The organism is Nonomuraea cavernae (assembly GCF_014646355.1).
Lineage (GTDB): Bacteria > Actinomycetota > Actinomycetes > Streptosporangiales > Streptosporangiaceae > Nonomuraea > Nonomuraea cavernae.
Map to the genome: position 1 here is coordinate 56,893 of NZ_BMNH01000025.1, position 54,402 is coordinate 111,294.

A 54,402-nucleotide genomic window follows, 5' to 3' on the forward strand; every position below is an offset into this window, starting at 1 on the left:
TGCTGGCGGTCCTGCGCGAGGCCCTGTCCAACGTGGTGCGTCACGCCAGGGCGTCCAAGTCCGAGGTGTCGGTCGAGGTGGCCGGCGAGATCCTCACCCTCATCGTCCGCGACGACGGCGTGGGACTGTCCGCCGACGGGCGCCGCAGCGGGCTGCGCAACCTGGAGGAGCGCGCCACCGGGCTCGGCGGCTCCTTCGAGATCACCACTCCCGACACCGGCGGCACCACGCTCCGCTGGCAGGTGCCCATCTGATCACGCGGCCCCGCCCACGCGCGGAACTCCCCGGCGGAGCCTCCCGCATGGGCGAAGCAGTACATCCGCGCCGGGAAGGGAGCCGCCCTCCATCATGATCGTCTTCTGGAGACGCAGCGTCTCTGCGAGGCGGTGAAGGCCTTGGACTCGCAGAGATTCGACCTCGTCATCTCCGACATGCACCGGGTCAAGGACGGCACCGAGGAGCCACGGGCGGGCCTGAAGCTGCTGCGCGAGATGCGTTCGGGTCGCCGGCGGCCCCCACTGGTCTTCTACACCTCCAATTCCGTGCTGTTCACCGCGAACGAGGAGATCTCCGCGTACGGGGCGGTCGTCACCGACACCGCGAGGGACCTGTTCGCCGAGGTCAGGCAGGCACTGCGGCGACATTCCGCGGAAAGCTGATCCGGCTGCGACGCCGCCACCTCAGGAGGTCGACGACCTAACGCTGATCGATGCAGACCATGTCCGCCACGTTCTGGTAGCGCGTGTTCCACTTGGCGCCGCGCGAGATGTTCTCCAGATACGCCCAATGGCCCTCCCAGTTGTAGAGATGAACCTGTCCGTTGCCGCCGTTGTTGACGGAGGAGATCCGGTCGTTGAGGGGCGGGTTCATGCGTCCGAGGTCGAAGCAGCCCGCACTGGGCGCGATCCAGATCCTGTTTCCTCCTTCCTTGTTGTCGTAGTAGCAGGAGTAGCCTGCGGGGCAGTCCCAGGCGAGGACGCCGGCCTGGGCCGCGGAAGCGCCCGTGAGAGAGAAGACGGCAGCGAGTGCTAAGACCGCGAGCGAATTGGTCAGTCGCTTCATTTTGTAGCTCCCCTTCTGTTTGATTGACGGCATGACTGGTCTCGGGTCGGAACTCCGACAGGTGTATTGGTCGCCGATTTCGATAAGGGGTCCCGTGGGGGACTAGTGCGAGAATCAACCGTAATGAACTTTGCCGTCTATGCCTTTCAGGTACTCTACATCGTAGATCGCGCGGTAATGGGTCGCCTCGTCGGCGGTAGTGGCTGATCAGGGCGTGGGTTTGGTGGGTTTGCCGGAATCTGGACCAGGCCAGGACGTGCTCGATGGTGCTGGCGGCGGGCACGATGAGGTGGGCGAAGACACGGCGGATCTCAGCCATCGATGGCCGGATCAGCCGGCCTGCATTCAGCTGAGAATCTCCTGGTGATGCGGGTCTTTTCCCTGATCGGCGGCGGGTGGGACCGGGTCGGGGGCGCTCTGGCCGTCCAGGTGGGCGCGGCTGACGGCGAGGAAGGCCAGGGCGAGCATGGCCGTGGTGACGTGGCGGTGCCAGCCGTCCCATTTGCGGACCTGGTACTCGGTCAGGCCGAGCAGGTCCTTGCCGGTCTCGTTGTTCTCCTTGATCTTCCAGCGCAGCCCGGCGACGGTGATGAGCTCGGTGACGGGCGTGCCGAGGCGTTGCTGGTGCGGTACGCGGCAGGAGACGAGGTCGCTCAGATCGCGGTCACCTTCGGCGTCTTGGTGAGAGCGCTGGTGAAGATCGAGTTGGCCGAGGGCCCGCGGGCTTCGGCCGGGTCCGGCATTCGCGCCGTGAGGATGGTGAGCCCGTCCACTGGCACGCCGGCCGGCTCGACCGGAGCCGCCACGAAACTCCCCACTCGCTTCTCCGTACGGACCAGGTCCTCTGCCGGAGCGCACGGCGATCCTGGGGGCCGGCTCAGCGGACGCCCCGGATTCTGAGGATGCCGGCTACGCCGATGAGGGAGATCACGATGCCCACCAGGAAGAGGGCGGGGTAGCCGCACAGCGTGACCACCAGGGCTGCGATCGCGGGGGGCCGCGATCTGGGGGCCGGCGTTGGCGATGTTGATGACGCCCATGTCCTTGCCGACCTCCTCCGGGTTCGGCAGCACTTTGATCACCAGGGCCATGTCCACCGCCCTCACCACCACCTACCTCGCCTGGGCCGGCCTCTTACCAGGGCTCGCGGGGATGGCCTTCCAGCGCCGCGACCTGTGAGCTCAGCGCTGCCGACCATGATCACGTTGAGGGATCCGGCCAACCTCTCGGGTCATGACCGGTTGTGCGGTCATGAGGCGGGCTCTGGCTCCGGACACGACGTCACTCACCGGCTATCTGCACGCTTCGGCGGCGGGCACGCGGGTGATCATGCGGCCGGTCAGTTGCTCGGCCTCGACCACGATGTAGTGGTCGCGGCTGCCGGGCGCCCACGCGGCCAGCGGCAGCTCGGACAGCCGGCCGATCTCGGCCGGGTCCTGCACCGCCCGCGCCTTGCCCACCGCGGTCACCGACCAGCCGGTGCGCAGCTCGGTGTCGAACTCGTCCACCTCGAACGCCACCACCGCGTGCCGGGTGGCCGCCGCCAGTTTGGACCCGACGCTGGTGCGGATCACGATGGTCTCGCCGTCGAGGGCGAACGTGACCGGCTGCACCGCGGGCAGTGCCCGGTCGGTGAAGACGATCCGGCCGATCGGCGTGACTGACAGCAGGCGCAGGCACTCCTCACGATTGAGGACCCGCAGGCCAGACGAATCCAGTTGCATACGTCCAGCATCGCGGCTCGGCCGGTGGACCCCCCAGGGCCGAAGGTCCCGACTATTCGCGCCGATCTGCCCTCAGCCGCGCCGACAGGGCAGCAGCCTGGGTGCGCCGCTGCATGTTGAGCTTGGCCAGCAGGTTGGACACGTAGTTCTTGACCGTCTTCTCCGCCAGGAACAGCCGCTCGCCGATCTGCCGGTTGGTCAGCCCCTCGCCGATCAGCTCGAGAATGTGCCGCTCCTGGTCGGACAGCGCCGCCAGAGGGTCCTGCCGGGCCGCCTGATCGCGCAGCCGCTGCAACATGGCGGCCGTGGTCTGCGGATCGAGCAGCGACTGGCCCGAGGCGACCGTGCGCACCGCGCCCACCAGGTCGGAGCCGTGGATCTGCTTGAGCACGTAGCCCGAGGCCCCCGCCATCACCGCGTCGAACAGCGCGTCGTCGTCGGCGAACGAGGTCAGCATCAGGCACGCCAGGCCCGGAAGCTTGGAGCGCACCTCCCGGCAGACGTCCACGCCGTTGCCGTCGGGCAACCGCACGTCGAGCACCGCCACGTCCGGCTTGAGCGCCGGAATGCGGGCGATCGCGGACTCGGCGGTGCCCGCCTCGCCGATCACCTCGATGTCGTCCTCGGAGCCGAGCAGGGCGGCGACGCCCCGGCGGACCACCTCGTGATCGTCAAGCAGAAACACACGAATCATGACTCTGACCGTATCTCGGTTCGCGCCATGCTCGGAAGGGTCCCGTTGGTCCAACCCCAGCACAGGCGGGGTGCGGCGGGACCCCTCGGACCCGCCGCACCGTCTCGGGGTCAGACTCCGGCGGGGTCGTAGGGCGCCGGGGTCTGGTACCAGTGGATGACGTAGTAGAAGGTGCCGATGGTGCCGTTCTCGAGCTGTCCGGGGGCCTCCAGCAGCCCGGTCGCCAGGGCGAAGCGCTGCTGCCGCGCCCCGATCACCACGATGTGGTGGGTGCCGGCCTCGGCCACCCGGTCCACCTTGGCGAAGCGGATCAGCGTGGTGTGGCTGTGCTCCTCGTAGAAGGGCTCCCTGAGCGTCGGCGGGACGGCGATCAGGCTCCCGCTGGGCGTGGTGATCAGGATCTGCGGGAGGTGGTGGTTGGGGATGGTGTTCTCGGGCGCGAGGTCGGGCATGATCGCCTCGAAGTACAGTCGCTGCCCGGCCGTGAAGGTGAGCTTGAACGACCGTACGTCGAGCGGCTTGTTCATCCAGCCGTAGAAGGCGAACGAGACGGCGCCGTCGACGACCCGGGGCGCGTTGCCCGGGGTGTTGGCCTTGGTGAGGATGACGGTGTGATGGGCCCAGGCCGGCAGGGCGACGATCAGCGCCAGCAGTGTGGTGATCGTCACGGTGAGGATCCGTGACAGTCTTCGGGTGGGGGGACGTAGCATGGGCGGGCCTTCCTTCGCGAAGGTTCTGGCCGTGAGAGGGGCTGCATCCCTCTCACGGCCGTTTCTCTATCCCGCCGCCCGGTCGAGGTCGTCGGCCTGGCGGGCGTACAGGCGGGCATAGGCGCCCTGGCGGGCCAGCAGTTCCCGGTGGGTGCCCTGCTCGACCAGCCGGCCGCGATCCATGACGAGGATGCGGTCGGCGTCGGTGACCGTGGCCAGCCGGTGCGCGATGACCAGCAGCGTCCTGCCCCGCGCCAGGTCGTCGATCTGCCGCTGGATCTCGGCCTCGGTGTGCACGTCGAGTTCGGAGGTGGCCTCGTCCAGGACGAGGATGGGGGCGTCCTTGAGCAGCGCGCGGGCGATCGCCAGCCGCTGACGCTGGCCACCCGACAGGCGCTCGCCCATCTCGCCGACCACGGTGTCGTAGCCCTCGGGCATTTCCATGATCGTGTCGTGCAGGGCGGCCTGGCGGCAGACCGCCTCCAGTTGCTCCTGGGTGGCGTCCGGCCGGGCCAGCCGCAGGTTGGCGGCGACGGTGTCGTTGAACAGGAAAGTGCGCTGGCCCACGACGGCGACCAGGTCGCGCAGGTCGTTCAGGCCGAGCCGGTCGACCGGGGTGCCGCCCACGCACACCGTGCCGGACTGCGGCTCCCAGAACCTCAGCAGGAGCGAGACCAGGGTGGACTTGCCGGAGCCCGAGGCGCCGACCACCGCGTAGCGGCTGCCGGCCGGCACGGTGAAGGAGACACCGGACAGCGCGGGCGGGCTCTGGCCGGGGTAGGCGAAGGTGACCGAATCGAAGCCGATCGAGGCGGTGGCGGGCCGGGGCTCGGGCGCCGGCGGGTCGGTGACCAGCGGCGGCCGGTCGGTGATCTCCCAGATGCGGCGCGCGCCGGCGAAGGCCTGCTCCAGGTCGGCCATGAACTCCTCGACCCCCAGCACGGGCCCGAAGGTCGCCAGCCCGATCGCCACCGTGACGGCGATGTCCTGCCAGGACAGCCCCTGCGCCCAGCCGGTGAGCAGGATCGTGATCACGCCCGCGCCGACCAGGAACTCGTTCAGGCCCCGGCGCATGGAGATCAGCGTGCCCAGCCGGCTGATCGCCGAGGTGCCCGACGAGCCCAGCGCCTCGAGTTCGGCCAGGCGGCGGGTGCCGTAGCCGAAGGCGAGCACCTCCCTGACGCCCTGGACGCCGTCGGTGAGGTGCTGGGAGATCTCGCCGCGCGCCCGCCGCAGATCGGTGGCGGCGGTCGCGGCGGCGCGGTGACTCAGCCACGGCACCACGACGCCCACGCCCAGCAGGAAGGGCGCCAGCACCAGGGCCACCACCGGGCTGTACCCGGCGCCCAGCACCGACAGGGAGATGACCGGGACGATGACGGCGGCCAGCGACGGCGCGATCGTGTGCGCGTAGAACACCTCGATCCGGTCGATGTCCTTCATGACGCGGGCGAGCAGGTCGCCGGTCCTGGTGCCCTCGACCCCGGCCGGGGCCTGCGGCTCGATCCGCTGGTAGAAGTCGTCGCGGAGCATGGCCAGCAGCTTGAAGGCGACGTAGTGGCCGGCGTACTGCTCGACGTAGCGGAACAGGCCCTTGGCGAACGCCATGACCACCATCGCGACCGCCACCGGCACGATCACCGACGGGTCGCCGGACGCGACGTGGACCACGCCCCACGCGCCGACGCCGTACAACGCGATGCCGAGGCACATCTGCAGCACCCGGAAGGTGACCGAGACGGCCAGCGGCGTCATCAGCGGACGGCCGAAGTGCAGCAGGCGCAGGCTGATCTGGGTCCGGGTCATCGTGTCTCCACCTCGGTCCGCCGGACCGCGCGGGCGTAGTGCCCGCCGCCCGTCATCAGTTCGTCGTGCGAGCCCTGCTCGGTGACGAGGCCGTCCTCCAGGACCACGATCCGGTCCGCGTCGCGCACCGTGGACAGCCGGTGCGCGATCATCAGCACCGTACGGCCGACGGTCAGCCGGTCGAGGGCGGCCAGGATCGCCGCTTCGGACTCCAGGTCCACGTTGGAGGTCGGCTCGTCGAGCACGAGGATGGGCGAGTCCTTCAGCACGGCGCGGGCGATCGCGGTGCGCTGCGCCTGCCCGCCGGACAGCATGAGGCCCCGCTCACCCGTCGGCGTGTCCAGCCCGTCCGGCAGTCCCCGGACGAACTCGTCCAGGTTGGCCGTGCGCAGCGCGTCCCACAGCCGTTCGTCGTCCGCGTCCGGCGCGGCGACCAGCAGGTTGTCGCGCAGCGTGCCGGTGAACAGGTAGGTGCTCTGCGCCACGACGCTGATCTGCTCGCGCACCCACGCGGCGGGCACCGAGGTGATGTCGTGGCCGCCGACGCGGATCACGCCCCCGCCGGGGTCGAGGTTGCGCTGGAGCAGCGCGGCGACGGTGGTCTTGCCCGAGCCCGACGGCCCGACCAGCGCCACCTTCTCGCCCGGGGCGATGGTGAAGCCCACCTCCCGCAGCACCGGCGTGTCCGGCAGGTAGGCGAAGCTCACGCCCTCGAAGGACACGTCGGAGCCGGCCCGCTCCGGCGCCTGCGTCTCGGTGTCGGCGACGGCGGGCTTCTCGGCCAGCTGGGCCCTGATCTCCTTGGCGGCCGCGGCGCCGCCCATGCCGACGTAGAAGAACTGGCCGACCTTGTCCAGCGGCTCCACGAGCTGCGTGGTGAGCAGGACGAGGGCCACCGCCTCGCCGGCGTCGATCGCGCCCTCGCGCATGCGGACCATCGCCAGCACGGTCGCCGTGGTGATCATGCCGAGCGAGAACACCGTGTCGACGACGAACAGGATCACCTGGTTGCCGGCGAGCAGCCGCATGATCGCGCGGCGCAGCTCCTCCGAGGATCTGGCGAGGGCCCGGCCGTGCGCGGTGCCCTGGTTGAAGAGCTTGAGCGTCGACAGGCCCTGCAGGGCGTCGAGGAAGCGGGCGGCGAGGTGGTTGGCCGTGTCGCGGTAGCCGTCGCTCACCTTGGCGAAGCCGCGCTGGAAGACGCCGACGGTCAGCGGGATGGCCGGGACCACGATGGCCAGGATGAGCGCCGTCCACGGGTCGACGAACACCCCGATGGCCACCAGCACGAGGATCGGCACGGTCATCGAGGCGAGGATCGGGCCGAGGAAGGTCGCGTAGTAGGTGGAGACGAGCTCCACGGCCTCGGTGCCGGTGGAGACCAGCCTGCCGGTCTGCTCCCGCGAGCGCAGCGGCGCGCCGAGCCTCAGCAGGTGGCGGTAGATCCGGTCGCGGAGCCCGACCTCCAGCCGGCCGCCCGCGCGGACGGTGATCGCCGGAACGGCTGCGGCGAGCAGCGCGCGGGCCGCCGCCGCGGCGAACAGTCCCGCGATCACCGCGGTCTCGGGGGCGCCGCCCCGGTGGATCTGCCCGATCGCGGTTCCCACCAGCAGCAGGAGCGCCGTCGTGGCCAGTGCCTGGAGCCACGTGCCGAGCACCGACAGCAGGACGGGGCCGCGTATGGGCCGCATCAGCGACTCCAAGTGATCCTCCACGGATGTGCCTCGGACGGATGTTCCTCAGAATGAAACGGAGTTTCCACAATCAATCATCTGAAGAGCTGTTCAGTCAATAACGTCCTCGTCCGGGTGAGCCGCCAGACTCCCACGGCGAAGGCCGTCCAGGTGAGCGTGTTGAGCGACTCCTCGACCCATTGCAGGGCGATCGTCTGCTCGGGCTGCCCGGCCAGGATGCCCATCGCGTACGTCCCCAGCAGGTTGAAGCCGAACAGGAAGGTCGCCGCGACCTGCCGGGCGCGGCGGGCGAGCAGCAGCAGCCGGACGCCGAGGATCGTGGCAGAGACGGTGGTCACGATCAGCAGCGGCCAGGTGCCGCCCAGGGCCACCGCGGCGGCCAGCCCCGCCGCCGCGAAGGCGGCGAACGCCCAGAGCGGCGGACGTCTTCCGGCCGTGCTCAGCAGCGCCCAGGCCAGCAGTGTGAACCCGGGGCCGAGGAGGAAGAACTGGGCTTTCGCCATCCACACGATGTCCGGCCCGCCGGAGGCCACGATGAGCTTCCAGGCGGCCTTGAGCGCGCCGCCGAGCACCGTGAGCGCGCCGCCCGCCAGTGCGGCGGCGGCGATGGAAGGTCCGGCGGTCCGGCGGACGAAGGGGACGAGCAGGCTGATGCCGGCGGTCATGGCGAGAACCGGCAGGAAGTCGACGAGTGCCAGAGCGAGGGGATAGTCCACCGACGGGGCCTTCCGTGTGGGAAACGTCGTTTTCGTCAAGGTAGAGCGGAGATCCATTGACGGGAAACGCCGTTTCCATAACGATGTGCCCAACCGCGCAGGAGCATCTCGGAGCGGGAAAGGCCGTCGCGGTCGTCGATCGACTCGAGGAGAGCGGATGACCACGGACGAGCATGTCGAGGTTCAGATGGCGGGGCGGCCGCCGCTGCGGGTGCGGCTGAACGCCGCCGCGCCGTTCGGCTGGTGGCCCGCGCTCTGCATCGCCCTGGTCGCGCTCATCGACCGGGTCGAGTACAACCTGATGGCCGGCGCGCTGCCGGCCATCCAGCGCGAGCTGGGCTTCGGCGACACGGCCGGCGGGGCCATCGCGACCGCCGCCGCGCTGGCCGGCGTCATCCTGCTGATCCCGGCCGGCCGGCTGGCCGACCGGGGCCGCCGGACCTGGGCGATGGCCACCGTCGTCGCCGTCTGGTCGCTGCTGACCCTCGGCAGCGGCCTGGTCATGTCGTACGCGATGCTGTTCGCCGTCCGGGTGCTGCTCGGCGGGGCGGGGCTGCTCTACAACCCCGCCGCCTCCAGCCTGCTGGCCGACTACTTCCCCGGCGGCAGCAGGTCGCGGGCGTTCTCCCTGGAACGGTTCGGCTACTTCGCCGGCCAGCCCGTCGGCATCATCGTCGGCGGCGCCCTGGCCGAGGCGTACGGCTGGCGCACGATGTTCTTCCTCATCGCGGTGCCCGGCATGATCGTGGCCATGCTCTGCCTGAGCCTGCGTGAGCCGGTGCGCGGCACCGGCGACCGCATCGAGCTGCTCCGCACCGGCGAGACGGCGGCCGCGACGCCCGTGGCACCCGTGGCCGCCGCGCCGCCGCGCGGCCCGGTGCTGAAGGAGATGCGCGACCTGCTCGGCATCAGGACGCTGCGGGCGGTCGTGGCCGGTCTCGGCACGCTGTTCTTCGGCCTCGGCGGGCTGATGTTCTGGCTGCCGACGTTCTACCAGCGCACCTTCGACATGCCCAGCGGCATGGCGGCGGGCCTGGCGGGCGGTGTCGGGCTGCTCGGCATGATCGTCGGCAGCCTGCTCGGCGCCCGCCTGGGCGACCGGGGGCACCTGACCCGCCCCGGCTGGCGGGTGGCGCTCGGCGCCGGCGGGCTGATGGTCGGCGGCCTCAGCCTGGCCGGCTCGGTGGCGGTCCTGATGCTGCCCGTCCAGCTGGCCTGCCTCGCCGTGTCGTCCATCGCGTTCCTGGTGGCCATCCCGGCGCTGACCGCGGCCACCGCCGACGTGGTGCCCGCCGCGCGCCGGGGGATGGGGTTCGCGTTGCTGCAGTTCCTCGTCTCGCTGGCGGGCGCGGCGGGCCCGCTGCTGGTGGGCGCCTTCTCCGACGCCACGGGCTCGCTGCGCGCCGCCTACGCCATCCTCGCCGTCCCGCTGCTGGTCGGCGCGCTGCTGGCCTACCGGGGACGGACGAGCTTCGACGCCGACCGCCAGGCGGCGCTGGCCCAGCGGTGACGCGTGGCGCCGGCCGGCCTGGCCGGGAGGCGGCCGGCGCCCGATCAGCCCGGACGGGACACGTTCGCGCCGATCAGTGCTCGCGCAGCAGGCGGCCGGCGCCGTAGACCTTGTCCTCGATGCCGTTGTCGCGCAGCGCCATCCACCAGGTGGCGGCGTTGATCGCGATGACCGGCTTGCCCAGCCAGCGCTCGGCCTCGTCGGCCAGGCCGACCATGGACAGGTTGGTGCCGCACTGCACGAGCGCGTCGACGTCGGGGGAGTCGACCTCGATCAGGGCCTCGCGCAGCTCGTCCTCGGTGACGTGCGCGATCGACACCGCCGTCGGGCACTTCAGCCCGCGGATCGCGGCCACCTCGAAGCCGATCTCGGTGAAGAAGCGGACCACGTTGTCGTCGCCGACCGGCTGGTAGGGGGTGACCACGCCGATCCGCCGGGCGCCGTACAGGTTCAGCGCCCGCTCGCAGGACTCGGCTCCGGTGGCCACCTGGAGCCCGGTGAGGTCGTGGATCTGCCTGACGAACTGCCGGTTGCCCTCCACGCCGCCCCAGAACGTCTCGGCGGACATGCCCATCACCATGTAGTCGGGCTCGCAGGTGAGCACCCGCTCGCAGGCGGCGCCGATCTCCTCACGGATCTGATCGAGCAAGCGTTCCATGCCCTCATTTCCGGACATGTTCTGATCTCTGATGTGAATCCGGCTGAAGTGCGAGGTGACCCCAGGCACGGTCATCCGGTAGAAGTCGGGCTCGACGATCGTGTTCGTGGACGGGGCGATCACCCCGAACTTACGGCGCCAGCCGAGTGCGTCGGTCACGGGAGCACCTTCCTCTTGGTGAAGGGGGCGGTGGCGAACCGGGTGAGGATCTTGCCGCCGGTGAGCCAGCGGACGTGGGCGCCGTTGCCGACACGCCGCACCGCCTGGTCGGCCAGCCACGGCGTGACGGTCTCCACCCGGTCGGCCAGGATGTCGAAGATCCGCCGCGACTCCGGGCTGATCTCGTCGTGCAGCAGCAGGTCCGTGACGACCATCCCGGGGCTGAGCAGCCCCACCGACACACCGTCCGGCACCTCCTTGGCCAGCGCCCTGGTCAGGTAGTGCAGCGCCCGCTTGGTGGAGCCGTAGACGGCCAGCCCGGGCACCGCCCGGCCGTCGCTGCCCAGGCCCTCCATGTTCCACACGTGGCCGTGCCCCTGAGCCGCCATGCCCGCCAGCGCCACCGCGCAGCCGTTGATCACACCGGTCAGGTTGACGCGGACCACCTCGGCCGCCTCGGCCTCGGGCAGCTCCCAGAGCGGCCGGCGCGCGTGCGAGATGCCGGCGTTGTTGATCCAGATGTCCACCCGGCCGAACCGCTCCACCGCCGCGTCCCACAGCCCGCGCACCTGCTCGCGGTCGCCGACGTCGGCGACCACGCCGAGCGCGCCGTCCAGCGCGGCCTTCTCCACCGATTCCGTACGGCTCCCGCAGAACGCCACCTCGTGGCCCGTCTCCAGGAACCGGCCGACCAGCCCGTGGCCGATGCCCCGGGTGCCGCCCGTTACGACGATGACCATCGAAGCACCCCGTGCACCACGGCGCCCAGCACGTTGCCGTCGAACAGCTCGTAGGCGACCGCCAGCTCCGTCCCGGCGCCCATGCCGGGCGTCGCGTCGAGCATGAACTCCCGGCCCTTCAGCTTCCACACGTCGGCGAAGTGCAGGCTGGGATAGTTGGCCCGGCCGAACGCCTGGGCGTTGCCCCACGCGTCCGGCCCCTCGTAGAACGAGCGGAATCCGTCGCGCCGCGCGTCCACGGTGTAGGCGCGGTCCAGCGCGCCCGACCAGGTGACCCGCTGCCGGGTCCTGAGCAGGTCGAGCGGCTCCAGCTCGATCGTGACCTGGACGGCGCCGCGCGGCTTCTGGTCGGCGCCGTAGACCTCGCACTCGCCGCTGAAGGCGCCCGCGGCCTTGGTCGGCAGGATGTACGGCACCGGCCCGTTCCTGGTCTCCTCGGCCAGCCAGCCCTCCACCTTGGCGAGGTCGCGGGTGTAGAGGCCGTTGAAGCAGCCGACCACGGCCGGACCCTGGAACAGGACCGAGGAGTAGACCTGCGTGTCGCGGTCGGTCAGCACCTGGTTCCAGGTGTTGAGGTCCACCTGCCAGCCCGGCCCGTAGTAGTGGGCGTCGACGAACGACCCGTACGGCTGGCCGGTGCCGTAGAAGTCGGGGCCGGTGTAGAGCCGGCTCGCGTCGGAGTCGACCACCCCGAACGCGAACGGCGCGCCCAGCCGGAACCGGCCGGCCATCGGCCCGCCGCCCTCCAGCCCGCCGTCCATGTAGTAGGTGGTGACGCCGTCCTCGAAGACCGACGAGCGGCGGATGTCCTCGTACCCCTGCCAGGTGCCGGTGGCGTCGAACAGGGAGGGCCTGCCGAACCACTCGCCCTCGATGCGTCTCTGCCAGGTGCTCGGCTCGCTCAACGCAGCAGCTCCCCTCGTACGCGTTCGGACTGCTCCTCGCCGAGCAGGCGGGTGACCTGGTGCCAGACCGGGTCCACCTCGGGACTGAACAGGTTGTCCCGGTTCGCGGCGTCACGGGCGGCCAGGTCGGTGTCGCCGGGATCGGGCACGCCCGCCTCGGTCAGGGCCAGCCAGTGACCGAGGTAGGTGTCGACGGTCTGGCCGAGCTTCTCGAACGCCTCCTCGCCGGCCCGGCAGACCAGCATCCAGGGGGACATCATCGCCTTCTGGCGCGGGCCGATGTCGGCCGCCGAGAGCCCGTCGAGGGTCCAGGCCTGCTCCAGCGGCTCGGTCAGCGGCAGGTAGCAGGCGTCGAGGTAGGCCAGGTGGGTGGCCAGCTCGACGCGGGGGATCAGGTCGAGGTGCATGGCGTGGTAGGCGGGCGTGGCCACCGCGTCGAGCGTGAAGTGCGGCACCGCCGACCCGGCCGGGGTGAACGCGAAGATCATGTGGCTGTCCAGCCCGATCATCGGCACCACCAGGCTGACGGCGACCACCTTGCCGACCCGCGCGTCACCGGTGCCGGCGCCGCGCAGCACCCGCAACCGGCCGACCGGCTCCGGCGACATCTGGCTGGTCAGCGGCACGTCCGCGCCGGCGGTCAGGTCCAGGGCGGTGACCAGCCGGTCCAGGGTGCGGTCACTCAGCGCTGTGGGCAGGCTCATTGAGGCTCTCTCCTCGGGTCTTGTGCACCCAGGCGCGGGCGAGGTCGGGGTTGTCGCGGCGGGCGGGGGAGGCGATGACGGTGGCCTCGCGGCGCGGCACGTCGCCCGTCACGATGTCGTCACCGCCGACCCACCAGCCCCGGTCGATGAGCTGCTGACGGCGCCGCCGGTAGGTCACCTGCAGCGCGTCGCTGCGCAGGTGCAGCTCCGCCGACAGGTCGAAGGGCAGCAGTTCGGGCCGCTGCGACTCGACGACCAGCCGGTCCTGCTCGAAGATCCGGGTGATCCGCTTGGCCGCGTTGGCGTCGGCCCACTTCCCGGTGAAGAAGTTGCGGTAGCCGAGGATCTTCACGTGGGTCCGGTTCTGGCTGACCGGGATGTTGAAGTCGTACAGGATGAGGTCGCCGAACGGCAGCCGGACGTGCAGCTTGACGATGTTGGGCAGGTACCAGCCGTTGGTGACGATCACCGGGTCGATCCGCGCCTTGGCCAGCATCCCCCACAGGCCCTTCGGGGGCGGCGGGTTGAGCAGGATGTCGGCCTCGGCGTACCAGTCGGTCTGGGTGATCTCGTAGTCGGGGATCTCGGGCTTGTCGGGGTTGCCGAAGGCGGTGCCGTGCACGAACGGCGTGTGCGCCGCGTCCACGACGTTCTCCAGCGCCCGCTCGTAGTTGGCCTCCAGCGTGGTCTCCCAGTGGATGACGCGGAAGGCGGGGTCGTCGTGCTGCGGGATGTACGGGATCGGCGGCCGTTCCTCCTCGGGCAGGTCGCCGAGGAAGGTCCACACCATCCCGTACTTCTCGACCACCGGATAGGAGTCGATCCGGGCCTTCTTCGGGATGCCCCGGCCGGGCGGGTTGGCCGGGATCTTGACGCAGCCGCCGTCCGGCTCGTACTCCCAGCCGTGATAGGGGCAGACGACCCGGTCCTCGATCACCGTGCCCAGCGACAGCGCGCCGCCGCGGTGCACGCACAGGTCCGACAGGCACGCCACCTGCCCGTCGCGGCGGCGCCAGAGCACGAAGTCCTGTCCCAGGCAGGTCACCTTGCGTGGCCGCCGCCCGACGGCCTCGCTGAACTCGACCGCGTACCAGAAGTTCTTGAGCATGTCTCCTCCTAACGGCGCCGGATGTCCGGCAGGCCGTCCAGCACGGTCCGCGCCCGCGCGTCCTCGTGCAGATGCGTGCCCAGGAAGGCCGTGATCAGACCGGCCAGTTCGGGGCGTGGTTCGGCGGTGGCGGGCAGGTCGAGGAAGGCGCGCGCGGCCGTCCGGTCGACCGGGTCGGCGATCGTGAAGTGGTTGGCGCCCTCCAGCACGGCCAGCAGGTGCTCGCCGTCCCGGTCGGACAGCGCCTCCTCGAACGTGCGGGTGACCGGGTCGCGCTCGTGGCTCTCCTGGCCGTAGCGGTCGGAGCTGCCCATGATGACGCCGTCGCGGGTGCCGACCGACAGCAGCACGGGGCAGTCCACCTGGGCGGGCAGCACCGTGCCGGCCGGCCAGCCGAGCATGGTCGCGACCATCGTGTGCGCGCCGTAGGCGAACACCGCCTTCACCGCCGGGACGTGCGCGGCCGACTGCAGGGCCAGCGTCCCGCCCGCCGAGTGGCCGCCGAGCGCGACGCGGTCGAGGTCGAGGACGCCCTTCAGCAGCTCGATCTCCGCCAGCGACGCGAGGATCGCCGGGATGGCCGGGCAGGTCGCGCGGGTGCCGTACGTCTCCGGCCGGGCCGCGTCGAGGTCCACGCCGGGCGTCAGCCCGTACTCGCCGCCGAACAGCTCACCCACCCGGTCGAACGTCACGCAGACGAACCCGGCCGAGGCGATCTCGACGGCCAGCCACCGGTAGGCGTCCTGGCCCACGTTGATCCCCGACAGGAACAGCACCACCGGGTACGGCCCGCCCTCCGGCGGGAAGACCCCGGTCAGCCGGTCGCCCTGCTCGGCGGCCGGGTAGTGGACCTTCAGATGGGAGGTGCCGAACGGCGGCTCCCCGCCGGTCGCGGCGGCCCACCACAGGGACCTGATCACGCCGGCCTCGGCAGTGTCCGGTCGCCGCCCCAGAGCCCGCGAACGAGCCGGTCGGTCAGCTCCTGGCCGAAGTAGCGCACGCCCATCACGTTCGCGGGGTCGCGCTCGGCGATGTTGCGGCGGATCGCCAGGTCACCCGCCGCCAGCGCGGGCCGCTCCTCGGCGGGCACGGGCTCCGCCTCGTCCACCCAGCTCAGCCAGCGGTCCACGCGGGCGTGCAGCAGCTCGCGGACCGTGTCGATGTGGGGCTGGGCGCGAGGGAAGGAGTAGCAGTAGGCGTTGGGCGACAGGCTCGCCCGGATGAACCCGGTGCGGCTGGTGAACCAGGTGAAGTCCGGGTTCTTCTCCTTGAACGCCAGCCAGTCGGCGTCCAGCGGCGCGTAGTGGCGGTCGAAGTAGTCGCCGTCCTGGACGAGGCTCGCGCGGGGAATGAAGTCCTGGTAGAACCAGCCCTCCGGCCACACCAGCAGGGCGATGCCCAGGTGCGGCACGTTCACCTGGGGGCCGAGCCAGACCGTCAGGTGCAGGTTGGCGAAGCTCGCGGAGGGGTTGCCCAGCCACGAGTGGACCATCCAGTCGATCTCGGGGCCGGAGTAGGCGTCGAGCCGCCCGCCCGGCCCGTCCGGGTGGGTCCCGTAGTCGCCGGGCGCGCTCGGCTCGGGGGTCAGCTCGAACCTCGCGTCGATCTTGGCCTTGAGCTCCGCGAGTATGCCCCGCAGCTGCTCGAACGTCTCGGTGACGTCGATCACCGGCGATTCGTCGAGCATCTGCTCCACGTGCTGCAACGTTTCCTTCACTGGGGTCCTTCCAAAAGTGCTCCGGCCAGTCGCCACGGCCTGCCGCCGACCAGGTCGGTGCCCCGGGACACGAACCTGTTGACGCTCTGGGCGGGCGACACCGCGCCCAGCACGAGCGTGTCGGCGTTCTTGACGGGCGTGACCACGGGATGGCTGATCTGCCCGGTGAACGGCCCCTTCCAGGCCGTCCACAGGGTGAAGTCGGCGGGCAGGTCGAGGATCGCGCCCGCCAGGCCGTCCGGGCCGTCGGGCCCGGCGGCGACGATGTTGAGCCGGTTCTCCGCCGCCCGCTCGGGCAGCCCGAGCCGCAGCTCCCAGGGCTCGCGGGCGGTGAAGGGCACGGCGACCACGTCGGCGTCGGCCAGCGCCGCCAGCCGGAACTCCTCGGGATGCCGGGAGTCCTCGCCGGCCACGATCGCCAGCCGGCCCCACGGGAGTCGGTGCACCTCGCGCGGCGGCACCTCGCCGTCCGGCCCGACCAGCGCCCCGGTGCCGAGCACCACGTGCGCCTCGCCCGCGCCCAGGCCCGTCTCCGGTACGGCCGGAGCGGCGTCCTGCACGGTGAGGGCCGCGTCTCGCGCGGCCGGAGCGGCTTCCCGTAAGACCCGGGCCGCCTCTTCGGCCGTCACCGGCGAGCCTTCGGGCAGCACGATCAGCCGGGCCCCTTCGGCGACGGCCTGGCGCAGCAGCGAGGCGTCGCCCCGCACCACCGCGACCGGGAGCGACGGCGCCCCGGCCGGAGCGGCGCGCTCGCGGGGCTGCCGCGCGATCGGGCCGTAGCGTTCCGGCCTGCGGGTCGCCAGATGGCGGGCCCGCTCGGCGTCGGCGGCCGACGGGTCGATGTCGGCCACCACCACCGCCTCGCCCGTGCGCGGCGCCCTGGCCACGACGGTGCCGTCGGGGGCGACGATCTGGCTCTCACCGGCGCCGTGCAGCCACTCGGGCGGCACGCCCAGCGCGGCGCCGACCTCGCGCAGCCGGTCGGCGGGGATCAGCGGGCCGACCTTGTTGGCCGCGACCACCCACACCTTGTTCTCGGCCGCGCGGACCGGGATGTGCAGCGAGGCCTCGTCCGTGGCGAACGAGTTGAGGCTGTTGAGCAGCACCTGGGCGCCGCGCAGCGCCAGCCCGCGGGTGATCTCGTTGATCACGCCTTCCATGCAGGCGTACAGGCCGAGGCGCCCGGCCGCGGTGGCGACCACCGGGCCCACGCTCGTGGCCGGGTCGAGATGGTCGTTCTCGGCTCCCATCAGCACCTGCTTGTCGGCCTCGCCGAGCAGGGCGCCGTCCGGGCCGTAGAGCAGCGACGCGCCGGTGGTGCGGCCGTCCTCGCGGGCCAGCGTCACCCCGATCTTGACGAGTACGCCGTGCCGGGCGGCGCGCTCGGCGACCGCGCCCAGGAAGGCGTCACCGTGGCGGCAGGCCAGCTCCCGGGCGTGCTCGCGGTCGCGGTACCACGACAGGTGGTTGCAGAACTCGGGCAGCACGACGAGCTCCGCCCCCTGCCCGGCGGCCGCGTCGATCATGCGCAGGCTGGTCGCGAGATTGGCGGCCACATCCTGGCCCACCTCGAACTGCACCGCCGCGACGCGCGCCATGCGGCCTCCGTTACGTCTGGAGAAACAGCGTTTCCAAGAACTAGGATCTCGCGAAACAGGAGCGGATGTCCATAGGAGGCGGTCGTGCTGACACACGTGGTGCTGATGAAGTTCTCCGACCCCGGCGACGCGCCGGAGGCCAAGAAGCTGCTCGAAGGGCTGAAAGGAAGGGTCGAGCAGATCGGCGACCTGTCCGTCGGCCTCGACGTGATCGGGTCGGAGGTCTCCTACGACCTGTGCCTGACCACCACGCACGCGTCGGCCGAGCAGTTGCGCGGCTACCAGGAGCACCCGGCTCACCTGGAGGTGGCGGCCTGGCTCCGGCCGAGGCTCGCCGCCCGCGCGGTCGTCGACCACCTCACCTGACCGGGCCGCCGGGTCCGCCGCCCAAGCGGACCTGGCGCCCGGCCGACAAGGCCGCGAACAGAATCCCCGCCAGTCCCGGAGGAGGGCGGGGAGAAATCTCGCGTGGATCACATCAGATCGGGCTGGTCAGCCGGTGCCCGGGTAGGCGCCTGGGGCCATGCCCTGGCCGCCGGACCGGAAGGCGGCCGGGGCGTGCACGACCTTGGTCTGGACGTACTCCAGGAGCCCCTCCTCGCCGTACTCACGGCCGTAGCCGCTGCGTTTGACGCCGCCGAAGGGGGCGCGCAGGGACATGCCGGTGCGGTTGTGGGTGTTGACGAAGACGAACCCGGCCTCCAGCCGCCCGGCCAGCGCGAACGCCCGCTCCTCGTCGGGCGACCAGACCGAGGCGCCGAGGCCCAGCTCGCCGGCGTTGGCCCGGGCCAGGACCTCCTCCTCGGTGTCGTACACGAGCAGCGGGACGGCGGGGCCGAACTGCTCCTCGGCCACCAGCGGAGCCGCGTCGTCCAGATCGGTCACGAGCACCGGGGTCACGAAATATCCGGCGTCAGGGTCGTGGCCGGGCGCCACCCGTCCGAGCGGCACCGCCGTCCCGCCGCGCTCGGCCGAGGCGGCCACCAGGGCGCGGATCCGGTCGGCGGCGGCCGCGGAGACGACCGGGCCCATGGACACCCCGGGCGTCAGCGGATCGCCGGTTACCAGGACCCGCTCCGCCGCCGCCACGTACGCCTCGGCGAACTCCGCCGCCCGCCCGCGCGGCACGTACAGCCGCTTGGCGGCCATGCACACCTGCCCGCTGGTCGCGAACGACGCCATCACCAGCCGCTCGTAGTCGGCGGCGGTCAGCGAGAAGTCCGGCAGGAACACGGCCGGGTCGTTGCCGCCCAGCTCCATGACGGAGGGCGTGAGCATCGCCCCCGCGCTCGCCGCGATCTCCCGGCCCGCCACGTCGCCGCCGGTGAAGGCCACCTTGCGCACCAGCGGATGAGTGGCCAGTGCCCGGCCGGTCTGCGCGCCGCCGTGCACGGCGAACACGACGGGCAGCGCGCCGGCGACCTCGCCGACCGTCAGCGGCGCGAGCGGCGACGGCTTGAGCACCGCCGTGTTGCCCGCCACCAGCGCGGGAGCCAGCTTGAGCAGCGCCAGGATGACCGGCGCGTTCCACGGTGTGACACATCCCACCACCCCGTACGGCTCGCGGCTCAGCACGAGCCGGCCCGCCCCGTCGTCCACCTCGGAAGGGGCGAGCACGCGGGGAGCGTGGTCGCACACCCAGCGCAGGTAGGCGAGCGCGAACCCGATCTCGCCCCGGCAGTCGGCCAGCGGCTTGCCGGACTCGCGGGCGAGCAGCGTGGCCAGCTCCTCCTGCCGCGCGGCCAGGGTCTCGCCGCACTCGCGCAGGATCTCCGCGCGGGCGGCGACGGGCAGGGCCGACCAGTCGCGGCACTCCGCGTCCGCCCGCCGGACGGCGGCGTCCACCCCGTCCGGGCCGGTGACCGGTACGTGGCCGACGATCTCGGTGATCCGGGCGGGATTCTCGCGGGAGATCACTCCGGCTCCCGGAGCGAGGAGATCAGGCAGGCGCGCAGCAGGTGGGCCCTGGCGGCCTTCGGGTCGGCGGCCAGCGCGCGCAACTCGGCATGGTGGGCGGCCGGATCGGACGATCGCAGCTTCTCCCAGTTGCCGTGGCTGATGGCGCCGACGTGGTCCAGCGCCACCCGCCGCCGCCGGGCCGCGACCTCCGGCGGCGAGCCGTCACCGAGCCGCGAGGAGCCGGGCGCGGAGGAGCCGGACGTGGGGGAGCCGGGCGAAGGCGAGCCGAGCAGGGAGGCGGCGAGCAGGACGGCGTCGTGGATGCCGCTGTTCATGCCGAGCCCGCCGAGCGGGTTGTTGACGTGCGCGGCGTCGCCGGCGAGCAGCACCCGGCCGGTCGCGAAGGTCGCGGCCACCCGCTGGTGCACCCGGTAGAGCGAGGCGTGCGCCACCTCCCAGTCGCGCCCCGGGTCGGCCACGGCGCGCAGCCGCGCGGGCAGCCGGGCCAGCTCCGCCTCGTCGGAGGTGCCGGGGGGAGTGGGCAGCAGCACCCGCCAGTGGTCGGGCGTGCGCAGCAGCACCAGCCACTCGCCGGGGTCGAAGACGTAGTTGATCGGCTCCAGCCCGGGCAGCAGCCGCTCGACCGGCTCGGTGGTGGAGGCGACCAGGAAGCGTTCGGGGTAGGTCAGGCCCTCGAACGGGATGTCCAGCGCCCGCCGCACCGCCGAGTGGGCGCCGTCCGCGGCGATCAGCCAGTCGCCGGTGAAGGTATCGCCCGCGTCCGTCGTCACGGCCACGCCGCCGGTGAAGGTGGAGCCCGTGTCCGTCGTCACGGCCACGCCGCCGGCGGGTGCGGGCACGCCGGTCACCCGCTGCCCGAACAGCACCTCGCCGCCGTGCCGCCGCAGGTGGTCGAGCAGGATGGGGGTGAGCTTGCTCTGCTCGCACTGCACCCGGAACGGATAGGGGGTGTCGCCGGTCAGCACGCCGAGGTCGAGGGTGGCGATCGGGCCGCCCGACCGGTCGCGGTACTGGAAGGTCCGTGCGACCAGGCCGCGCTCCATCAGCTCGTCCAGCACTCCCAGCCCGGCGAGCATCTCCAGCGTCGGCGGGTGGAAGGTGGAGGCGCGCGACTCGGCGGCCAGCTCCGGCCCCGCCTCCAGCACGGTGACCGGCACGCCGCCGCGGGCCAGCGTCAGCGCGGCGGTCAGGCCGACCGGCCCCGCTCCCGCGACCAGGACGCGGCTCACCGGCCGCCCTCGACGCCGACGACCCTGGCTCCGGTGAAGAACAGGATCGTCTCGGCCGTGCCCTCCTCGCCCAGCCCCGACAGCCCCCACGCCGGACGCGGCGTGAACAGGTGCAGGCTGAGCACGCTGGAGCCGTTGACCTTGACCTCGCCCGCGCGGATCCGCCGGGCGACCGAGAGCGCCCGCTCCTCGTCGCCGCCCACGACGTACCCCTCCAGCCCGTACGGGGTGCCGTTGGCCAGCGCCACGGCCTCGTCGACCGTGTCGTAGGGCACGACGGCGGCGACGGGGCCGAAGATCTCCTCCGCCAGGTCGGTCCCGGTGATCAGGGTGGGCGCCAGGAAGTTGCCCTTGTCCGGCACGCTCCCGTACGCGGTGGCCAGGCCGCCCGCCGCCTCGGTCGCCGCCCGGACCCGCCGCAGGTGGGCGGAGTGGACGAGCGGCCCGAACTCGGTGTCCGCCGCCAGCGGGTCGCCCACGCGCAGGGCGGTCAGCCGCTCGCCGACGGCCTCCACCAGCTCGGCCTGGCGGGCGCGGGGCACGAGCAGCCGGCCGAGGGCGCGGCACCACTGGCCGTTGAGCGAGGTGAGCAGCTCGGCGGCGGCGCGGGCGGCGGCCCCGGTCTCGGCGTCGGGCATGACCAGCAGCGGGTTGTTGCCGCCGAGCTCCAGCTGCGCGGGCCGCAGCGTGGTGGCGCAGGCCGCGGCGACGGCCCGGCCTCCGGCCAGGCCCCCGGTGAAGGAGACCGCGCGGACGCGCGCGTCGGCGGCCAGCCGGGCGCCCGTCTCCGCGCCGCCCTGCACCAGCTGGAAGACGCCGGGCGGCAGCACCTCGGCCAGCGTCTCGGCCAGCAGCTGAGTGCCGTACGGGGCGTACTCGCTGACCTTGAGGATCACCGGGCAGCCGGCGGCCAGTGCGCTCGCGGTCTTGTGCGCGGCCATCGGCGCGGGGGCGTTCCACGGCGTCAGGCAGAGCGCGGGCCCCCACGGCAGCCGGTGCACCTCGACCGGGCGGCCGTCCTCGCGGGTCGCGGTGCGCAGCGTCAGCCCCTCGCGCAACTGGGCGGCGGCCAGCGCGAACGCGCCGTGCACGATCACGCCGAGCGGGCCGGTCTGCCGGATCGGCACGCCGGTGGCGAAGGACTCCAGGGCGACGATCTCCTCGACCCGCCCGGCCAGCGCGGCGGCGGCGGTGTCGAGCAGGCCGGCGCGGTGCTCGGGCGTGGTGGCCGCCCACGAGGCGGCCACGCGGTCGGCGGTGGCGAGCGCCGCCTCGATCCGCCCGGCCGCCGAACCCCGGGCGCGGCTCGCGGCCTCGCCGGTGGCGGGCGCCTCCAGGTCGAAGCCGAGGTCGTCGGCGCACGCCGCCCAGCCGCCGTCGACCAGGTCGGCCGGCTCGGGGAGCCGGATCACGACGACCGCTCCGCGGTGGCGAACAGCTCGTTCTGCCTGGCCTCCGTCACCAGCTGGGCGACCTCCAGCCGGCCGCGCTCCGCCGGGAACGTCATCACCAGGCCCATCGCGAGGTCGCGCAGCGCCCGGCCGATGACGCCGCCCATCATGGCGCCGGAGGTGCCCGAGGCCTTGAACGCGCCGAGCGCCACCTGGAAGCACGCCTCGGTGACCGCCCCCTTGCCCAGCCGCCACTGGCGGAAGACCTCCGGCTTGGGCCGCAGCGGCGGCTCGGAGGTCTCCAGCAGCAGCTGGCGGCGCAGCCACAGGTAGGCGGTCTCCAGGTCCTTGGTCATCTCGCCGATGAGCACCTGGTGCATCGGCGAGGAGGCGATCGGCCGGCCCGTGTCGGCGAACGTCCTGCGGGTGAGCTGCTCGATCACGACGTCGTAGACGTTCTGCGCGCACCCGGTGTAGACGGCGGCGATGGCCAGCTGGTTGCCGACGAAGCTGCCTCGGCTCATCTGGAGCATCCGGGTGAACGCGCCGGGGATGGTCATCGCCTCGTCGTCGGGGATGAACACCCCGTCCAGCCGGATGCCGTTGTTGGCCGTGGCCCGCATGCCGAGGCCGTCCCACGGCGCCCGCACCGAGACGCCGGCCGCGTCGCGCGGCACGAAGAACGTGGCCAGCCCCTCGGCGGTCTCGTAGCCGTCGAGCTTGGCCGTGGTCAGGTAGTGGTCGGCCACCCCGGTGGCGCAGCCGAAGGACTTCTCGCCGTCCAGGATCCAGCCGCCCTCGGTACGGCGGGCGGTGGTGGCGATGGTGATGTTGGCGCTGGAGCTCTTGACCGACTCGGAGGCGAAGTTGGCCAGCCAGGTGCCGGACGCCATCCGGGTCAGCACCTTCTCGGCGAACGCGCGGACGACCGGGATCTCGCCCTCGTCGAACAGCCCGGCCTCGATCGCCTCCAGCGGGAGCAGGCCGCGCGAGGCGCTGGTGTTGTGGAAGAAGTAGGCCAGCGCCGTGGAGGGGCAGGCGGTGCCCATCGCGAAGGTGGCGGCGGCCAGGTCGCGCAGGGTGCCCCCGAGGCCGCCGTGCTCCTCCGGGACCACCAGCCCGAGCAGCCCGGCGTCGCGCAGCAGGGCCACGTGCTCGACGGGGAAGCGGGCCTCCTCGTCGGCCTTGGCCGCGGCGGCGCGCAGCGCGGGCAGCACGGACTCGACGCGTTCGGCGCGGGCCCGCTCGGCCGGAGTCATGTCGTCGACGAGGCGCTCGCCGGTCAGTCGGTCGGTCACGTTCATCCCTTCAGCTGGCGAATCCGCAGGTGTGCACGGGCAGGAGGTCCAGCCGGGCGGCCCCGGCGATCAGGGTGTCCCGGTCGACGGCGCTGGCGACGTCGAGCTGCCCGGCGAGCATCAGCACGTCCTCGGCGGGCAGCGCGCCGTCCACGCCGCCCAGGGTGGTGTCGAAGTGGCGCACCCCGCTCTTCATCGCGACCAGCGCGTTGACCAGGCCGATGCCGCGGCGTTCGCGCAGCGCGACGCGGACGGCGGCCGGCTCGGCGGCGGCGCAGGCGTCCTGGAGGAGGTCGCGGACCCGGACCGGGGTGGCGGGCTGGGGCCCGTCCCGCAGCCCGATCTCGTCGCAGCCGAGCTCGGCCAGGCGGGCGGCGGCCGTGAGCGTCCGGCCGGTGTGCTCGGGGGCGAACGCGTCGGGCAGGTAGCCGACCGTGGTCAGCCCGGCCCGCCGGGCCGCCTCCAGGATCGGGGCGGCGCCGTCGGCGGAGTCGCCGACGGCGAACTCGGCCACGCCCACGCCGGCCTCGGCCACCGTCGTCACCTGTGCGGGGTCGGTGATCAGCGCCGAGGCGGTGGCCGGGTCGAGGTCCTCGGGTGGCGGCGGCTCGCCGTACCCGTCGAACAGGCGGACCCTGGTCCCGGCCGCGCGCAGCATCCGGGCGGCGCCGGCCAGCGTGGCGCCGCTGGCGTCGCGGGCGCGCAGCGCGGCGAGCAGCCCGATGTCGGCGACGGTGATCCGGTCGGGCAGCGGGTCGGCGAGCCGGCTCCAGGTCCGCGAGTGGAACAGGACGGGGGCCACCCGGCGAGGCGTGGCCGCCGCCAGCACCTCGCCCACGAAGATCGTGTGGTCTCCGCCGGGATAGGCGTGCTCCACCCGGCAGTCGAGCCAGCCGATGGAGTCGGCCAGCACGGGCGAGCCGGTCGGGCCCGGCTCCCACCGCGCGCCGGCGAACCGGTCGGCGGCCTCGCCCCGGCCGGCGAACCGGCGGCCGATCGCGGCCTGGTCCCTGCCGAGGATGCTGACGGCGAAGGCGCCGTGCTCGCTCACGAGCCGGTGGGTCCTGGTGTCGCGCGCCAGGCAGATCAGGACCATCGGCGGGTCCAGGCTGACGCTGGAGAAGGAGCTGGCCGTCATCCCGTGCCAGCCGTCCCCCGCTCCGGTGGTCACGATCACCACGCCGCTGGGCCACTGGGCCAGCACCGCGCGGAAGGTCTCGCCGTCAGTCGCCACTGCTCCTCACTGTTCCATTCATGGAAACACTGTAACGCTGAAGGTAACGACCTGGTTGTGCCGTGTCAATGTGACGTTGTTTCCCGTGGGGAAATGCCGCGCCCTAGACTGGCTCTGACAGGGAACGTTCACCTTGCGAGGGGGCCAGGTGCCAGTTCAGGCGGAGTCCGAGACCCAGAGCCGTTCCATCGCCGCCGTGGAGCGGGCGATGGACGTCCTGTTGCTGTTCGGCCGCAGCACGCGAGCCGATCTGGGCGTCACCGAGATCGCCACCGAGCTCGACCTGACCAAGGCCGCCGTGCACCGCATCCTCACCGCCCTGCGCAGCCGCGAGCTGATCGCGCTCGACCCCGTCACCCGGCGCTACTCGCTCGGCCACGCGGCCATCGCGCTCGGCCGCGCCTACCTCGCGCGCACCGACCTGCGCGCGATGGCCGGCCCCGAGCTACGCCGCCTGTCCTCGCGCGTGGGGGAGACCGCCACCCTGTCCGTACGGCGCGGCGACACCCGGCTCTACGTCGACCAGGTCGTCCCCGACCAGGAGCTGCGCATGGAGGTCTCGCTCGGCATCCCCTACCCGCTGCACGCGGGCAGCTCCTCCAAGGCGATCCTGGCCTTCCTGCGTCCCGACGACATCGAGGGCTACCTGCACAGGCACGGCCTCGAACGCCTCACCGAGCGCACCATCACCGACCCCGCCAAGCTGCGGGCCGAGCTGACCGCGATCCGGCGCAGGGGCTACGCCACCTCGTTCGGCGAGCGCCAGGAGGGGTCGGTCTCGATCGCGGCGCCCGTCTTCGACCACGACGGCCTGGTGATCGCGGCCGTCAGCGTGTCGGGGCCCGGCTCCAGGTTCAAGCAGCGGCTGCAGGAGCAGGCGCCCCTCGTGGTCGAGTCGGCGGCCCGGCTGTCGGCCCAGCTCGGCCACCACGGCTGAGGCGGCTCACAGCTCGGCGGCCACCTCCCGGGCCAGCGCCCGCAGCTCGGGGTCCAGCCGGTCCAGCCGCTCGTCCAGGTCGTCGGCGAACCTCAGCCGCTCGATCGACGGGTCGTGCGGCCGGGCCTCCGGCATCCAGGCGGCGTGGATCATGAACGGGATCACCGTGCCGGGTGCGGGGGCGAGCGTCGCGACCGGCCCGCGCGACACGTGGGCCGCGTCGAAGAGCTCCACCCGGAACCTCGCGTCGTTGTGCACCACCACGGCCAGGTAGCCGTCGTGACCGCCCGGCTCGGACCCGGCGTACCTCGACCTGCCCGGGCCGCCCGGCGCGCGGGGCACGAAGATCGGCGAGGTCGGATAGTCGTCCAGCGGCCAGGCCCACTCCGCCAGCGGCTTGAGCGAGTCGCGGTCGAGCGAGGCCAGCACCGACGGGGTCTCCTCGCGGGGGAACAACGACCGGTCGATCCGGTCGCCGTAGTTGCGCAGCAGCCGCGCGCTGACCGCCTCGGGGTGGAAGCCCTGGAAGACCAGGTGGTGGCGGGTGGGCCGGAGCTGCCCCTCGAAGGACCAGTCGACGGCCGACAGCTCGGCCTGCCAGTAGCGGCCCGGGTCGCGCAGCCGGGCCACGTCGGTCACCGTGCCGGCCTCGGGGTCGAACTCCATCACGGTCACCACGGCCGGGCTAGCCCCGTGGCAGTACATGCCGCGCAGCGCCGGATCGACCGGCCTGCCGAAGACGTCGACGTCGTCCTCACGCAGGTAGAGGCCGATGTCGACGCCGGGAGAGTGCTCCATGACGACGCGGACGCCCGCCGAGTCGTCGTAGGTCGCGTAGAAGTGGTTGACCTCCGGCGCGATCCGGAAGACGGTCCCGTGGACGGCCGTGCCGGGCCGCGTCGCGTCCAGCGTGTCCTTGCGCACCAGCAGCAGCGGCCCGTCGGGGTTGTTGGTGACGGTCCGGTCGCCGGCGCCGAGCACCTCGTCCAGATCCACCTTGTACGCGGTGTCGGCCAGCACCAGCCAGTCGCGGGTCTGCGTGATGGTGTGCGTGGCCTGCGGGAAGACGGCGCCCTCCACCGGCCAGCGGCGTACGTGCCCGCCCTCGCCGTCGTAGCGGACCACCGACAGGACGCCGGTCATCAAGTCGCGGGTGACCGACCACAGGCAGCCCCGCTCGGGGTCGATCACCGGGTGGGCGGTGCTCAGGATCGACGGCAGCACCGGGGCGTCCAGCACCGGCGCCCAGTCGTCGCGGTGACCGACCTCGGCGACGAAGCCCAGCGTGACCGGGTCGACCTCGACCGGCCGGCCGGCGTCCCAGGTGGCCAGCAGCCGGTCACCCCACGGCAGCGGGGCCGTGTTGGCCGCGTTGACGGCGCCGAACGGGGAGTTGGTGCCGACCGGGCCGGCCGTGAACAGGTCGGGCCGGCGGCGGCGCAGCCGTACGGAGGGGGAGTCGATCACGTTCGCCCGCCAGGCGAACCGGCCGCCGGGGCCGGGCGTGAGCGCGAGCCGCACCAGCACGCCGTCGCCGAAGAAGGCGTGCACGGGGTGGGTGCGCTGGTCGGAGCTGCTGATCACCATGTGCCCGGAGACGTCCGACGGCCAGGCGCCCTGGACGACGTCGAGCTCCAGGTCGGACGGATCGGCCTTGGTGAGGATGGAACGCGGAATCGGCATGGGGGCCTCCCTCTGTCATCCCTGTCTCTTACAGGATCGCACCCGGTTTGAGCACTCCGAGGACGGCGGCGGCCAGCACGCTGCCCCAGATCGTCCAGACGTAGGGCAGGCAGCCGTCGACCGAGCGGCGCAGCGTCCGCTCCACCTCGGGCGTCGAGCCCGAGGCCATCAGCGTGCCGAAGGCCGGGCCGAACGGCCGCAGCGTGAGCCGGATGCCGAGCCCGGCCGCGATGGCCAGGGTGTAGAGCGCCAGCTTGCCGCCCAGCCAGCGCGGGTTGGTCTGCACGCCGAACGGCTCGGCGGCCAGCAGCGTGTAGCCGGCAGACACGGCGATGGCCGCGATCAGCGCGATCCGGATCGTCCAGTCCGCCTTGCGCACCAGCGGGAAGCGCCCGTGGGTGCGGTGGTCGGTCACGGTCAGCGCCAGCCAGCAGAGCGCGAAGGCCCACACCAGCAGCACCGACCAGAGCGGGAAGAGCGCGACGCCGAGGAAGGTCGCGCCGTGCGGGTCCAGCGCCATCAGGGTGACCCCGCTCGGCAGGAACAGCACCAGGCAGATCTTCGGGCCGAGGTCCAGGCCGCTCATGACGCCGAGCGCGGTGGCGCGGGCCTGGGGGGGCAGGTCGGGGCGCAGCACGAACCTGCTGGAGTAGTAGACGCCCAGGTCGCCGCCGAGCCAGAAGACGAACAGCACCAGGTGGAGGACGATCCACCAGCCGTGCGGATGGGCTCCCAACGCGTGCCTCCACTCACCCGAAGATTTGTGGAACGACGTTACACTGTCCGAAACAGCGTCGCCAGGCGGGAGTCGCCCGGCGGCATGTCCCCCGAAGGCTGGGTAGGGGTGACGGATGAGCGACCCACGGAAGAAGAACGGTTTCGCCCGCGCCCTGCTCGGCACGGCGACGGCGGTCACCGCCGCCGCCGTGACCGGAGGGATGGCCGGCGACGCGGACTCCACCTGGTACCGCAGGCTGCGCAAGCCGCGCTGGCAGCCGCCCGGCTGGGCCTTCGGCGTGGTGTGGCCGGTGCTGTACGCCACGATCGCCTACGCCGGGGCCCGCGCCCTGGCCGCCTCCGACGACCGGCCCGGCGTGACCCGCGCGCTGGCCGTCAACCTCGCCCTCAACACCGCCTGGACGCCGTTGTTCTTCCGCGCGCACGCCCCCCGCCTGGCCATGGCCGACCTGCTGGCGCTCAACGCCTCCAACGCGGTGCTGGTGAGCCGTTGCCTGCGCGCCGACCGGGGCGCGGGGCTGACGCTGCTGCCGTACGCGGGCTGGACGTTGTTCGCCACGGCGCTGAACGGGTGGATCGCCGCCCGCAATCCCGGGGACTGACACCCCCCCGCGCCTGAAGTCGCGGTTGAGGGGATCAACGGTGATATCGGATGTGTGCTCCGGTATGGGGGATCGTGCTCTAGGGTGATCGAAAATCGACACACGCCTCAAGCGCTTCCCGAACGGAGCCCTCATGGACGACGAGACCGCCCAGTCCGCGTGGGATCGCGTCGACACGACCAAGCCCCACTCCGCCCGGGTGTGGGACTACATGCTCGGCGGCAAGAACAACTACCAGCCGGACAAGGAGGCGGGCGACACCATCCTGGCGTTGTTCCCCGCCTTCGCCCAGGTGGCCCGACTGCAGCGGGAGTTCCTGATCCGCTCGGTCCGCTTCCTGGCGGGCGAGGCCGGCATCCGCCAGTTCCTCGACATCGGCACCGGCCTGCCCACCGCGAACAACACCCACGAGGTCGCCCAGGCCGTGGCGCCCGAGTCGCGGATCGTCTACGTCGACAACGACCCGCTGGTCCTGGTGCACGCCCGCGCCCTGCTGACCAGCACGCCCGAGGGCGCCACCGACTACCTCGACGCCGACGTGCGCGACCCCGAGACCATCCTGGAGGGCGCGGCCAAGACGCTCGACTTCAGCCGGCCCATCGGGCTGACCATGCTGAGCATCGCCGGCCAGGTCACCGACGCCGACGACCCCAAGGGCATCGTCCAGCGGCTGGTCGACCGGCTCCCCTCGGGCAGCTACCTGGCCCTCAGCGACGGCGTCAACACCGACCCGGCGCTCGTCACGGCGGTGGCCAGCTACAACGCCAACGCGGCCTTCCCGTACAACCTGCGCAGCCCGGAGACGATCGCGACCTTCTTCGAGGGGCTCGAACTGGTGGAGCCCGGCGTGGTCCCGACGCCGCACTGGCGGCCCGAGGGCGGTGTGATCAACCCGGCGCTCCCGCTGAGCGCCGTGTGCGGGGTGGGCCGCAAGCCGTGAGCCCCCGTACGGCACGGCCAAGGTCGCCCTCTTCAGGGTAGGATCGCGCGTTTGACCTGGGTGGACGTGCTTTCTCCCGGTGTCGCCGGACATGGGTGACGCGGCACCGGGGGGCACGTGCCGTAGCGCGGCGTACGTGTTAGCGTGGAGTGGTTGCAGTTGTGGTACCCATGAACATCGGTGCACCTGACGGGACGTGACCTCAGGTGCATTTGTTTTTGCTGGTCATCTCCGGATGGGTTCATCACGACCGCGCAGAGGCCGCACGGTGCGGCCTCGGCTCAACCAGAGGAGATCGGCATGGCCACCGGAACCGTGAAGTGGTTCAACGCTGAAAAGGGTTTCGGCTTCATCGAGCAGGACGGCGGCGGCGCCGACGTCTTCGCCCACTACTCGAACATCGCGACCCAGGGCTACCGTGAGCTGCACGAGGGCCAGAAGGTGTCCTTCGACATCACGCAGGGCCAGAAGGGCCCGCAGGCCGAGAACATCGTGCCCGCCTGACGCAGCGCACACCACGAGCCGGGTCCCCCCGCGGGGCCCGGCTCGTGGCATGTCTGGGGAGGGTTTGCGACCTTTGTCAGCGCCACAGGCAACTACATGGGGTTAGCCGGGAATACTAACCGTGACCGGGGCGCGAGCCCCGCGACCATGTCAGGGCGATGCCAGGCCGACAAGGGGGCTTCAGGCCATGAGCGCTGCCAAGCCGGATACCGCGCTGGACGAGGTGCACATTCTGTGGACCTCCGAGGGCATGAGCTGCGACGGCGACACCGTCTCCGTCACGGCCGCCACGCTGCCGAGCATCGAGGACGTGCTCCTCGGTCTCGTGCCGGGCCTGCCGAAGGTCCACCTGCACAACAAGGTGCTCGCCAAGGAGACGGGCGCCGAGTTCATGACGGCCTTCCACGAGGCCGCCGAGGGACGGCTCGGCCCGTACGTCCTGGTCATCGAGGGCTCGATCCCCAACGAGAAGATCAACGGCGACGGCTACTGGACGTCCATGGGCAACGACCCGGTCACCGGCGACCCGATCACCTTCAACACCTGGATCGACCGGCTGGCGCCCGGAGCGTGGGCGGTGGTCGCCATCGGCACCTGCGCGACCTACGGCGGCATCCACGCCATGGCCGGCAACCCCACCGGATCCATGGGGCTCTCCGACTACCTGGGCGCCGGCTTCCGCTCGGCGGGCGGCCTGCCGATCGTCAACGTGCCCGGCTGCCCGGTGCAGCCCGACAACTTCATGGAGACCCTGACCTGGCTGCTCTACCAGGCCGCGGGGATGGCTCCGATGATCCCGCTCGACAAGCAGCTCCGGCCCACCTGGCTGTTCGGCAAGACCGTGCACGAGGGCTGCGACCGGGCCGGCTACTACGAGCAGGGCGACTTCGCCCAGGACTACAGCTCGCCGAAGTGCCTGGTGAAGATCGGCTGCTGGGGGCCGGTCGTCAACTGCAACGTGACCAAGCGCGGCTGGATGGACGGCGTCGGCGGCTGCCCCAACGTGGGCGGCATCTGCATCGGCTGCACGATGCCCGGCTTCCCGGACAAGTTCATGCCCTTCATGGACCAGCCTCCCGGAGGCGCGGTCTCCTCCACGATGACCACGGCCTACGGCGCTCTGATCCGCAGGCTCCGCGCCATCACCAACAAGACGGCCAACGCCGAGCCGAAGTGGCACCACAACGGTCCGAAACTGACAAGCGGGTACGACCCCCGCTGGAGTGGCTAGAGGGGGAACGTCGACGTGACCGCGCGTATGGAACAGGCGCAGGAGACCCGCCAGCTGGTGGAGATGTCGTGGGATCCGATCACCAGGATCATCGGCAACCTGGGCATCTACACCAAGATCGACTTCAACAACAAGGAGGTGGTGGAGTGCAAGAGCACGTCGTCGCTGTTCCGCGGCTACAGCGTGTTCATGAAGGGCAAGGACCCGCGTGACGCGCACTTCATCACCAGCCGCATCTGCGGCATCTGCGGCGACAACCACGCGTCCTGCTCGGTCTACGCGCAGAACATGGCCTACGGGGTCAAGCCTCCGCCGCTCGCCGAGTGGATCCTCAACCTCGGCGAGGCCGCCGAGTACATGTTCGACCACACCCTCTTCCAGGACAACCTGGTCTTCGTCGACTACTGCGAGCAGATGGTCAAGGAGACCAACCCCAGCCTGCTGCGCCGGGCCGAGACCACCGAGGCGCCCCGTGGCGGCGTGCACGGCTGCCGGACGATCGCCGACGTCATGCGCGCGTTCAACCCGTTCACCGGCTCGATGTACCGCGAGGCGCTGCAGGTCAGCCGGGTCACCAGGGAGATGTGCTGCCTGATGGAAGGGCGGCACGTGCACCCCTCGACGCTCTACCCCGGCGGCGTCGGCACGGTGGCCACCCCGCAGCTGTTCACCGACTACCTGTCCCGCCTGCTCAGGGTCCTCGACTTCATCAAGAAGGTCGTCCCGATGAACGACGACCTCTTCGACTTCTTCTACGAGGCGCTGCCCGGCTACGAGGAGGTCGGCCGGCGGCGCGTCATGCTGGGCTGCTGGGGCGCCTTCCAGGACCCCGAGGTGGTCGACTACGACTACCGGCACATGGCCGACTGGGGCCGGCGGATGTTCGTGACGCCCGGCATCGTGCTCGACGGGCAGCTGCGCACCACCAGCCTGGTCGACATCAACCTCGGCATCAGGATCCTGCTGGGCAGCTCCTACTACGACGACTGGCAGAGCGAGGAGACCTTCGTCAGCCACGACCCGCTGGGCAACCCGATCGACCAGCGCCACCCGTGGAACCAGACGACGCTCCCCAAGCCGCAGAAACGCGACCTGGACAACGGCAACTACAGCTGGGTCATGAGCCCCCGCTGGTTCGACCCGAACACCGGTGACCATCTCGCGCTCGACACCGGCGGCGGGGCGCTCGCCCGGCTCTGGTCGACGGCCCTGGCCGGGCTGGTCGACACGGGCACCGTCCGGGCCACCGGGCACAGCGTGGAGATCAACCTGCCCAAGAGCGCCGCCTTCCCGGAGATGCGGCTGGAGTGGACCATCCCGAAGTGGGCCAACACGCTGGAGCGCAACCGCGCCCGCATCTACTTCGTCGCCTACGCGGCCGGGATGGCGTTCCACTTCATCGACCAGGCGATGGCCGAGATCAGGGCCGGGCGCACCAAGGTCTTCACCGACTTCGAGGTGCCGGAGGAGGCGATCGGCTGCGGCTTCCACGAGGCGGTCCGGGGCGTCCTGTCGCACCACATGGTGATCCGCGACGGGAAGATCGCCAACTACCACCCGTACCCGCCGACCCCGTGGAACGCCAGCCCGAGGGACAGCTACGGCACCCCGGGGCCGTACGAGGACGCGGTCCAGGGCCTGCCGATCTTCGAGGAGAACGGGCCGGAGAACTTCAAGGGCATCGACATCATGCGGACCGTCCGCAGCTTCGACCCGTGCCTGCCCTGCGGGGTCCACATGTACCTCGGCGACGGGAAGGTGCTCCAACAGGTGCACTCCCCGACGCTCGGCACGAGCATCTCCGGTTAGGCCGCCATGGACGACCAGGAGCTGGCCGGCCGGTTGAGCCGGGTCGACGCCCTGCTGGACGAGGTGACCGACGCGCGCGGGGTCGAGTTCGTCGAGGCGCTGCTCGACGTGTACGGCGAGGCGCTGTCACGGGTGATGACGGTGGCCTCGGCGGCCGGGGAGGGCCTGGCCGAGCGGCTGGCCGCCGACGGGCTGGTCTCGCACCTGCTGCTGCTGCACGGCCTGCACCCGCTGGACGCGCGCACCCGCATCGAGCAGGCGCTCCGGGTGGCGCGCAAGCGGCTCGGCGGCGGCAGCGCGGACGTCGTGTCCGTCGAGCCGGACGTGGTCCGGCTGCGGCTGCGGCCCGCGCGCGGCGGCTGCCGGTCGTCGGCGGCGACGCTGACCGCCGCCCTGGAACAAGCGGTACGCGCCGCCGCGCCGGAGATCGAGGCGGTCGAGATCGAGGTCGAGGACCCGCCGGCGCCGCCCGTCGTGGTCCCCGTCGAGTCGCTGCGCCGCATCACCGGGCGGGACCGTCCCGGGACACCGGCGTCGTGACGCGGCAGATCGAGGGTGGCGCCCTGCGCCGGCTCATCACCCGGCGCGCGGCGGCGTCGGCCGCGCAGCCCGGGCAGGAGGAGCCCGAGCAGGAGCAGGTCCTGGAGCGGTGCGAGCTGTGCGCCGGCCCGGTCCCGCCCGACCACCGCCACGTGCTCGACCTCTCGGCCCGCCAACTGCGCTGCGCCTGCCGGGCCTGCGCGGTGCTCTTCGACAGCCCGGCCGCCGGCGGCCAGAGCCATCGCCTGGTGTCGGACCGCCGGTGGCTGCTGGACGGCTTCGAGCTGGACGACGCGACCTGGGCCGGCCTGCGCATCCCCGTGCGGATGGCGTTCGTGCTGCGGGACTCGGTGGCGGGCCGGACCGCGCTGTTCTACCCCAGCCCCGCCGGGGCCGTCGAATCGCCGCTGGACGAGCACACCTGGCGGGAGCTGACCGAGGCCAACCCCGTGCTCGGCCGGCTCGTCCCCGATGTCGAGGCCCTGCTCGTGAACCGCACCGGCGGGGCCGGAGAGCACTGGATCGTGCCCGTCGACGAGTGCTACACGCTCGTCGGGCTGCTGCGCACCCACTGGAGAGGGCTCGCCGGAGGGGCCGAGGTCTGGGCCGAGATCACGCACTTCTTCACCGAACTACGCCGCCGGTCCACGACCGTGGCCGCGGCAGACGACCGGCTTCGCCGCTGAGTCAAGGGGGGACCAGGGAAATGGCCAGCAGGAAGAAGGACCAGCACATCAGGACCGGGCACTCCCACGTACGCCCGGACACCCCGTCGCACGTCAGGGGAGTCCACGAGGGCAACGCGGTCGGCAACTACGACAGGCAGCCCGGCCATCTGCCCGACGGGCGCTCGACCGCCGCGCGCTCCACCGGCATCGCCCCCCACGACCGCGAACCCATCGATCCCGACATGCCCAACCTCTCACCCGCCTGACCGGGGGACACACACGATGACATCCGGGCCGCCGGACCTGCGGATAACGGTCGACGAGGCACGGGTGGCGGAGTTCGCCGCCCTGCCGACCCTGGAGTTCGGCCTCACGATCGACGGCGCGGACGGGGTCGAGGTGCGCTCCGTCGTGCTCGACACCCAGATCCGCATCGCCGCCACCCGCCGTACCTATGGGGGAGCCGACCAGGCGCGGCTCGCCGAGCTGTTCGGCGCGCCCGAGCAGTGGGGCAGGAGCCTGACGAGCCTGCTGTGGACGCGGACCGTCACGCACCTGCCCGCGTTCACCGGCGGCACCACCGCCGCCATCCCGGTGCCCTGCACCTACGACTTCGAGGTCGCGGCGGCCAAGTACTTCCACGGCCTCGAGGACGGCGAGATCCCGCTGGAGTTCCTCTTCAGCGGCACCGTCTTCTACCTGGCGGACGGCCTGCTGCAGGCCGCGCGCATCGCCTGGGACACCGAGGCGGAGTTCCGCATGCCGGTGCGGGTCTGGAAGGACCTGATGGACCACTACTTTCCGGCGAGCGCCTGGCTGCGGCTGGGACGCGACGCCTTCGACCGCCTGTACGCCTACCGGAGCAGCCACACCCTGGCCGGCTGGGACGACGTGGTCGAGTCGCTGCTGAGGACGGGCGGGAGCTGAACGATGGACCAGGCCGGACAGATCGCGCGAGCCGTGCTGTACGAGGGCTACCTGCTGTGGCCGTACCGCGGGTCCGCGCTGAAGAACCAGCAGCGCTGGACGATCGGCGGCATCCACCCCGAGCCGTACGGCAGGGCGCACGACGGCAACCCGTGGCAGGCGCGGACCGAGTGCCTCGTCGAGGCGGATCCGGCCGACACGGTCGAGGTCCGCGTGCGCTTCCTGCACGCGGTCACCCGTGAGGTGGCCCGCGCGCGGGGCGCGGAGCTCGACCTGGTGCCGGAGCTGACCGCCGCCGGCCGCCGCCACCTGCCCCGGGAGGAGGCGGTCGAGCGGGAGGTCGCGCGGGCCGGGCTCGACCTCGGCGGCCTGGCCGAGCGGCCGGCCCGGATCGAGATCGACGTCAAGGCGGGGCAGGAGGCCGAATGGCTGGCCGACGGCGCGGGCGGCCGGGCCGGCGCCGTGCTGCGGAGCTGGCAGGCGCTGCGCGGCCACGTCGAGGCGCGGGCCGAGCCGCTGCGGCCGGGACTCTTCCGGCTCACCGTACGCGTCGTCAACACCACCCCCTGGGCGGGCGACATCCGCGCGGAGGCGATGCGGCACACCCTGATCTCGGCCCACACGGTGCTGCGCACCGAGGGCGGCCGGTTCGTCTCGCTCATGGACCCGCCCGCCGAGCTGCGCCCGCTCGCGGAGGAGTGCCGCAACCTCGGCGTCTGGCCGGTGCTGCTCGGCGAGGAGGGCGACCGCCGCACGATGCTGGCCGCGCCGATCATCCTGTACGACCACCCGCGCATCTCGCCGGAGAGCCCCGGCGACCTGTTCGACGCCACGGAGATCGACCAGCTCCTCACGCTGAGCGTGCTGGCCCTGACCGAGGAGGAGCAACGGGAGATCCGCGACGGCGACCCGCGCGGGCGGGAGATCCTCGACCGGTGCGCCTCGCTCACCCCCGAGGAGCTCATGCGGCTGCACGGCATCGTACGGGCGGAGCCGGCCGGATGAGCGAGACGGACTTCTGGACCCGGATGGAGCGGCGCGGCCCCGACGAGGTGCTCGTGGGCGGGGTGCCGGTGCGCGCGGGCAGCCGGGTGCGGCTGCGGCCGTCGGCGGCCCGGGCCGACATCTTCGACCTCGTCCTCGCCGGCCGCGAGGCCGTGGTCGAGTCGATCGAGCAGGACGACGCGGGCGCCTTCCACGTCGCCGTCGTCCTCGACGACGACCCGGGGCGCGACCTGGGTGAGGCCCGGATGCCGGGCCACCGGTTCTTCTACGCGCCCGACGAGGTCGAGCCGCTCGGGCCGCCGCCTGACACGCCGGGTGCCGCGCGGGTGCTCGTCGCCGGGATCGGCAACATCTTCCTCGGCGACGACGGGTTCGGCGTCGAGGTGGCGCGCCGCCTGGCGCGGGAGGAGCGGGCCGCCGGCGTGGACGTGGTCGACTTCGGCATCCGGGGCATGGACCTGGTCTACGCGCTGCAACGCGACTACGACACGGCGATCCTGGTCGACGCCGCGATGCGCGGCGAGCCGCCGGGCACGCTCACCGTGCTCGAACCCGACCTGCCCGGCGGGGGCGTGGTCGCCCTGGAGGGACACGGCCTGGATCCGGTGAAGGTGCTCCGGCTGGCCCGCGAGCTCGGCCGGGTGCCGGAGCGCGTGCTCGTGGTGTGCTGCGAGCCCGCCACCGTGCTGACGGGATCGCCGGACGAGGACGTGCTCGCCGAACTGAGCGAGCCGGTGCTGGCGGCCGTCGACCAAGCGGTGCGCCTGGTGATGGACATGATTGCGGAAAGTGCCGGGCCTGGCTCCCGGCCTCGGAACAGGAATGAGGTGACATGACATGAGTAAGACGCGTGTAGCCGCGTTGATCGGGGCCTGCGGGGTCATAACGGTCATCGCCCTGCAATGGCCGGATATCAAGCGGTATCTGATGATGAAATGGATGTAGCGCCGCATGCATGAGCACGGGATGTGCGAAGGACTGGTCGACCTGATCCGGCGAGAGGCCGGTGACCGGGGGATCACCGGCGCGCGGGTGCGCGTCGGCACCCGCCACGCGGTCGTGGGGGAGGCGTTCGAGCAGGCCTTCGCGCACGCAGCCGAGGGCACACCGGCCGAGAACGCCGTGCTCGACCTGGTCGTCACGCCGCTGACCGTCATCTGCCGCGACTGCGGCGGCCGGACGGAGTCACTGGACGTGCTCGCCGTCTGCCCGGTCTGCGGCGGCGACGACGTCGACCTCACGGGCGGCGACGAGTTGGTCCTCGAATCCGTCAGCTACCGGGAGGAGCGGGGGCATGTGCCTGGGCATCCCGGGTGAGCTCGTCGGGACCGACGAGGAGCACGCCGACCTCGCCCTGGTGGACGTCAGCGGCGTGCGCCGCCGCATCAACGTCGGCCTGCTCGCCGACGAGGACCTGAAGGCCGGCGACTGGGTGCTCGTGCACGTCGGGTTCGCGCTGTCCAAGATCTCGGAGTCGGAGGCGCAGGCCGTCCTCGACTACCTGGAGGGGCTCGGCCAGGCCTACGACGACGAACTCGACGCGCTCAGGCAGTCGGACATCCGATGAGCGGCATCACGATGAGCGGCATCACGATGAGCGGCATCACGATGAGCGGCATCACGATGAGGGGGACGCGTGCGGTTCGTCGATGAGTACCGCGACGCCGGGAAGGCCCGGGTCCTGGCGGCGGAGATCGCGGGCCGCTGCGAGCCGGGGCGGCGCTACACGTTCATGGAGGTGTGCGGAGGGCACACCCACACGATCTACAAGCACGGCCTGGAGGACCACCTCCCGGAGAACGTGGTGCTGGTCCACGGCCCCGGCTGCCCCGTGTGCGTGATCCCGATGGGCAGGGTGGACGACGCGATCCACATCGCCGCGCAGCCGGACGTGATCATGACGTCGTTCGGCGACATGACGCGGGTGCCGGGCGGCCAGGGTTCGTTCCTCGACGCCAAGGCGGCCGGCGCCGACATCCGGATGGTCTACTCGCCGCTCGACGCGCTCCGGATCGCCCAGGCGAACCCCGACCGGCGCGTGGTGTTCATGGCCATCGGGTTCGAGACCACGGCGCCGTCCACGGCGATGACCATCCTGCGGGCGGCGGCGGACGGCATCCGCAACTTCTCCGTCTTCTGCAACCACGTCATGATAATTCCGGCCATCAAGGCCATCCTCGACTCACCCGACCTCCGGCTCGACGGCTTCATCGGCCCCGGCCACGTGTCGGCCGTCATCGGCTGCGAACCGTACGAGTTCATCGCCCGCGACTACGGCAAGCCGCTCGTCGTCGCCGGGTTCGAGCCGCTGGACATCCTCCAGTCGGTGCACATGCTCCTCGGCCTGCTGGCCTCGGGACGGGCCGAGGTGGCCAACCAGTACGCCCGGGTGGTGCCGTGGCAGGGCAACCGCACCGCGATGGAGGCCATCCGCAGGGTGATGCGGCTCCGGCCGCACTTCGAGTGGCGCGGCCTCGGCTTCATCTCCCAGTCCGCGCTCATGCTGGCCGACGAGTACGCCGCCTTCGACGCCGAGCGGATCTTCGAACTGCCCGGCGTACGCGTCGCCGATCCCAAGGCATGCCAGTGCGGCGAGGTCCTCAAGGGCGTGCTCAGACCCTGGGAGTGCAAGGTGTTCGGCACGGCCTGCACCCCGGAGACGCCGATCGGCACCTGCATGGTCTCCTCGGAGGGCGCCTGCGCCGCGTACTACAACTTCGGCCGCTTCAGCCGCGACCGCGTGAGAGAGGCGACCCGCGCGTGACCACCGAACGGACGGCGTCCGAGACTCCTGACCTCGGGCACGCCGTGCCCGGCACGCCCCACCCCGACCGCGAGCGGCAGGTCCTCGACCGCATCGCCCGCGCCAGGCGGCGCAAGGCGGTCGTCAGGGAGGAGCGGATCACGCTCGCCCACGGCGCGGGCGGCCGGGCGACCCACACGCTGATCGAGGCCGTCTTCCTCAAGGAGTTCGGCAACGCGCTGCTCGCCCCCCTGGAGGACGGGGCGACCCTGCGGCTCGACGGCGCGCGGGCGGCCTTCACCACCGACTCCTTCGTGGTCTCCCCGCTGTTCTTCCCCGGCGGCGACATCGGCGACCTGGCCGTCAACGGCACCGTCAACGACCTCGCCATGTGCGGGGCCCGCCCCGAGTACCTGGCCGCCGGATTCATCCTGGAAGAGGGCTTTCCGGTCGCCGACCTGCGCCGGATCGCCGCCTCCATGGCCGCCGCGGCCCGCGCCGCCGGCGTGTCGATCGTCACCGGCGACACCAAGGTGGTCGAACGCGGCAAGGCCGACGGCTGCTACGTCACCACCACCGGCGTCGGCGTCATCGAACGGCCCGTCAGCCTGTCCGCCTCCGGCGCCCGGCCCGGCGACGCGGTCATCGTCTCCGGGCCCATCGGCGAGCACGGCGCCGCCATCATGCTGGCCCGCGGCGACTACGGCATCGAGGCCACGCTCCGGTCCGACACCGCGCCCCTGCACGAACTCGTCTCCGGCCTGCTGGACGGCGTGCCCGGGCAGGTCCGGACGCTGCGCGACGCCACCCGGGGCGGGATCGCCACCATCCTCAACGAGGTCGCCACCGCCTCCGACGTGGCCGTGGTCGTCGACGAGGACGCCATCCCGGTGCGGGCCGAGGTGACGGGCGTGTGCGAGTTGCTCGGCATCGACCCGCTCTACGTCGCCTGCGAGGGGCGCTTCGTCGCCGTCGTCGACGGCGCGCACGCCGGCCGCGCGCTCGACGCGCTGCGCGCCCATCCGCTCGGCGCCGGCGCCGCCGTCATCGGCGCCGTCAAGGACGACCCGCCCGGCCTCGTCCTGCTCCGCACCGCCTTCGGCGGCACCCGCATCGTCGACGTCCTCGTCGGCGACCCCCTCCCACGCATCTGCTGAGGGTGGTCGCCGGTCAGGTTCGGGCGGCGGCCACCGCCGCCTGGCCGAGGCTGACGCCGCCGTCGTTGCAGGGCACCGTGCGGTGGGTCAGCACCCGGAGACCGTGGCCGCGCAGGCCGTCGGTCACGCCGCCGAGCAGGACCAGGTTGCCGAACACGCCGCCCGACAGGGCGACCGTGTCGAGTCCGGTGGACCCGGCGACCAGCAGGACCGCGCGCACCACCGCCTCGGCCAGGCCGTGGTGGAACCTGGCCGCGATCACCCCGGAGGGCACGCCGCGCCGAAGGTCATGGACGACGGCCCGGACCAGGTCGGTGCTCCTGATCACCACGACCGCAGGATCATCGCGCATCCCCACGGTTGAGGTCGCGTCCCCCGGACGTCCGCCGACCAGCGGTGAGGTCACGGCGGCGGGAGGTCCGCCGATCACGGGCGAGGTCGTGGCAACGGGACGTCCGCCGACCAGCGGTGAGGTCACGGTCACGGGATAGCCGTCCCGGACGGCGGGGTCCACGAGGTGTTCCAGGGCCATCGCGGCCTGCCCTTCGTACGTCACGGCGTCGCGCAGGCCGAGCAGCGCCGCCACCGCGTCGAACAGCCGGCCGGCGCTGGAGGTGACGGGCACGCCGCGACCGCCGAGAGCGGCGAGCGCGGCCACCGCCGGCCAGCGGGCCGCGTTGCGGCGGGCCACGTCCAGCCCGTCGGCCGGCTCGGCCGCCGCGTGCAGGAAGGCGGCCGCCATCCGCCACGGCTGCCGGATGGCCGTGACACCGCCCGGCATCGGCACCGGCTCCAGGTGCCCCGCCCTGCGGAAGCCGGTGAGGGACGCCACCAGCAGCTCGCCGCCCCAGACGGTGCCGTCGGAGCCGTGGCCCGTGCCGTCGAACGCGACGCCGATGACCGGCCCCGCCTCGCCGTTGTCGGCCAGGCAGGAGGCGATGTGGGCATGGTGGTGCTGGACCTCGACGAGCTCCACCCCGTCGAGGCCGAGCGCGTACGTCGTGGACGGGTAGTCAGGGTGCGCGTCGTGGGCGACGACCTCCGGCTCGACGCCGAGCAGCCGCCGGAGGCGCTCGATCCCGGTCGTGTACGCGCGCAGCGTCTCGTGGCTCTCCAGATCGCCGAGATGCTGCGACACGAACGCGTGCCGGCCCCTGACCAGGCAGAACGTGCTCTTGAGCGCGGCTCCGCAGGCCAGCACCGGGCGCGCGGCGGCGAGGGGCAGCGTGAGCGGTTCGGGGGCGTGCCCGCGGGCCCGGCGGATCGGCAGCGCCGCTCCCCGGAAGGCCCGCACCACTGAGTCGTCGGCGGGCGTGTGGATCGGCCGGTCGTGGCACAGGAAGGCGTCGGCGATCGCGCCCAGCCGCCGCCGCGCGTCCTCGTCGTCGTGCGCGATCGGCTCGTCGGACAGGTTGCCGCTGGTCAGCACGTACGGCCGGGCGGACTCCCGGGCGAGCAGGTGGTGCAGCGGCGTGTAGGGCAGCAGCACGCCCAGGTCGGGGCCGTCGGGCACGACCGAGGGCGCGACCGGCGCGCCCGCCCGGCGGGGCAGCAGCACGATGGGCCGGCGCGGACCGGTCAGCAGCGCCGCCGAGGCGTCGTCCACCTCGCACAGCTCGCGCGCGGCGGCCAGATCCGCAGCCATCACCGCGAACGCCTTGTCCGCGCGGCGCTTGCGGGCCCGCAGCGTCGCGACGGCCGTCTCGTCGGCGGCGTCGGCGGCCAGGTGGTAGCCGCCGAGCCCCTTGACCGCCACGACCGCGCCGCCCGCGAGCCAGGCCGTCGCCACCGCGACGGGATCACCGGGCAGCCGAGCCCCGTCCGCTGTGCGCAGCGTGAGGGCTGGGCCGCAGGCGGGACAGCACACCGGCTGGGCGTGGAAGCGCCGGTCGCCGGGGTCCCGGTACTCCGCCGCGCACTCCGGGCACAGGGGGAAGCCCGCCATGGTGGTCGAGCCCCTGTCGTACGGCATCCCGGTGATGATCGTGAACCGCGGCCCGCAGTTCGTGCAGTTGACGAACGGATACCGGTAGCGGCGATCGGCCGGGTCGAACAGCTCGGCCAGGCAGTCGTCGCAGGTCGCCACGTCCGCGGGGACCAGCGTCCGCCGGGTCCCGCCGGCCACGCTGGGCGCGATCTCGAAGCCCCGGGCTCCGGTCGGCGCGACCTCGCTCACGCTGACGCGTTCCACCACGGCCAGCGCGGGAGCCCGCTCGCGCACCGCCTCGACCAGCGCGGTCACCGCGGCCGGCGGGCCCTCCGCCTCGATGAACACCCCGGTGGCGTCGTTGCCGACCAGGCCCGCCAGGCCGTACCGGGAGGCCAGCGCGTGCACGAACGGCCGGAAGCCGACGCCCTGCACGATGCCCTCGACCCGGATGCGCGAGCGGACCCGGCCGGTCACGCCCCGGCCGGTGAGCGCTGGACCAGCTCCCACAGCACGTGGCAGGCGGTGGTCTGGGCCTCCTGGACGCGGTGCACCGACGAGGAGGGGATGACGAACAGGTGGTCGGCGAGGCCCTCCTCGGCCATCCGCCCGCCACCCGACCCGGCGAAGCCGACGGTCACCAGGTCGCGGCGGCGCGCCTCCTCCAGGCCGCGCAGCACGTTCGCCGACCCGCCGCTGGTCGACAGCCCCAGCGCGACGTCGCCGGGACGGCCGAGGGCGGCCAGCTGGCGGGCGAAGATCACGTCGAAGTCGACGTCGTTGCCGAGCGCGGTCAGCAGCGCGGCGTCGCCGGTCAGCGACATCGCCGGCAGGCTCCGGCCGCCGGCGCCGGGCGTCAGGAACAGCTGGGCCACGGACTGCGCGTCGGTGCTGCTGCCGCCGTTGCCGAAGGTGTAGAGCCTGCCCCCGGCCCGGAAGGCCGCGGCGAGCACGTCCGCGCACGCCGCGAGCGCCGGGCCGAGCCCTTCGAGCACCCGCAGCCGCAGCGCCAGGCTCTCGCCGGCCTTCTCCACGCTGGAGCGGGTCACGTCCTCGACGGTGACCTGGCCGGCGCCGAGGAACGGGTAGAGCGTCCCGGTCACGCGCCGTCACCTCCGAGCACCGCGATGGCCTCCTTGGCGTGCACCAGCACCACGTCGCCGACCCGCGCCTCGACCAGCGCGACGCTGATCTCCTCGGTGCCGGAGCCGGTGTCGACCACGGCCAGCCCGCCGTCACGCACCTCGGTGACCCGCACCGGGACCGCCGTGTCGGCGCACGTGACGCAGCCGCCGTCGTCATGGCAGGCGGCCGGCGTCAGGGAGAACACCGGATCCTCGTAGAACACGTGCACCAGCTCCCAGAGGACGTGGTAGATCGTGACGTGGATCTCCCGCGCGACCCGTGGGTCGCCGGTCCGCGCGGGCAGCACGTGATCGATCTCCAGGCCGCCCACGCCGTCGTCGTCCGAGCCGCCCGGCGCCGTCTCCTCGGCGCCGCCGGACGGGACACCTGCGGTGAGGGGGCCGGCGGTGAGGATGCTCGCGGTGGGGGTGCCGGCGGTGAGAGGGTTCGCGCCGGGGATGCTCGCGGCGGGAGTGCTCGCGGTGAGGGCGACCGTCAGCATGCCCAGGTCGCGGGCGGCGGCGAGCGCGGCGCGCACGCTGCCGCACCTGTCGCCGGTGAGGAAGCCGACCGCGATGTCCTCGGGACGCCCCAGCAGGCGCAGCTGGGTGGCGAAGACGGAGTCGTAACCGCTCGCGGCGGCGATGCCGCTCACCGCCGCGGCGTCGTTGGCCAGCGAGATCGCGGGCAGCGCGCGCTTGCCCACGATCACCGGATGGGTGAACTCCACGGCCAGATGCCCGGCGTCGGCCGCCGCGGCCCCGTCGCCGAAGGTGAGCAGCCGGCCCTTGCGGTGGAAGCGCTCGGCCATGTCGAGAGCGCACGTGACGATCCGTCCGGCGTCCGCCGCGAGCGCCCTGCCGGGGCCCGCGCGACGCGCGGCGGCCTCGTCGAGCGGGGCGGTCCCTGCCTGTTGTCCCATCGCCATCCCTGTCCGTCGGCGGCCCTTCCTCGCTCACAGGGTCCACCGGAGACGGGGTCCTGCCCGCGACTTTCCCGGCCGTGTCCCGCCAAGGTTGCTCCAAGGGTCAGCAGATGGAGAAAAGCGAAGACTTCGTAAGGAACTATCACAATACGTATCGGGGGTGTCGCGGTGGGTAGATGCGCTCGGGAGACCGGCCCCGCGCCACGGCGGGCAGCCCGAGACAGGAGGACGGCGAGTTGAAGGCGATCACGGTGATTCCGGGCCGGCCCGACCAGGTGCGGGTCAGCGACCTCGACGAGCCGACGCCGGGCCCTGACGACCTGCTGGTGGAGGGCAGGCTCCTCGGCATCTGCGGCACCGACACCGACATCGTCGAGGGCCACGACTACGGCTGGCCGCCACCGGGCCGGGAGCGGCTGGTGATCGGCCACGAGTCGCTCGGGACCGTGATCCAGGCGCCGCCGGGCACCCCGTTCGCCCCCGGCGACCTGGTCGCCGGCATGGTGCGGCGTCCCGATCCCGTCCCGTGCGAACCGTGCGGGCACGGCGAGCCGGACTTCTGCCGCAACGGCCTCTACACCGAGCGCGGCATCAAGGAACTCGACGGCTACGGCTCGCAGCGCTGGGTGGTCGACACGCAGTACGCGATCAAGCTGGACCCTGGGCTCGGCGACTGCGGAGTGCTGCTGGAGCCCGCGTCCGTGCTGGCCAAGGCCTGGGAGCAGAGTGAGCGCATCTTCAGCCGCGCCACGTGGCGGCCCAAGGTCGCCCTGGTGACCGGCGCCGGGCCGATCGGCCTGCTGGCCGCGTTGATGGGCGTCCAGCGCGGCCTGGAGGTGCACGTCCTCGACCTCCACGACCGGGGCCCCAGGCGGCGGCTGGTCACCGACCTGGGCGCCGCCTTCCACGTGGGGGAGCTCGGCGACCTCGACGTCGTCCCCGACGTGGTCATGGAGTGCACCGGCCACGGGCCGCTCGTCTTCGGGCTGGCCGAGCGGGTCGCGCCCGACGCGGTGATCTGCCTGCTCGGCATCATGCCCGCGGCGCACCCGGCCGAGGCCCGGCTCGACGAGATCAACAAGCAGATGGTGCTGAAGAACACGGTGGTGTTCGGCTCGGTCAACGCCTCCCGCCGCAACTTCGAGCAGGCCGCCGACGCCCTGAGCAAGGCCGACCGCGGCTGGCTGACGCGGATGATCACCAGACGGATCCCGATGCGCGACTTCGCCGACGGGCTGCACAAGCATCCCGACGACGTCAAGGTCGTCGTCGACCTCCAGGTCTGACCGCCGCGCCCCCGGATGCGAGTCCCGCGCGTCCCTTCCGCCGCCGAGCTGTGGGAGCGGCTCCTGAAGGCCCTGGCCAAGGCCCGGCGCCGTCTGGTGGCGCACGCGTGGTCGTTGCTGCAGCAGACCGCCGCCGCCACGCTCGCGTGGGTGATCGCGAACCGCCTCGGTGACCACCAGGATCCGTTCTTCGCGCCGATCGCCGCCGTGGTCGCGCTCAACACCGCGCCGGGGGAGCGCGGGCTGCAGTCCGTGCGCCTGCTCACCGGAGTGGTGCTCGGCATCGTGGCCGGCGAGCTGATGCTGGCGCGTCTGGGGAGCGGCTACGTGAGCCTGGCCCTGTCCATCTTCCTCGCGACGGCCGCGGCCCGTGCCCTCGGCGGGAGCCGGCTGGTGGTCGGCCAGGCCGCCGCCGGCGCGATTTTGACCATCGCCTCGGCCGAGGCGATGATGGGGTCGAGCCGCCTCATCGACGCGCTGATCGGCGCCGGGGTCGCGCTCGTCTTCAGCCAGCTGCTGTTCGCTCCCGAGCCTGTCGCGCTGCTGCGGCGGGCGGAGGCCGAGGCGCTGGAGAAGATGGCCGACGGTCTCGAACTCACCTCCAGCGCGATGAGCGGCGACGGGGCCGAGGCCGGCGACCGGGCGATGAACCAGCTGCGCGACCTGATTGACCGGCTCGCCGAGGTGGGCAAGGCGCGGCACGTCAGCTCGATGGTGACGCAATACACCGTGACCTGGCGGGTCCGGGCCGCGCCGTTGGTGCAGGAGCGGGAGAACGCCGGCTACCTCGACATGCTCGGCGGGAGCTGCTTCATGCTCGCGCGCACGGCGCTGGCCGCCGACCAGGACGAGCGTCTCGCGCTGGCGCCGAGCATCGCCAGCCTCGCCGGCATCCTGCGTGACCTGTCCGCGGGCCTCGGCAGCCGCGCCGAACGGCAGCACGCCGCCGACCGGGCCCTGGACGCCATCACCGCGCTCGACGCGGAACGCCTCGAAGCCGAGGCCAGCGGCCGGGACGCGGTCGCGGCCCTGGACATGGTCGCCATCGACGTCCTGGTGTTCGCGGGGGTGGAACCGGCCGAGGCGTCGGCGGCCGTGTACGAGGGCGCCAGGAGGTTCAAGGTCGCCAAGCCGCCGCAGCCGCCCCGGGTGCCCGTCCTCACCACCTTGCTGCGTCGCTGGCGCAGGAGCCGGCAGCGCCGGGCCGGTCGCCGCGACGAGCGCCGGATCGAGCGCCAGGACCAGCACGAAGACCAGCACGACCAGCACGACCAGCACGGAGACCAGCGCGGAGACCAGGACGGCCACCGGGAGGGGCGTTGAGAACGGGCGTCGCGCCTCATAGGGCCCATGGCGCTGGGTAGCACCCTGAAGGTCCGTCCCCTGGAGGAAAGGTCCCGTCCGTGATGACCAGCAGACTGGTGGAACTGTGCGGCTTCGGCGCCGAGGCGGTGGAGACGTTCTGGCGCAACGGGTTGCTGCGTCCCGAGCCGCCCGACAGGCTGGCCAGGATGATCGCCGCCTACCGGCGCTACGACGTCACCCCGGCCGCCGGAGTGGCCATCGCCGCCGCTCGCTGGCCGGACCGCCCGGCCATCCTCGACGACGAAGGGCGGTTGACGTTCGCCGAGCTCGACCGCAGGGCCGCGGCGCTCGCCTCGGCGCTGCACGATCGGTTCGGCGTGCGGCCCGGTCACACGGTCGCGGTCATGTGGCCCAACCACCGGGGCTTCGTCGAGGCGATGGCGGCCGTCTCCCGCCTGGGCGCGGACCTGCTGCCGCTCAACACCGGCCTGGCCGGGCCCGCGCTGCGCGACGTGCTGGAGCGCGAGGGCGTCCACACGTTGATCGCGGCGCCCGGCCTGCCGCCCACCGGCTTCGACGGCCATCAGACCGGCGACCTGGACGAGCTGATCGCCTCCGCCGGGGCGGACGAGCCGCCGGCGCCGCGCCGGCCGGGCCGCCTGGTGCTGCTCACCTCCGGGACGACCGGCACGCCCAAGGGCGCGCCGCGACGGTTGTCCCTGACCGCGCTGGCCGAGCCGTTCACCTCGATGCTCGCCACGGTGCCGCTCCGCTCCGGCGAGCCGATGCTGGTGGCGCCGCCGCTGTTCCACGGTCTCGGGCTGCTCTGGTACGGCGTGGCGTTGGTGCTGGGCTGTCCCGTCGTGCTCATGCGGCGGTTCGAGCCCGAGGCCGTGCTGGACGCGCTGGAGCGGCACCGGGCCGGCGCGATGGTGGCCGTGCCGGTCATGCTGGGGCGCCTGCTGGCCTGCGAACCGCGCCCGCTGCCGCACCTGCGCGCGGTGATCTCCGGCGGGTCCGCGCTGCGGCCCGACCTCGCCGAGGCGTTCACGCGCGCGTACGGCGACGTCCTCTACAGCCTGTACGGCTCCACCGAGGCCGGCTGGGCGACCATCGCCACCCCCGCCGATCTGCGTGAGGCTCCGGGCACGGTGGGACGTCCCTCACGCGGGACCACGGTGCGCGTCGCCGGCCCCGGCGGCGAGGAACTCGCGGCGGGCACGGTCGGCAGGGTGTTCGTGGGCGGCGGGGTCACCTTCGGCGGCTACACGGGCGGCGAGGGCGGCGAGGCCGAACCGTCCTTCGACGGGCTGCTGAGCACCGGCGACCTCGGGCACCGCGACGAGCACGGCCGGCTGTTCATCGACGGCCGCGAGGACGACATGATCGTCTCCGGGGGAGAGAACGTCTTCCCACAGGAGGTCGAGGACCTGCTCGCCCGGCATCCACAGGTCGCCGACGTGGCCGTGCTCGGGGTGCCCGACGACGAGTACGGCCAGCGCCTGGCGGCCTACGTGGTGTCGTCGCCGGACGCGACGCCCTCGGTGGACGAGCTCAAGCGGGCCGTCCGCGGCGAGCTGGCCGGCTACAAGGTGCCGAGGGATGTCGTGTTCGTGCCGGCCGTGCCGCGCAACCCGACGGGCAAGGTGGACCGCGCCCGGCTGGAGGAGAGCCGGTAGCCCGGCCGATCTCCGGTAGCCGGTGACAGGCGCGCCTCGATCTGAGAGATGAATCGGCCTCCCGCCCTAAGAATCTACAATGTAAACGCCACCACCTACCTGCTCGACCGCCTCTTCCGCCCGCCCGGCTTCGCCCAGGGCCATGTCGTCGACTTCATCGACTACGGCGGCCTGTTCGTCGGCAACGTCGCCGACATCGCCCTCACCGGAGGCTGCGCCCTGCTCATGCTGCTCAGCTTCCGTGGCATCCCCCTGGGGGACGTGGCCGACAAGGAACCCTCGTCCTCCTAGGGTGCGAAACGGCTCAGCGCGCGGGGATGCTGATGCCGAGCATGCGCGCTCCCGTCTCGGTGCGCGGCCGGTGCGTGCTGCCCGGAGCGAACACCACGTAGCTGCCGGGCCCGAGCCGGTGCCCCCTGTCGACGAACTCTCCCGAGACGACGTAGTAGCGCTCCTCCCCGTCGTGCACGTCCACCTCCGGCCATTCGGTGCCCGGCGCGAAGTCGTACATCCAGCCGCGGGACCACTCGGTGGCGGGGAGCCGGCGCCGGACGATTCCGGGGACGATCTCGACGGCCTCGACGTCGTCGACGTTCAGGATCTGCATGTCGTCGTGTTCCATGACTCCCATCGTGGCCGGGGGAGACCCTCGGGCACAGTGACCGGATTGACATCCTCAGGTACTTTCCTGCCATGAGAGCTCACCGGGTCGTCGCGCTCGCGCTGCCGCCGCAGTCCACGTTCGAGCTGGCGTGCGCCGCCGAGGTCTTCGGGGTGCGCCGTCCCGGGCTGCCGGCCCCCTACGACTTCCAGGTCTGCGCCGAACACCCCGGCGCGGTGCCCACCCTGGCCGGCTACGACATGGCGGTGACCTCGGGGCTGGCGGCGCTGGCCCACGCCGGCACCGTCGTGATCCCGGGCTGGCAGCGGCCCCTCGAGCCCGCGCCGCCGGCCGTCCTCGACGCGCTGCTCCGGGCCCACGGGCGCGGCGCCCGCCTGGTCGCGATCTGCTCCGGCGCCTTCCTGCTGGCCCAGACGGGGCTGCTCGACCACCGCCGGGCGACCACGCACTGGCGGATGGCCGCCGAGCTGAAAAACCGCTTCCCGCTCGTCGACGTCGACGCCGACAGCCTCTACGCCGATCTGGGCGACGTGGCCACCAGCGCCGGCACCGCCGCCGGCATCGACCTGTGCCTGCACCTGGTCCGCACCGACCACGGAGCCGCCTACGCCGCTCAGGTCGCCCGGCACATGGTGATGCCGCCGCACCGGGAGGGCGGCCAGTCGCAGTACGCCGCCGTGCCCCCGGCCGCCCGGCCGGCCGACTCGCTGGGGCCCCTGCTCGACTGGGCCGCCGAACGGCTGCCCGAGCCCCTCACCGTCGACCGGCTCGCCGCCCGCGCGGGGGTCTCCGCGCGCACGCTGGCCCGCAGGTTCGCCGACCAGCTCGGCGTCAGCCCGGGACGGTGGCTGCTCGCGCGGCGCGTCGCGGCGGCCCAGGCCCTGCTGGAGGAGACCGATCTGCCGGTCGAGACGATCGCCGCCCGCGTCGGCCTGTCCTCCGCGGTCAACCTACGGCGCAGGTTCCACCGCGCCCTGGGCACCACCCCCGTCGCGTACCGGCGCACGTTCGGCCGCTGAGCGCCCGTGAGGCGGGGGCTGCTCGCCATCGTCGCCCGGCCGCCGTGGGGCAGCAGTGAGACGAGGCCCGGCCCACCCGGTCCGGAATTCGGCCGGATTCCCGCGTATCGCGGAAGCGAACGTTCCGCAATGGCTCCTAATGTTCGGGGTGAGGAAGGGAGCGACACATGTTGCGAGGACCGGCCACCATCAACTTCTGGGCCGACGACCTGGAGGCGGCCAGGAAGTGGTACACCGACCTGCTGGGCGTCGAGCCGTACTTCGAGCGCCCCGGCAACGGCCTGCCGGCCGGCTACTACGAGTTCCGGATCGGCGACCACCAGGCCGAGCTCGGCCTCATCGACCGGAGCTACGCCCCGCCGGAGCTGCCCAGGGAACCCGGGGGCGTGGTCATGCACTGGCACGTCGACGACGTCCAGGCCGCACTGGACCGGTTGTCGTCCATGGGGGCGACGCCGTACCTGCCGCTCACCGAGCGCGGCGCGGGGTTCGTCACCGCCGCCGTGATCGACCCGTTCGGCAACGTGCTGGGCATCATGTACAACCCGCACTACCTGGAGATGCTGGGCCGATGAAACTCTTCGCGGACGCCGCCCAGTGGGAGGCGTGGCTGGCCGAGCATCACGAGACCGAGGACGCGATCTGGCTGAAGATCGCCAAGAAGGGGTCGGCGCTCTCCACGGTCACGGTCGGGCAGGCGCTGGAGGTGGCGCTGTGCTACGGCTGGATCGACGGCCAGCGCAAATCCCATGATCAGCACTGCTTCCTGCAGCGCTACTCCCGTCGCCGCAAGGGCAGCCTCTGGTCGTAGGTGAACGTCGGGCACGTCGAGGCGCTGACCGCCGCCGGGCGCATGCGGCCGCCCGGCCTGGCGGAGGTCGCCGCCGCCCAGGCCGACGGCCGCTGGGCGGCCGCCTACCCCTCCCAGCGTACGGCCACTGTCCCGCCCGATCTGGCCGAGGAGCTGGCGGGCCGCCCGGAGGCCGCCGCGCGTTTCGAGGCGCTTGGCAGGTCGGGCCGCTACCAGACGATCCTGCCGCTGCTGACGGCCAGGACCCCCGCCGTACGCTCGGCCCGCCTGCGGAAGGCGATCGCCGGCCTGCTGGCCCCACCCAATGAATCTACAACGTAAAGGCGCGCACCCGCCGAAGCTCGATTCAGCTGCCCTGACGATGGTCAGCGGCCCGCCATGGTGACCGAACCGCCGTCGCGGGCGGTCTGCCCGAACACCTCGTCCCTGACTCGGGCGAGTGCCAGGTCCATCGCGCCGACCAGCACCGGGTTGCCCCGGACGGCGGACAGCACCACCCACAGCCGCCCGACGTCGAGTGCCCGTAGCTCACGCTCGACGAGGTCGCGCAACCGCTCGCCCCCGGCCGACACCAGGCCCCCGCCGGCACGACGAGCCGCCGAATAGCGCCGAAATCCCGGTCATGTACTGGCGAAAGTTACAGTCAAGCCCCCGAAACCAACTCGTGACGTCATGCCGCCACCGCGATCAGCGGCTCTCGGGGTAGGAAACCTGACTAACTAAGAGTCCTCAGACGGCTGCTCAGTGGCCGCTGGGCACGCGTGAGTGGTCGGGGATCTCCACGACGACGTTGGTGGACTTGATCACGGCGTCCGCCACCACTCCCGGCTCCAGGCGCAGCTCGTCGGCCGCCTGACGGCTCATCAGCGACACCACCCGGAAGGGGCCGGCGGCGATCTCCACCTGCGCCATCACCTCGTCCCTGATCACCTCGGTGACGATCCCGCGGAACCGGTTGCGCGCCGACGAGCGGCCGCTGTCGGCCGCGTCGATCTGGGATCGGGCGAAGGCGGCCAGGTCGGCGCCGCCGACCCGCCGGTGGCCGTGCTCGTCTCGCTCGGCCGGCAGGCGGCCCGCGTCGACCCAGCGGCGGACGGTGTCGGCGCTGACTCCGAGCAGTGTGGCGGCTTCGCTGATCCGGAACGTCGTCACACGCCTCACCCTATCCTCACGGCCGTTTGACCTCCGTCGGCCGTCGTGGACGTGGTTGGGGCCTTCCTCGGCCCGCATTCGAACGGCCGCTGCCGGCCCACGCCGGACCAACCGTCGTCACGCTCCCCCTAGGTCGAGTTCCACGCCCCGCACCGCGAGCTCCGCGAGTGACGAGCGGGGCGCATAGGCTCGGGCCATGTCAGAGATGATCATCGCTGCGTACGGCGTCGAAGTGGAGCTGGGGGACACCCCCGTGCTGCGCGATGTCGGCCTCGTGGCCGCGGCGGGCGAGGTCGTCGCCGTGGTGGGGGAGAACGGCGTGGGCAAGTCGACGCTGCTGCGCTGCCTGGCCGGTCTGCGCCCGCCGCTTCGCGGCCGGATCGAGGTCCTCGGCGGGCCTCCGGTCGACGCCGCCGGATTCTGGGAGCGGGTCGCGCTGGTCGCCGACGAGCCGGCCTGGTATCCGGGGCTGAGCGTCAAGGAGCATCTGGAGCTGATGCGCGCCGTCCACCGGGACGCCCGTCTGACGGTGGGGGAGGCGCTGGACACGTTCGAGCTGCGAGGACGTGCCGACCTGTCCCCGCTGACCCTCTCCACCGGGCAGCGGCAACGGCTGTCACTGGCGATGGCGCTGCTCCGGCCGAGCCGGCTGTTGCTGCTGGACGAGCCGGAGCGCGGGCTGGACACGGCGTTCCGGGCACGCCTCGCCGCGATCCTGAGGGGCTATGCCGGCGATGGGGGCACGGTGGTCATGGCGACGCATGACCTGCGGCTCGCGACGGCCACCGGGGCTCGCCTGATCACGCTGGAAGCCGCGTCGTGAATCCCGCGCGCGCCTATCTGCGTTCCCGCCGGGGACGGCCGATGAGCTGGTCGGATCGGTACGCCATGGTGTTCGGGGCGGCCCTCGCCGTGGCGCTGCTGGGCCGGCCCCTCGTCGCGACCGTGCGCGGGCTGGCGACCGGGGTCGATCCCGCGCGGCTGGGCGCGGCGCTCGCGCTGGTCATGGTCGCCTACGCGGGTTGTCTCGCCCTGGCCCGTCTCCTGGGCCCCGTCGTGCTGCCCGCCGCCGACGCCGCCTGGCTGGTGCTGTCTCCGCTGCCGCGCCGCTCGGTGCTGGGCAGAGCGGTGGCGGCCCTGCTGGTGATCGCGGTCGCGGGCGGCACGGTGCTCGGCCTGGCCGCGCTGTCGGCGTTCGGCGCACCGGACGACCTCGTCCTCCGCCTGGTCGCGGCACTCGTGCTGGGCGTCGGCGCGAGCGCGGGAGGCATGGCGGCGGCGGTGCTCGCCCAGGCTTCCGGAGCGTGGGACTCCTGGCTGAAGGTGGCGATCACCGGCATCGTGCTGATGGCCGTGCTGGTGGCCGTCCTGGGCGGTGGCGTTGCCCGGCAGGCCCTCACCGCCGTCGCCGGCGCGCCCGCCGGCCTGGCCGTTTCGGCGGCCGGCCTGGTGGCCGCCGGGGCGGCCGTGCTGCTGCGGCGGGCGTGGGCGGCGCTCGACCGCATCCCCGCTCGGCGGATCCTGAGCTCTTCGGTCAGGAGCGGGCGGGTGATCTCGGCCGCGGTCATCCTGGATCCCGGCGCGCTGACCTGGGCCGCGGAGGACGACCACTGGCGCGGACGGGTGCCGGGCTCCCGTCGCTGGCCCCGGTTCGCCGTCCTGGGCGGATGGGGAAGGGCGGTGGCGCCGGCCTGGCAGGAGTGGCGGCGGGCCAGGAGACGTCCGGGACGGCTGGCGGCGCTGGCCGGCTCCGCCGCGCTGCCCGCTCTGGCGGCGCAGGCCGCGGGAGGCCTGTCCGCGCTGTCGATCGGCCTCCTGCTGGGCGGGGCGCTGACAGCCGCCGTGGTGTTCGTCACCGGCGCGCGCCGGGACGGCGACAATCCCGCTCTGGCCCGGTTGCTGGCCGTGGACGGGCGAGCCCTGATGGCCGCGCGTGCGCTGCTGCCCGCCCTTACGGCAGGGGTGTGGTCCAGCCTCGCGCTGGCCGGCCTGGCGGTGGCCGGTGTCCTTCCCGGCGGTCCGTGGTGGCCGCTGGGACCGGCCCTGGCTCCCGCGCTGGCCGCGGCGGCCCTGCGGATGGCTGGCCGACCGCCCGTCGACCATGCGCAGCCGGTCATCGAGACGCCGGCCGGCGCCCTGCCGACCGGGCCGGTGATCTGGGCGCTGACCGGCGTCGATCTCGCGCTGCTCGGCTGCCTCCCCACCCTGGCGGCGTTGACCGACCCGGCGGCTTCGCCGGCCACCTCCGTGGTCGTCCAGGCCGTCGTGGGAGGTGGCGTGCTCGCCGCCTTCCTGCTGCGCGGGGGCCGCCGGCCGGCCGCCTCCGGTGAGTAGAGCGCGAGGTCAGGCCGACCGGGAGCCTCCGGGCCGAGGGGTGGCGGCGGCTAGAAGTCCATGTCGCCGCCGCCGGGCATGGCGGGAGCGGCAGGGTTCTTCTCGGGCTTCTCGGCGATGACGGCCTCGGTGGTGAGGAAGAGCGCCGCGATGGAG

60 protein-coding genes and 1 pseudogene (1 of these 61 only partly in view) are annotated in these 54,402 nt (G+C 72.6%); 32 read left to right on the forward strand and 29 right to left on the reverse strand.

Features of this window, described 5'->3' with window-relative positions; translation table 11 throughout:
• Nucleotides 1–254, forward strand: partial view of a sensor histidine kinase gene (locus IEY82_RS29855; RefSeq protein ID WP_189127587.1) — the 3' end only. 1,435 nt of this gene lie to the left of the window's left edge; only the last 254 of its 1,689 coding nucleotides appear in the window; its start codon lies off the left edge, out of view; the stop codon is at nt 252–254.
• 141 nt (nt 255–395) lie between these two features.
• Nucleotides 396–659, forward strand: coding sequence for a hypothetical protein (locus IEY82_RS29860; RefSeq protein WP_189127588.1), 264 nt, complete (start codon nt 396–398; stop codon nt 657–659).
• Between the two features lie 37 nt (nt 660–696).
• On the opposite strand, the gene IEY82_RS29865 is transcribed toward IEY82_RS29860, so the two are convergent.
• Together IEY82_RS29865 and IEY82_RS40520 are read right to left on the reverse strand one after the other, a co-directional pair.
• Entirely contained in the window at nt 697–1,062 is a 366-nt protein-coding gene (locus tag IEY82_RS29865; protein WP_189127589.1) for a peptidase inhibitor family I36 protein, read from the reverse strand.
• 345 nt (nt 1,063–1,407) lie between these two features.
• Nucleotides 1,408–1,674 (reverse strand): annotated as a pseudogene (locus IEY82_RS40520) (IS701 family transposase); the annotation flags it as partial.
• Nucleotides 1,675–2,100: 426 nt separating this feature from the next.
• Between IEY82_RS40520 and IEY82_RS29875 the strand changes: the two are divergent.
• Nucleotides 2,101–2,241: a hypothetical protein gene (locus tag IEY82_RS29875; RefSeq protein ID WP_189127591.1), complete on the forward strand. Its 141-nt coding sequence runs from the start codon at nt 2,101–2,103 to the stop codon at nt 2,239–2,241.
• A 113-nt stretch (nt 2,242–2,354) separates the two neighbouring features.
• Here the strand turns inward: IEY82_RS29875 and IEY82_RS29880 are convergent, their stop codons facing one another.
• The 6 genes from IEY82_RS29880 to IEY82_RS29905 form a co-directional block, all read right to left on the reverse strand.
• On the reverse strand, nt 2,355–2,786 hold the full coding sequence (locus tag IEY82_RS29880; protein WP_189127592.1) for a pyridoxamine 5'-phosphate oxidase family protein: 432 nt from the start codon (nt 2,784–2,786) through the stop codon (nt 2,355–2,357).
• 52 nt (nt 2,787–2,838) lie between these two features.
• On the reverse strand, nt 2,839–3,480 hold the full coding sequence (locus tag IEY82_RS29885; protein WP_189127593.1) for a response regulator: 642 nt from the start codon (nt 3,478–3,480) through the stop codon (nt 2,839–2,841).
• 110 nt (nt 3,481–3,590) lie between these two features.
• On the reverse strand, nt 3,591–4,148 hold the full coding sequence (locus IEY82_RS29890) for a hypothetical protein (RefSeq protein ID WP_189127594.1): 558 nt from the start codon (nt 4,146–4,148) through the stop codon (nt 3,591–3,593).
• A gap of 108 nt (nt 4,149–4,256) precedes the next feature.
• On the reverse strand, nt 4,257–5,996 hold the full coding sequence (cydC, locus tag IEY82_RS29895; protein WP_189127595.1) for a thiol reductant ABC exporter subunit CydC: 1,740 nt from the start codon (nt 5,994–5,996) through the stop codon (nt 4,257–4,259).
• Nucleotides 5,993–7,687 carry an ABC transporter ATP-binding protein/permease gene (locus IEY82_RS29900; RefSeq protein WP_189127596.1) on the reverse strand — a complete coding sequence of 565 codons (1,695 nt, stop codon included), beginning with the start codon at nt 7,685–7,687 and terminating at the stop codon, nt 5,993–5,995. The genes cydC and IEY82_RS29900 overlap by 4 nt, the downstream gene beginning before the upstream one ends.
• 77 nt (nt 7,688–7,764) lie before the next feature.
• Nucleotides 7,765–8,406, reverse strand: coding sequence for a hypothetical protein (locus IEY82_RS29905; protein WP_189127597.1), 642 nt, complete (start codon nt 8,404–8,406; stop codon nt 7,765–7,767).
• Nucleotides 8,407–8,563: 157 nt separating this feature from the next.
• Here IEY82_RS29905 and IEY82_RS29910 point away from each other — a divergent pair, with 157 nt between their 5' ends.
• On the forward strand, nt 8,564–9,916 hold the full coding sequence (locus IEY82_RS29910; RefSeq protein WP_189127598.1) for an MFS transporter: 1,353 nt from the start codon (nt 8,564–8,566) through the stop codon (nt 9,914–9,916).
• 73 nt (nt 9,917–9,989) lie between these two features.
• Here IEY82_RS29910 and IEY82_RS29915 read toward each other — a convergent pair whose 3' ends face one another.
• From IEY82_RS29915 to IEY82_RS29950, 8 genes are read right to left on the reverse strand one after another with little or no spacing between them, the layout of a single operon-like run.
• Nucleotides 9,990–10,733, reverse strand: coding sequence for a maleate cis-trans isomerase family protein (locus IEY82_RS29915; protein ID WP_189127599.1), 744 nt, complete (start codon nt 10,731–10,733; stop codon nt 9,990–9,992).
• On the reverse strand, nt 10,730–11,473 hold the full coding sequence (locus IEY82_RS29920) for an SDR family oxidoreductase (RefSeq protein ID WP_189127600.1): 744 nt from the start codon (nt 11,471–11,473) through the stop codon (nt 10,730–10,732). The genes IEY82_RS29915 and IEY82_RS29920 overlap by 4 nt, the downstream gene beginning before the upstream one ends.
• Nucleotides 11,458–12,378: a hypothetical protein gene (locus tag IEY82_RS29925; RefSeq protein ID WP_189127601.1), complete on the reverse strand. Its 921-nt coding sequence runs from the start codon at nt 12,376–12,378 to the stop codon at nt 11,458–11,460. The genes IEY82_RS29920 and IEY82_RS29925 overlap by 16 nt, the downstream gene beginning before the upstream one ends.
• Entirely contained in the window at nt 12,375–13,082 is a 708-nt protein-coding gene (locus IEY82_RS29930) for a hypothetical protein (protein WP_189127602.1), read from the reverse strand. Before IEY82_RS29930 ends, IEY82_RS29925 begins: the two co-directional genes overlap by 4 nt.
• On the reverse strand, nt 13,057–14,190 hold the full coding sequence (locus tag IEY82_RS29935; protein WP_189127603.1) for an aromatic ring-hydroxylating dioxygenase subunit alpha: 1,134 nt from the start codon (nt 14,188–14,190) through the stop codon (nt 13,057–13,059). The genes IEY82_RS29930 and IEY82_RS29935 overlap by 26 nt, the downstream gene beginning before the upstream one ends.
• Before the next feature lie 8 nt (nt 14,191–14,198).
• Nucleotides 14,199–15,110, reverse strand: a complete 912-nt coding sequence (locus IEY82_RS29940; protein WP_189127604.1) for an alpha/beta hydrolase family protein — start codon at nt 15,108–15,110, stop codon at nt 14,199–14,201.
• Entirely contained in the window at nt 15,107–15,907 is an 801-nt protein-coding gene (locus tag IEY82_RS29945; RefSeq protein WP_189127605.1) for an oxidoreductase, read from the reverse strand. The genes IEY82_RS29940 and IEY82_RS29945 overlap by 4 nt, the downstream gene beginning before the upstream one ends.
• Nucleotides 15,904–17,505, reverse strand: coding sequence for a nitrilase-related carbon-nitrogen hydrolase (locus tag IEY82_RS29950; protein ID WP_189127606.1), 1,602 nt, complete (start codon nt 17,503–17,505; stop codon nt 15,904–15,906). Before IEY82_RS29950 ends, IEY82_RS29945 begins: the two co-directional genes overlap by 4 nt.
• An 84-nt stretch (nt 17,506–17,589) precedes the next feature.
• Here IEY82_RS29950 and IEY82_RS29955 point away from each other — a divergent pair, with 84 nt between their 5' ends.
• Nucleotides 17,590–17,871: a Dabb family protein gene (locus tag IEY82_RS29955; protein WP_189127607.1), complete on the forward strand. Its 282-nt coding sequence runs from the start codon at nt 17,590–17,592 to the stop codon at nt 17,869–17,871.
• 126 nt (nt 17,872–17,997) lie between these two features.
• On the opposite strand, the gene IEY82_RS29960 is transcribed toward IEY82_RS29955, so the two are convergent.
• Genes IEY82_RS29960 through IEY82_RS29980 form a run of 5 tightly spaced genes read right to left on the reverse strand, consistent with a single transcriptional unit; the run spans nt 17,998 to nt 24,577 of the window.
• Nucleotides 17,998–19,422 (reverse strand): aldehyde dehydrogenase family protein, encoded by a 1,425-nt coding sequence (locus IEY82_RS29960; RefSeq protein WP_189127608.1) that lies wholly within the window; start codon nt 19,420–19,422, stop codon nt 17,998–18,000.
• The gene (locus IEY82_RS29965; protein WP_189127609.1) at nt 19,419–20,654 is read right to left on the reverse strand and encodes an FAD-dependent oxidoreductase; all 1,236 of its coding nucleotides are present in this window, start codon (nt 20,652–20,654) and stop codon (nt 19,419–19,421) included. Before IEY82_RS29965 ends, IEY82_RS29960 begins: the two co-directional genes overlap by 4 nt.
• Nucleotides 20,651–22,066, reverse strand: coding sequence for an aldehyde dehydrogenase family protein (locus tag IEY82_RS29970; protein WP_189127610.1), 1,416 nt, complete (start codon nt 22,064–22,066; stop codon nt 20,651–20,653). The genes IEY82_RS29965 and IEY82_RS29970 overlap by 4 nt, the downstream gene beginning before the upstream one ends.
• On the reverse strand, nt 22,063–23,343 hold the full coding sequence (locus IEY82_RS29975; RefSeq protein ID WP_225263671.1) for an acyl-CoA dehydrogenase family protein: 1,281 nt from the start codon (nt 23,341–23,343) through the stop codon (nt 22,063–22,065). Before IEY82_RS29975 ends, IEY82_RS29970 begins: the two co-directional genes overlap by 4 nt.
• 10 nt (nt 23,344–23,353) lie before the next feature.
• Entirely contained in the window at nt 23,354–24,577 is a 1,224-nt protein-coding gene (locus IEY82_RS29980) for a flavin reductase (RefSeq protein ID WP_189127611.1), read from the reverse strand.
• Between the two features lie 148 nt (nt 24,578–24,725).
• Between IEY82_RS29980 and IEY82_RS29985 the strand changes: the two genes are divergently transcribed.
• On the forward strand, nt 24,726–25,514 hold the full coding sequence (locus IEY82_RS29985; RefSeq protein WP_225263673.1) for an IclR family transcriptional regulator: 789 nt from the start codon (nt 24,726–24,728) through the stop codon (nt 25,512–25,514).
• Nucleotides 25,515–25,520: 6 nt separating this feature from the next.
• Here IEY82_RS29985 and IEY82_RS29990 read toward each other — a convergent pair whose 3' ends face one another.
• Both IEY82_RS29990 and IEY82_RS29995 read right to left on the reverse strand, forming a co-directional pair.
• Complete coding sequence (locus tag IEY82_RS29990) at nt 25,521–27,197, reverse strand: carotenoid oxygenase family protein (RefSeq protein WP_189127612.1); 1,677 nt, start codon at nt 27,195–27,197, stop codon at nt 25,521–25,523.
• A gap of 28 nt (nt 27,198–27,225) precedes the next feature.
• On the reverse strand, nt 27,226–27,933 hold the full coding sequence (locus IEY82_RS29995; protein ID WP_189127613.1) for a hypothetical protein: 708 nt from the start codon (nt 27,931–27,933) through the stop codon (nt 27,226–27,228).
• A gap of 115 nt (nt 27,934–28,048) precedes the next feature.
• Here IEY82_RS29995 and IEY82_RS30000 point away from each other — a divergent pair, with 115 nt between their 5' ends.
• The 16 genes from IEY82_RS30000 (at nt 28,049) to hypE (ending at nt 40,061) form a co-directional block, all read left to right on the forward strand.
• Nucleotides 28,049–28,537, forward strand: a complete 489-nt coding sequence (locus tag IEY82_RS30000) for a TspO/MBR family protein (RefSeq protein ID WP_189127614.1) — start codon at nt 28,049–28,051, stop codon at nt 28,535–28,537.
• 133 nt (nt 28,538–28,670) lie between these two features.
• Entirely contained in the window at nt 28,671–29,477 is an 807-nt protein-coding gene (locus IEY82_RS30005; protein ID WP_189127615.1) for an SAM-dependent methyltransferase, read from the forward strand.
• 300 nt (nt 29,478–29,777) lie between these two features.
• Complete coding sequence (locus tag IEY82_RS30010; protein WP_189127616.1) at nt 29,778–29,981, forward strand: cold-shock protein; 204 nt, start codon at nt 29,778–29,780, stop codon at nt 29,979–29,981.
• Nucleotides 29,982–30,168: 187 nt separating this feature from the next.
• Entirely contained in the window at nt 30,169–31,212 is a 1,044-nt protein-coding gene (locus IEY82_RS30015) for an NADH-quinone oxidoreductase subunit B family protein (protein WP_189127617.1), read from the forward strand.
• 15 nt (nt 31,213–31,227) lie between these two features.
• Nucleotides 31,228–33,021, forward strand: coding sequence for a nickel-dependent hydrogenase large subunit (locus IEY82_RS30020; RefSeq protein WP_225263675.1), 1,794 nt, complete (start codon nt 31,228–31,230; stop codon nt 33,019–33,021).
• 6 nt (nt 33,022–33,027) lie between these two features.
• Nucleotides 33,028–33,561 (forward strand): NifU family protein, encoded by a 534-nt coding sequence (locus IEY82_RS30025; RefSeq protein ID WP_189127618.1) that lies wholly within the window; start codon nt 33,028–33,030, stop codon nt 33,559–33,561.
• Complete coding sequence (locus IEY82_RS30030; RefSeq protein ID WP_225263677.1) at nt 33,558–34,247, forward strand: DUF5947 family protein; 690 nt, start codon at nt 33,558–33,560, stop codon at nt 34,245–34,247. Before IEY82_RS30025 ends, IEY82_RS30030 begins: the two co-directional genes overlap by 4 nt.
• A gap of 20 nt (nt 34,248–34,267) precedes the next feature.
• Nucleotides 34,268–34,495: a hypothetical protein gene (locus IEY82_RS30035; RefSeq protein WP_189127619.1), complete on the forward strand. Its 228-nt coding sequence runs from the start codon at nt 34,268–34,270 to the stop codon at nt 34,493–34,495.
• A gap of 16 nt (nt 34,496–34,511) precedes the next feature.
• Nucleotides 34,512–35,156 (forward strand): DUF6084 family protein, encoded by a 645-nt coding sequence (locus IEY82_RS30040; protein ID WP_189127620.1) that lies wholly within the window; start codon nt 34,512–34,514, stop codon nt 35,154–35,156.
• Between the two features lie 3 nt (nt 35,157–35,159).
• The gene (locus IEY82_RS30045; protein WP_189127621.1) at nt 35,160–36,161 is read left to right on the forward strand and encodes a hypothetical protein; all 1,002 of its coding nucleotides are present in this window, start codon (nt 35,160–35,162) and stop codon (nt 36,159–36,161) included.
• Nucleotides 36,158–36,997 (forward strand): hydrogenase maturation protease, encoded by an 840-nt coding sequence (locus IEY82_RS30050; protein ID WP_225263679.1) that lies wholly within the window; start codon nt 36,158–36,160, stop codon nt 36,995–36,997. The genes IEY82_RS30045 and IEY82_RS30050 overlap by 4 nt, the downstream gene beginning before the upstream one ends.
• A 1-nt stretch (nt 36,998) precedes the next feature.
• Nucleotides 36,999–37,106, forward strand: coding sequence for a DUF6893 family small protein (locus IEY82_RS40430; protein WP_372459746.1), 108 nt, complete (start codon nt 36,999–37,001; stop codon nt 37,104–37,106).
• A gap of 6 nt (nt 37,107–37,112) precedes the next feature.
• Nucleotides 37,113–37,478 carry a hydrogenase maturation nickel metallochaperone HypA/HybF gene (locus IEY82_RS30055; RefSeq protein ID WP_189127622.1) on the forward strand — a complete coding sequence of 122 codons (366 nt, stop codon included), beginning with the start codon at nt 37,113–37,115 and terminating at the stop codon, nt 37,476–37,478.
• On the forward strand, nt 37,456–37,728 hold the full coding sequence (locus IEY82_RS30060) for a HypC/HybG/HupF family hydrogenase formation chaperone (protein ID WP_189127623.1): 273 nt from the start codon (nt 37,456–37,458) through the stop codon (nt 37,726–37,728). Before IEY82_RS30055 ends, IEY82_RS30060 begins: the two co-directional genes overlap by 23 nt.
• Nucleotides 37,729–37,797: 69 nt before the next feature.
• The gene (gene hypD, locus IEY82_RS30065) at nt 37,798–38,925 is read left to right on the forward strand and encodes a hydrogenase formation protein HypD (RefSeq protein ID WP_189127624.1); all 1,128 of its coding nucleotides are present in this window, start codon (nt 37,798–37,800) and stop codon (nt 38,923–38,925) included.
• The gene (gene hypE / locus IEY82_RS30070) at nt 38,922–40,061 is read left to right on the forward strand and encodes a hydrogenase expression/formation protein HypE (protein ID WP_225263681.1); all 1,140 of its coding nucleotides are present in this window, start codon (nt 38,922–38,924) and stop codon (nt 40,059–40,061) included. The genes hypD and hypE overlap by 4 nt, the downstream gene beginning before the upstream one ends.
• Nucleotides 40,062–40,074: 13 nt before the next feature.
• On the opposite strand, the gene hypF is transcribed toward hypE, so the two are convergent.
• From hypF to IEY82_RS30085, 3 genes are read right to left on the reverse strand one after another with little or no spacing between them, the layout of a single operon-like run.
• On the reverse strand, nt 40,075–42,498 hold the full coding sequence (gene hypF, locus IEY82_RS30075) for a carbamoyltransferase HypF (protein WP_225263683.1): 2,424 nt from the start codon (nt 42,496–42,498) through the stop codon (nt 40,075–40,077).
• Entirely contained in the window at nt 42,462–43,091 is a 630-nt protein-coding gene (locus IEY82_RS30080) for a D-sedoheptulose-7-phosphate isomerase (RefSeq protein ID WP_189127625.1), read from the reverse strand. Before IEY82_RS30080 ends, hypF begins: the two co-directional genes overlap by 37 nt.
• Nucleotides 43,088–44,035 (reverse strand): HypC/HybG/HupF family hydrogenase formation chaperone, encoded by a 948-nt coding sequence (locus IEY82_RS30085; protein ID WP_189127626.1) that lies wholly within the window; start codon nt 44,033–44,035, stop codon nt 43,088–43,090. Before IEY82_RS30085 ends, IEY82_RS30080 begins: the two co-directional genes overlap by 4 nt.
• Before the next feature lie 179 nt (nt 44,036–44,214).
• Between IEY82_RS30085 and IEY82_RS30090 the strand changes: the two genes are divergently transcribed.
• The 4 genes from IEY82_RS30090 (at nt 44,215) to IEY82_RS30105 (ending at nt 48,599) form a co-directional block, all read left to right on the forward strand.
• Nucleotides 44,215–45,324, forward strand: coding sequence for a glucose 1-dehydrogenase (locus IEY82_RS30090; protein WP_225263685.1), 1,110 nt, complete (start codon nt 44,215–44,217; stop codon nt 45,322–45,324).
• Nucleotides 45,325–45,339: 15 nt separating this feature from the next.
• Nucleotides 45,340–46,647, forward strand: a complete 1,308-nt coding sequence (locus IEY82_RS30095; RefSeq protein ID WP_189127627.1) for an FUSC family protein — start codon at nt 45,340–45,342, stop codon at nt 46,645–46,647.
• Between the two features lie 83 nt (nt 46,648–46,730).
• Nucleotides 46,731–48,308, forward strand: coding sequence for an AMP-binding protein (locus IEY82_RS30100; protein ID WP_189127651.1), 1,578 nt, complete (start codon nt 46,731–46,733; stop codon nt 48,306–48,308).
• 48 nt (nt 48,309–48,356) lie between these two features.
• On the forward strand, nt 48,357–48,599 hold the full coding sequence (locus tag IEY82_RS30105; RefSeq protein WP_189127628.1) for a signal peptidase II: 243 nt from the start codon (nt 48,357–48,359) through the stop codon (nt 48,597–48,599).
• 13 nt (nt 48,600–48,612) lie between these two features.
• Here the strand turns inward: IEY82_RS30105 and IEY82_RS30110 are convergent, their stop codons facing one another.
• On the reverse strand, nt 48,613–48,930 hold the full coding sequence (locus IEY82_RS30110) for a cupin domain-containing protein (RefSeq protein ID WP_225263686.1): 318 nt from the start codon (nt 48,928–48,930) through the stop codon (nt 48,613–48,615).
• Between the two features lie 71 nt (nt 48,931–49,001).
• Between IEY82_RS30110 and IEY82_RS30115 the strand changes: the two genes are divergently transcribed.
• The 4 genes from IEY82_RS30115 to IEY82_RS39510 all read left to right on the forward strand — a co-directional run bounded on the left by IEY82_RS30115 (nt 49,002) and on the right by IEY82_RS39510 (nt 51,081).
• Nucleotides 49,002–49,949, forward strand: a complete 948-nt coding sequence (locus IEY82_RS30115; RefSeq protein ID WP_189127630.1) for a helix-turn-helix domain-containing protein — start codon at nt 49,002–49,004, stop codon at nt 49,947–49,949.
• Nucleotides 49,950–50,116: 167 nt separating this feature from the next.
• Nucleotides 50,117–50,524 carry a VOC family protein gene (locus IEY82_RS30120; protein ID WP_189127631.1) on the forward strand — a complete coding sequence of 136 codons (408 nt, stop codon included), beginning with the start codon at nt 50,117–50,119 and terminating at the stop codon, nt 50,522–50,524.
• Entirely contained in the window at nt 50,521–50,760 is a 240-nt protein-coding gene (locus IEY82_RS39505; protein ID WP_225263687.1) for a YdeI/OmpD-associated family protein, read from the forward strand. Before IEY82_RS30120 ends, IEY82_RS39505 begins: the two co-directional genes overlap by 4 nt.
• On the forward strand, nt 50,761–51,081 hold the full coding sequence (locus tag IEY82_RS39510) for a YdeI/OmpD-associated family protein (RefSeq protein ID WP_225263689.1): 321 nt from the start codon (nt 50,761–50,763) through the stop codon (nt 51,079–51,081).
• A gap of 44 nt (nt 51,082–51,125) precedes the next feature.
• Here IEY82_RS39510 and IEY82_RS30130 read toward each other — a convergent pair whose 3' ends face one another.
• Nucleotides 51,126–51,332, reverse strand: coding sequence for a hypothetical protein (locus IEY82_RS30130; protein WP_189127632.1), 207 nt, complete (start codon nt 51,330–51,332; stop codon nt 51,126–51,128).
• 169 nt (nt 51,333–51,501) lie between these two features.
• Complete coding sequence (locus tag IEY82_RS30135) at nt 51,502–51,912, reverse strand: TOBE domain-containing protein (RefSeq protein WP_189127633.1); 411 nt, start codon at nt 51,910–51,912, stop codon at nt 51,502–51,504.
• Between the two features lie 196 nt (nt 51,913–52,108).
• Between IEY82_RS30135 and ccmA the strand changes: the two genes are divergently transcribed.
• Both ccmA and IEY82_RS30145 read left to right on the forward strand, forming a co-directional pair.
• A complete protein-coding gene (gene ccmA, locus IEY82_RS30140) occupies nt 52,109–52,735 on the forward strand; it encodes a heme ABC exporter ATP-binding protein CcmA (RefSeq protein WP_189127634.1) in 627 nt (208 codons plus the stop codon).
• A gap of 41 nt (nt 52,736–52,776) precedes the next feature.
• Nucleotides 52,777–54,246 (forward strand): DUF6297 family protein, encoded by a 1,470-nt coding sequence (locus IEY82_RS30145; protein ID WP_189127635.1) that lies wholly within the window; start codon nt 52,777–52,779, stop codon nt 54,244–54,246.
• The last annotated feature ends 156 nt before the right edge of the window (nt 54,247–54,402 follow it).

What these genes read in the sequence shown, in the direction of transcription:
- IEY82_RS29865 (WP_189127589.1), bottom strand. Translation starts at nt 1,062, where the DNA reads ATGAAGCGACTGACCAATTCGCTCGCGGTCTTAGCACTCGCTGCCGTC.
- IEY82_RS29875 (WP_189127591.1), top strand. Translation starts at nt 2,101, where the DNA reads ATGTCCTTGCCGACCTCCTCCGGGTTCGGCAGCACTTTGATCACCAGG.
- IEY82_RS29880 (WP_189127592.1), bottom strand. Translation starts at nt 2,786, where the DNA reads ATGCAACTGGATTCGTCTGGCCTGCGGGTCCTCAATCGTGAGGAGTGC.
- IEY82_RS29885 (WP_189127593.1), bottom strand. Translation starts at nt 3,480, where the DNA reads ATGATTCGTGTGTTTCTGCTTGACGATCACGAGGTGGTCCGCCGGGGC.
- cydC (WP_189127595.1), bottom strand. Translation starts at nt 5,996, where the DNA reads ATGACCCGGACCCAGATCAGCCTGCGCCTGCTGCACTTCGGCCGTCCG.
- IEY82_RS29900 (WP_189127596.1), bottom strand. Translation starts at nt 7,687, where the DNA reads ATGCGGCCCATACGCGGCCCCGTCCTGCTGTCGGTGCTCGGCACGTGG.
- IEY82_RS29910 (WP_189127598.1), top strand. Translation starts at nt 8,564, where the DNA reads ATGACCACGGACGAGCATGTCGAGGTTCAGATGGCGGGGCGGCCGCCG.
- IEY82_RS29920 (WP_189127600.1), bottom strand. Translation starts at nt 11,473, where the DNA reads ATGGTCATCGTCGTAACGGGCGGCACCCGGGGCATCGGCCACGGGCTG.
- IEY82_RS29930 (WP_189127602.1), bottom strand. Translation starts at nt 13,082, where the DNA reads ATGAGCCTGCCCACAGCGCTGAGTGACCGCACCCTGGACCGGCTGGTC.
- IEY82_RS29935 (WP_189127603.1), bottom strand. Translation starts at nt 14,190, where the DNA reads ATGCTCAAGAACTTCTGGTACGCGGTCGAGTTCAGCGAGGCCGTCGGG.
- IEY82_RS29950 (WP_189127606.1), bottom strand. Translation starts at nt 17,505, where the DNA reads ATGGCGCGCGTCGCGGCGGTGCAGTTCGAGGTGGGCCAGGATGTGGCC.
- IEY82_RS29990 (WP_189127612.1), bottom strand. Translation starts at nt 27,197, where the DNA reads ATGCCGATTCCGCGTTCCATCCTCACCAAGGCCGATCCGTCCGACCTG.
- IEY82_RS30000 (WP_189127614.1), top strand. Translation starts at nt 28,049, where the DNA reads ATGAGCGACCCACGGAAGAAGAACGGTTTCGCCCGCGCCCTGCTCGGC.
- IEY82_RS30005 (WP_189127615.1), top strand. Translation starts at nt 28,671, where the DNA reads ATGGACGACGAGACCGCCCAGTCCGCGTGGGATCGCGTCGACACGACC.
- IEY82_RS30010 (WP_189127616.1), top strand. Translation starts at nt 29,778, where the DNA reads ATGGCCACCGGAACCGTGAAGTGGTTCAACGCTGAAAAGGGTTTCGGC.
- IEY82_RS30015 (WP_189127617.1), top strand. Translation starts at nt 30,169, where the DNA reads ATGAGCGCTGCCAAGCCGGATACCGCGCTGGACGAGGTGCACATTCTG.
- IEY82_RS30025 (WP_189127618.1), top strand. Translation starts at nt 33,028, where the DNA reads ATGGACGACCAGGAGCTGGCCGGCCGGTTGAGCCGGGTCGACGCCCTG.
- IEY82_RS30035 (WP_189127619.1), top strand. Translation starts at nt 34,268, where the DNA reads ATGGCCAGCAGGAAGAAGGACCAGCACATCAGGACCGGGCACTCCCAC.
- IEY82_RS30040 (WP_189127620.1), top strand. Translation starts at nt 34,512, where the DNA reads ATGACATCCGGGCCGCCGGACCTGCGGATAACGGTCGACGAGGCACGG.
- IEY82_RS30045 (WP_189127621.1), top strand. Translation starts at nt 35,160, where the DNA reads ATGGACCAGGCCGGACAGATCGCGCGAGCCGTGCTGTACGAGGGCTAC.
- IEY82_RS30050 (WP_225263679.1), top strand. Translation starts at nt 36,158, where the DNA reads ATGAGCGAGACGGACTTCTGGACCCGGATGGAGCGGCGCGGCCCCGAC.
- IEY82_RS40430 (WP_372459746.1), top strand. Translation starts at nt 36,999, where the DNA reads ATGAGTAAGACGCGTGTAGCCGCGTTGATCGGGGCCTGCGGGGTCATA.
- IEY82_RS30055 (WP_189127622.1), top strand. Translation starts at nt 37,113, where the DNA reads ATGCATGAGCACGGGATGTGCGAAGGACTGGTCGACCTGATCCGGCGA.
- IEY82_RS30060 (WP_189127623.1), top strand. Translation starts at nt 37,456, where the DNA reads ATGTGCCTGGGCATCCCGGGTGAGCTCGTCGGGACCGACGAGGAGCAC.
- IEY82_RS30085 (WP_189127626.1), bottom strand. Translation starts at nt 44,035, where the DNA reads ATGGGACAACAGGCAGGGACCGCCCCGCTCGACGAGGCCGCCGCGCGT.
- IEY82_RS30090 (WP_225263685.1), top strand. Translation starts at nt 44,215, where the DNA reads ATGCGCTCGGGAGACCGGCCCCGCGCCACGGCGGGCAGCCCGAGACAG.
- IEY82_RS30095 (WP_189127627.1), top strand. Translation starts at nt 45,340, where the DNA reads ATGCGAGTCCCGCGCGTCCCTTCCGCCGCCGAGCTGTGGGAGCGGCTC.
- IEY82_RS30100 (WP_189127651.1), top strand. Translation starts at nt 46,731, where the DNA reads ATGACCAGCAGACTGGTGGAACTGTGCGGCTTCGGCGCCGAGGCGGTG.
- IEY82_RS30105 (WP_189127628.1), top strand. Translation starts at nt 48,357, where the DNA reads ATGAATCGGCCTCCCGCCCTAAGAATCTACAATGTAAACGCCACCACC.
- IEY82_RS30110 (WP_225263686.1), bottom strand. Translation starts at nt 48,930, where the DNA reads ATGGAACACGACGACATGCAGATCCTGAACGTCGACGACGTCGAGGCC.
- IEY82_RS30115 (WP_189127630.1), top strand. Translation starts at nt 49,002, where the DNA reads ATGAGAGCTCACCGGGTCGTCGCGCTCGCGCTGCCGCCGCAGTCCACG.
- IEY82_RS30120 (WP_189127631.1), top strand. Translation starts at nt 50,117, where the DNA reads ATGTTGCGAGGACCGGCCACCATCAACTTCTGGGCCGACGACCTGGAG.
- IEY82_RS39505 (WP_225263687.1), top strand. Translation starts at nt 50,521, where the DNA reads ATGAAACTCTTCGCGGACGCCGCCCAGTGGGAGGCGTGGCTGGCCGAG.
- ccmA (WP_189127634.1), top strand. Translation starts at nt 52,109, where the DNA reads ATGTCAGAGATGATCATCGCTGCGTACGGCGTCGAAGTGGAGCTGGGG.
- IEY82_RS30145 (WP_189127635.1), top strand. Translation starts at nt 52,777, where the DNA reads ATGAGCTGGTCGGATCGGTACGCCATGGTGTTCGGGGCGGCCCTCGCC.